The organism is Streptomyces sp. NPDC058576, assembly GCF_042718715.1.
GTDB lineage: Bacteria > Actinomycetota > Actinomycetes > Streptomycetales > Streptomycetaceae > Streptomyces.
Window position 1 is genome coordinate 86,663 of record NZ_JBHXPF010000015.1, and the last position, 41,266, is coordinate 127,928.

A 41,266-nucleotide genomic window follows, 5' to 3' on the forward strand; every position below is an offset into this window, starting at 1 on the left:
CTCTCGGGGGGGGGGCTCGCGGGGTTGGGCCCCCCGCCCGGCTTTCGTCCGTCCCGGGGCCGAACTGCTCAGAGCGCCGGGTCGGTGGCGGCGTCGGACTCGGGCGCGCTCGCCGACTCGACGGGTCCACCGGCGGAGGAGGAACCCTCCGCCGGAGGCGGCTCCGGCCCGTCGGTGGGCGTTTCGGTCGGCGGGGTCGTCGGCGTCTCGGTGGGCGGAGTCGTCGGCGGGGTGGTGGGCGGGGTCGTCGGAGGCTTGGTGGGCTTCGTCGGCTTTCCGCTCGGCGAGGGATCGCCGGAGGAACTGCTCTCCCCGCCCGTCGGACTGCCCGTCCCCGGAGACGTACCGCCCGTCGTGGAGGCGCTCGGGGACGGGGTGCCGGAGGTGCTGGGGCTCGCCGAATCCGAGGGGCCGGGGGTCGTGGACGTCTCGCCGGTGGGGTCACCGGCGGGGGCGGAGCCGTCGTCCGGCTCGTCCGCGGGCAGGCCGTCGTCGGTCGCGTCCTCGGTGGCGGTCTGCTCGGTGGTGACGTTGCGGCTGTCCGGCTCGTCGCCGTCGCCCGAGGTGACGCCGAGCGTGACGACGGTGCCGAGCACCGCGATCAGCAGAGCGCCCGCGCCCGCGGCGGCCAGGTTGCGCCGGGCGCCGCCCAGGACGGCGCGGCCGGAGCCCTTGCGCGCGGCGGGGCCCGGCGGCAGCGAGGAGATGACCGTGGGCCGCTCCTCCTCGGCGGTGTCGCGGAGGAACAGCGGCGCACCCGGCATCCCGCCGGGCGGCGTCCCCGGGGCGTCCTGGCGTACGGCGGCCGCCTCGTCGCCCGAGGAGGTCCGGCCGAGGGGGGCGAAGTCGCCGGAGCGGTCCGCGACCAGGGCGAGCGCGCGGCGTCCGGCCACGGCACCGGACTTGTCGGCGAGCACGCCGCGCATCCCGATCGAGGTCTCCAGCTCGGTGCGGGCCCGGTCCGGATGGCCGGTGCAGAGCGCGAGGACGCCCAACTCGTGGTGGAAGTAGGCCTCCTCGGCGACCTCGCCGGCGATCCTGGCGGCCTCCTGGCCGATCCTGAGGGCCCGCTCCCAGGCTCCCCAGCCCAGACCCGCCGCGAAGGCCGGGGAGGCGCTGCGGGCCAGCAGGACGGCCGCGCTGGCCGCCCCCGCCTCGTCGCCCGGGACCAGCCGGGCCAGGGAGGCGACGATCGCGTCGGCCTCGACGACGGCCCGCTGCGGGGTGACCGAGGGGTGCGAGGACCACCAGGCGTAGTGCTGGGCGGCGGTACGGGCGTGGGCGGAGGCGTCGTCCTCGTATCCGGCCGCCACGAGCTGGGCGAGGACCCCGGCGGCGAGGCGGTAGCGCGGGCCGGCCGGGGAGAGCAGGCCGCAGCCCGCGAGTTCGCCGAGGGCGGCGTCCGCGTGGGTGTCGCCCACGAGGGCCGGCAGATGGGCCTGGTGGGGTACCTCGCCGCCGAGGGCGACGGCGAAGCGCAGAGTGGCGCGGGCCGCCTCGCTGAGCCGGGAGGCGAGCAGCTCGGCGGGCGCGGCGCCCTCGCCGAGGCTCGGCAGGGGGACGTCGAGGCCTTCGCCGGTCGGTGCGGTGGCGGCCTTGGGCGCGTCGTCCGCGCGTGGCTCGAAGTAGTCGTACTCGTCGAAGGCTTCGGGGGTCTCCCGCAGCCGGTCGCGCTGGACGAGGAGGGAGCCGGCCTGGACGAAGCGGAGCGGCAGGCCCTCGGACTCGAACCAGAGGTCGCCCGCCCAGTTCCGCTCCTCCTCGGTGAGGGGGCGCTCGACGACCTTCTCCAGCAGGGCCAGCGAGGCGCCGCGGCCGAGGCCGGCGAGGAGCACCTCCTCCAGGTGGGCGTCGAGGCCGGGAGTGGTGGTGTCGGGGGTGGCGGCGAGCAGGAAGGCGCACTCGGGGGTGGCGGCGAGCAGTTCGTCGAGGGCCGCTCCGCCGATCTCCAGGTCGTCGACGGTGACGACGGCGCCGACGGACCGGACGAGCGCGAGCAGTTCGTCGCGGTCGGGGCGGTGGCCCGGGGCCTTGTACACGGTGTCGAAGAGGGCGTGCAGCAGATCGGTGCCGGTGCGGCCGCGGCCGTTGAGCCGGACGACCCCGTCAGGGGCCAGGTCCGCGGAGTCGGCGGCGACGGCGTCAAGCAGTGCGGTGCGGCCGGAGCCGGCCTGGCCGGTGAGGCGGACGCTGCGGCCGCGCGCCAGCAGGCGGACCAGCCGCTCACGCTCCTCCTGACGCTCCAGGAGGGGCAGTTGCGGGGCGGGCGGGCCCGCGGGCACCGGGGGTGCGCCGGCGCGTTCGTGGTCGGCGCGTTCGGCGGGGGTGCGGCGGACCGGGGCGCCGGGGCCGGAGCCGGGCGGGATGGCCTCGACCTCGCTGCCGTCGACGGGGTTGACCGTCAGCAGCAGGTCGCCGGCGGTCAGCTGGACCACGCGGACCTGCTGCGGCGTCTGCTGGCCGAAGTCGGCGCCGCCGGAGTCGCGGGACGGCCGACGGGGGCCGGGCTCGCCGCCGGAACGGTCATGGCCCTGCCCGTACTCATCGGGTGCCCGGTGTGTCGGGTCCATCGCAAAGTCCCCCAGACGCGTCGTGCGCGGTTGCCCCTCCCGGCCTCTCACGCGCCCCGCTGTCGCTTCCGGTCCGGTGTCCGCCCATGGGTTCGTTGTCATTCGGCGGACGGCCGAACCCTAGACCTTGGCACAGTATCCACAAACCGCCGGGGTGCCACGCCGTCCAGGACGTCACGGTCCGGTGAGGATTGCGTGACTTCTTCTGCCGCCGGACACGGTCCGTCCGCCCGGCAGGTCCTCAGACGCGCGGCAGCGACTCCGCGGCGATGCCGCCCTCGATGGCCAGGATGCGGTGCAGCCGGGTGGCCACCAGGAGGCGCTGCATCTGCGGTGGCACGCCGCGCAGCACGAGGCGGCGGCCGGCCCGTCCGGCCCGGCGGTGGGCCCCCATGATGACGCCGAGTCCGGTGGCGTCCCAGGAGTCCAGCTCGGTCAGGTCCAGCACGAGGTCGCCGACTCCGTCGTCCACGGCGGAGTGCAGGACCGTACGGGCGTCCGCCGCGCTTCGGACGTCGAGGCGGCCCCCGACGACCAGCTCGACGTGGTCGCCCCTGATGTGCATATGCGCTCCCCGGTCGTGCTCCGTAGAAAGTCCGGCTGTCCGGCTGTCCGAATCTGTCTGCCTGCTCTGTCTGCTCTGCCTGTCCGGCCGTTCCGGCGTCGGCCGCCGGCCCTGCCTCTGCCACCACTGACTGCCTCAGCGACAGGGAAGTTGCCGTCTGTAAGCGAACCGATACCGAATTCACTCGGTGGAGTGACTCCGGTTCGCCGGCGGCCGGTCACTGCCGGGTAGAATCCCCGGCTCCCCCGGCCCGGACAGCGGTGGCCCGAGCGGGCCGAGGGGCGGATCCGATCAGTACGTGTAGAAGCCCTGCCCGCTCTTGCGCCCGATGTCACCTGCGTCGACCATCCGGCGCATCAGCTCCGGGGCGGCGAACTTCTCGTCCTGCGACTCGGTGTAGATGTTGCTCGTGGCGTGCAGCAGGATGTCGACGCCGGTCAGGTCCGCGGTGGCGAGCGGGCCCATGGCGTGGCCGAAGCCCAGCTTGCAGGCGATGTCGATGTCCTCGGCCGAGGCGACGCCCGACTCGTACAGCTTGGCGGCCTCGACGACGAGCGCCGAGATCAGCCGGGTGGTGACGAAGCCCGCCACGTCGCGGTTGACGACGATGCAGGTCTTGCCGACCGACTCGGCGAACTCCCGTGCGGTGGCGAGGGTTTCGTCGCTCGTCTTGTATCCGCGCACCAGCTCGCAGAGCTGCATCATCGGGACCGGCGAGAAGAAGTGCACGCCGACGACGCGCTCCGGACGCTCCGTCACGGCCGCGATCTTGGTGATCGGGATGGCGGAGGTGTTGGACGCGAGGACGGTGTGCTCGCCGACGACCTTGTCGAGGGTGCGGAAGATCTCGTGCTTGACTTCGAGCTTCTCGAAGACGGCCTCCACGACGACGTCCGCGTCGGCCACGGCGTCGAGGTCGGTGGTCGTCGTGATGCGGGCGAGCGCGGCCTCGGCGTCGGCCGCCGCCAGCTTGCCCTTGGCGACGAACTTGTCGTACGAGGCCTTGATGCCGTCCCGGCCCCGGGTCAGCGCGGCGTCGGTGACGTCCCGCAGCACGACGTCCCAGCCCGCCTGGGCGGAGACCTGCGCGATCCCGGATCCCATGAGACCGGCCCCGATGACGGCGAGCTTCCTGGCCACGTTCGCACTCCTTGGTTTCTGTTCGCCCGTGCGCTTGAGTTCACGGCGGTTCACATAACTCTCCGGCGGAGGTTAGTACCCGTCGGGCGCGCTGGGGCGGTGAAGAGATGCGCGTCACGTCTCAGATGACGGACATCACACCGGGACGCGTCATTCGGCTCCGCGCCGCGCGTAGTTGAGGACCTGGTCGCTGAGCAGCCCCTCGATCTCGTCGAGGACGCCGAGGGCGTCGTGGGAGACGTCGACGGCCTTGCGGCCCTTCATCATCTCCTGGCTGACATAGCCGACGAGGGCGTGCTCGATCCAGGCGATCTGGCCGCCGACGAGGAGCGGCAGCGGGTCGTCCTCGCTCGCGCCGGTGTCCTCGCGCAGGGTGGCGACGACGGCCTGGAGCACCTCCTGCTGGAGGTACCAGAGGCGGGCCTTGAGGGTCGGGGCGTCCTCGATGACGCGCATGAAGTCGGCGAAGCCGTCCATGAGACCGAACTCCGGGGAAACGGCCACGACGGCGGCGCGCACCTCGCGCAGGACGGCCTCGGCGGCGGACTCGCCCCGGTCGCGGGCACGGACGTACCGGGCGACGCGCTGGGTGACGTGCTTCATCCGGTCGAGGAAGAGGTCCTCCTTGGCCGGGAAGTAGTTGTAGACGGTGTTGACGGAGACATCGGCCAGTTCGGCGATCTCGGCGACGGTCACCGTCACGAAGCCGTGTTCGAGGAACAGCCCGGTCGCCATGTCCGAGATGCGCTGCCTGGCCTGGCGCTTCTTGCGTTCCCTGAGTCCCTCAGCCATGCCTCCATCGTAGGACGCACCGCACGATCATGGCGTCTCTGAAATTTTGGAGTCATTGCATTTTTTCACTGGCTCTGTTTTTCTGACCCCATGACCGTCATCAGCACCTCCGGGCTGGCCCGGACCTTCACGACCCCGAGCGGCCCGGTGGAAGCCGTCCGCCGCATCGACCTGACCATCCGCGCGGGAGAGATCGTCGCCCTCCTCGGCCCCAACGGCGCGGGCAAGACGACCACCCTGCGCATGCTCACGACGCTGCTCGCCCCGACCGGCGGGGCCGCCACCGTGGCGGGCCACGACCTGCTCGCGGACCCGGCTGCCGTCCGCGCCGTCTGCGGGTACGTCGCCCAGTCCGGCGGCGTCGACCCGTTCCTGACCGTCCGGGAGGAGCTGGTCACCCAGGGCAGGCTGTACCGGCTGAGCCGGGCTGAGGCGGCCGCGCGCGCCGAGGAGCTGGCCGCCGACCTCGGTCTGGACGGGCTGCTCGACCGGAAGGCAGCGAGCCTCTCCGGGGGCCAGCGGCGGCGGCTCGACATCGCCATGGGCCTCACCCACCGCCCGGCCGTGCTCTTCCTGGACGAGCCCACCACGGGCCTGGACCCCGGCAGCCGGGCCGACCTGTGGGACCTGGTGCGGAGCCTGCGCGACGACCACGGCACCACCGTCGTCCTGACCACGCACTACCTCGACGAGGCCGACGCGCTGGCGGACCGGCTGGTCATCGTCGACGGCGGCACGGTGGTCGCCGAAGGCTCTCCGGCCGAGCTGAAGACCCGGTACGCCGGCTCCCCCGACGCCGCCCTCCAGGACGCGTTCCTGGCAGCCACCGGCCGTCCCGTCACCCCCGCCGACCCCGCCCCCGCAGCCGTATAGGACCCCGACCGTGCTCTTCCACGACACCGCGATCATCTTCGGGCGCTACGCCCGCCAGACCCTGCGCTCCCGCTTCCAGATCTTCTTCGGGATGCTGATGCCGCTGCTCTATCTGCTCTTCTTCGGCCCACTGCTCCAGGACCTGCCGCTCGGCTCCCCCGCCGACTCCTGGCAGATCCTGGTGCCCGGTCTGCTCCTCCAACTCAGCCTGTTCGGCGCGTCCTTCGCCGGTTTCGCGATCATCGTCGAGAAGTCGACGGGCGTGGTCGAACGGATGCGGGTGACCCCGGTCAGCCGGCTGGCCCTGCTGCTGGGGCGGGTGCTGCGCGACGCCCTGCTGTTCACCTTCCAGGCCGTCCTGCTGGTGCTCGCCGCGCTGCTCATGGGGTTGCGCGCCCCGCTGGCCGGCATCCTGATCGGCTTCGCGTTCACCGGGGTGCTGGCGCTCTCGCTGGCCTCCCTCTCGTACGCCCTGGCCCTGCGCGTCTCCACCCCGCAGGAGTTCGGGCCGGTGATCAACGCGGTGACGATGCCGGCCATGCTGCTCTCCGGCCTGATGCTGCCCATCACGCTCGGCCCCGGCTGGCTGGACGTGCTCTCGCACTTCACGCCGTTCCGCTATCTGGTGGACGCGGTGCGGGACGCCTACACGGGCTCGTACGCGACGACGCACATGCTCTACGGGGTCCTGGTCGCCGCGGGCTTCGCCGCCGCGGCCGTGACAGTGGGCACACGGGTCTTCCGACGGGCCGGAGCATAACTACGCTGACCCCATGGTCAATCTGACGCGCATCTACACCCGGACCGGCGACCAGGGCACGACGGCCCTCGGCGACATGAGCCGCACCGCCAAGACCGATCTGCGGATCTCGGCGTACGCGGACGCCAACGAGGCCAACGCGGTGATCGGGACCGCCATCGCGCTCGGGCAGCTGCCCGAGGACGTGGTGAAGGTCCTCGTCCGCGTCCAGAACGACCTCTTCGACGTGGGCGCGGACCTGTCGACCCCGGTGGTCGAGGACCCGAAGTATCCGCCGCTGCGGGTCGAGCAGTCCTACATCGACAAGCTGGAGGCGGACTGCGACCGCTTCCTGGAGGAGCTGGAGAAGCTGCGCAGCTTCATCCTGCCGGGCGGTACGCCGGGGGCGGCGCTGCTGCACCAGGCGTGCACGGTGGTCCGGCGGGCCGAGCGGTCCACCTGGGCGGCCCTGGAGGTGCACGGCGAGTCGATGAACACCCTGACCGCCATGTACCTCAACCGCCTCTCCGACCTCCTGTTCATCCTGGCGCGGAGCGCGAACAAGGAGGTCGGGGACGTGCTGTGGGTGCCGGGCGGTGAGCGCTAGCGGTCGATCCGCTCGCGTTGCTCCACCGCGTCCTTGGGGCCCTGCTTCGGGAACAGCGTGTAGCTTCCGGCGATGATCAGGTTGATCCCGATCACGATGCCCATCTTCTGCTGCCAGGACTGCAGAGAGCTGATCGCCCCGTCCGGGCCGACGTACCAGACGGCCGCCTGGAGCAGGCCCAGGGCGACCACCGCTGCGAGGATCCAGCGGGCGGCCGTGCGCCACTCGTGGATCGCGCGGGCCGTGCCGTACTTCGGCGGCTTGACCGGCGGCGGGCCGCCGAACCAGCGATGGGCGACCCAGGCGTCCACCTTCTTGATGGTGTGGTGGCCCAGCCCCACCGTGAAGCCGATGTAGACGGCGGCCAGCCCGTGCTTCCAGTCGGGCTCGGCCCCGTTCTTCAGGTCGACGGCCGTCACCACCAGCAGCACGACCTCCAGCACCGGCTCGCACAGCAGCACGGCCGCGCCGAGCCTCGGTTTCCTCGCGACGTACCGCAGGGCGAGTCCGGCGGCCAGCAGAACCCAGAATGCGACCTCGCAGGCCACGACCAGTAGGGCGATCACGACTCTCTCCTCCCGTTCCCTTCCAGCCTCCCGGCCGCCGGGCGCGGACACGTCGTCGGCAGTGACGAAACGGGACTGCATCCTTCGATGTAGTCGCGGATCGGCCCGCGAAGGGAGGTCCGGGGGCGGCGGTGCGTGTTGGATGGAGGGGTGCTCACCTCGATCCGCCCCGACCGCGACGCGGTGGCCCTGGCCGTCTCCGGGCTGCTCGGGGGGCTGCTCCTGTGGCGGCTGGGCCTCCACACCCAGGGCGGCCACTCCCTCCTGGCACCCTGGGCCACCCTCGTACCGCTGACCGCCATGGGCGCGGCCGAGCTGCTGCGCCGCACCGCCCCGCGCACAGCGCTGACGATCGGCACGCTCGCGCTGGTGGCGGACCAGTTCACCTGGGGCAACCTCGCCACCGTCCTGATGTTCACGGACGTCATGTACGCCGCCGTCCTGTACGGGACCCCGGCCGCCGCCCGCCGCCTCCCGCCGGCCACGCTCCTGATCACCGTCGCGTCCACCATCGGCTTCCTGGCCTGGTTCCGGAAGCCCGAGGCGCTGCTGATCGGCCTGGTCATCGGGCTGGTCTCCTTCATTCCCGCCCTCACCGGGGTCAGTGTGCGCAGCCATCGCACCGCCGCCGACAACGCCCGGCTGGCCGCCGCCCAGACCGCGCGGCTCGCCGAGATGGACCGGACGCAGGCGGTGGTCGCCGAGCGGGCCCGGATGGCCCGGGAGCTGCACGACATGGTGGCCAACCACCTCTCCGCCGTGGCGATCCACTCCACGGCGGCCCTGTCCATCGACGACCCGGACACCTCGCGCAACGCCCTGAAGGTGATCCGGGAGAACAGCGTCGAGGGGCTCGCGGAGATGCGCCGGCTCATCGGGCTGCTGCGGGAGGGCGGTGAGGACGAGACCCCGGTCGCGGCCCCGACGCTGGACGCCGTGGACGCCCTGGTCGAGCAGGCGAACGTCAACGGGGCGACCGGCGGGCTCGTCTGCGCCCTGGAGGACACCCGGGCCCCAGGGGCGGGCGCGCTGCCGACGCCGGTCGAGCTGGCCGCGTACCGGATCGTGCAGGAGTCCCTGACCAACGCCCTCAAGCACGCGGCGCCGGGCCCGGTGACGGTGCGTCTGGGCCGGACCGGGGAGCTGCTGACGGTCGAGGTGACGAGTGTGTTCGGCAGCCGGACCGGTCCCACGGCGCCCGGGTCGGGGGCGGGCCTGGTGGGCATGCGGGAGCGGGTGGCGCTGCTCGGTGGGACGATCTCCGCGCGGGCGGAGCCGGAGGGCGACGGAACCAAGATCTGGCGCGTGCGGGCCGAACTGCCCGTGACGGAGAGGACGATGCGGGAATGACGATCCGGGTACTGGTCGCGGAGGACCAGTCGGCGGTGCGCGCGGGGCTGGTGCTGATCCTCTCCAGCGCACCGGACATCGAGGTCGTCGGGGAGGCGGGGGACGGTGAGGCGGCGGTGCGCCTGGCGCGTGAACTCCGCCCGGACCTGGTGCTGATGGATGTGCAGATGCCGCGCCTGGACGGGGTGTCGGCGACCCGGCAGGTCGTCGCGGAGGAGCTGGCGGACGTCCTCGTGCTCACCACGTTCGATCTCGACGAGTACGTCTTCGGGGCGCTGCGCGCGGGCGCCTCGGGCTTCCTGCTGAAGAACACCGACGCCCGCGATCTGCTGGAGGCGGTACGGACGGTGGCGCGCGGCGAGGGGCTGATCGCCCCGGCCGTGACCCGCCGGCTGATCGCCGAGTTCGCCGGATCAGGAGCCGGAGCGGGAGCCGCGCGCGGCCGGGGCACGGCCGATCCGGCCGTACTGGAGGCGCTCACCCGGCGCGAGCGCGAGGTGCTGGGCTGCCTGGGCGAGGGGCTGTCGAACGCGGAGATCGCGCTGCGTCTCTCCATGGCCGAGGCGACGGTGAAGACCCACGTCAGCAGGCTGCTGGGCAAACTGGAGCTGCGCAGCAGGGTTCAGGCGGCCGTTCTGGCACAGGAGTTGGGGATCTGAGCCGGGCAGCCATCTTTGGTCCAGACCTCTTGACGGTTGGTCCAGACCTTTCTACTGTCACCGAACACACACTGCGGTGAGTACGAGAGCACCCGTACTCAGGGCGGCGCAGGGTTTGCAGTCCACGAATCATCCCCGTTTGTTGGACCTCACCCGAGGAGCACCGTTGAGCACCGATACCCCCCAACGCCGTTCCAGATTCAGATGGATGCCCGCCGTCAGCGGCCGATCCAAGATCGTCGCGGCCCTCACCGCGCTCGTCGTACCGCTGGCCGCGATGGTGGGGCTGGCCTCCCCCGCATCGGCAGCCGCGTCGGCCACCGCCACGTACACCAAGAAGTCGGACTGGGGCAGCGGCTTCGAGGGCCAGTGGACGGTGAAGAACACCGGCACCACCGCGCTCTCCTCCTGGACCATCGAGTGGGACTTCCCCTCGGGCACCTCGGTCGGCTCCGCCTGGGACGCCTCCGTGACCAGCAGCGGCAACCACTGGACCGCGAAGAACCTTTCCTGGAACGGGACCGTGGCGCCGGGCGCCAGCATCAGCTTCGGTTTCAACGGCAGCGGCTCCGGCTCCCCCACGGGCTGCAAGCTGAACGGCGCCTCCTGTGACGGCGGCCCCACCGTTCCCGGTGACAACCCGCCCTCCGCGCCCGGCAAGCCCACCGCCGGCGACATCACCGACACCTCGGTGAAGCTGAGCTGGAGCGCGGCCACCGACGACAAGGGAGTCAAGAACTACGACGTCCTGCGCGACGGTGCCAAGGTCGCCACGGTCACCGGCACGACGTACACCAACACCGGCCTGACGGCGGGCACCGACTACTCCTACGCCGTGCAGGCCCGGGACACCGCCGACCAGACCGGCCCGGCCTCCGCCTCCACCGCCGTGCGCACCACCGGTGGCGGCGGCGAGCAGCCCGGCGGCGACAAGATCAACCTGGGCTACTTCACCAACTGGGGCGTCTACGGGCGCAACTACCACGTCAAGAACCTGGTGACGTCCGGCACGGCGGCGAAGATCACGCACATCAACTACGCGTTCGGCAACGTGCAGAACGGCAAGTGCACCATCGGCGACTCCTACGCCGACTACGACAAGGCGTACACCGCCGACCAGTCCGTCGACGGCGTCGCCGACACCTGGGACCAGCCGCTGCGCGGCAACTTCAACCAGCTGCGCAAGCTGAAGGCCAAGTACCCGCACATCAAGGTGCTGTGGTCGTTCGGCGGCTGGACCTGGTCCGGCGGCTTCGGCCAGGCCGTCCAGAACCCCGCCGCGTTCGCCCAGTCCTGCTACGACCTGGTCGAGGACCCCCGCTGGGCCGATGTCTTCGACGGCATCGACCTGGACTGGGAGTACCCGAACGCCTGTGGTCTGACCTGTGACACCAGCGGCCCGGCCGCGATCAAGACGATGGCCGACGCGATGCGGGCCAAGTTCGGCTCGAAGAACCTGGTCACCGCCGCCATCACCGCGGACGGCTCCAACGGCGGCAAGATCGACGCGGCCGACTACGGCGGCGCGGCCCAGTCCTTCGACTGGTACAACGTGATGACGTACGACTTCTTCGGCGCCTGGGCGGCCAAGGGCCCGACGGCCCCGCACTCGCCGCTGACCTCGTACACCGGCATCCCCCAGCAGGGCTTCACCTCCGCCGACGCCATCGCCAAGCTCAAGGCGAAGGGAGTCCCGGCCAAGAAGCTGCTCCTCGGCATCGGCTTCTACGGCCGCGGCTGGACCGGCGTCACCCAGTCCGCCCCCGGCGGCACGGCGACCGGCGCGGCCCCGGGCACGTACGAGGCGGGCATCGAGGACTACAAGGTCCTCAAGAGCTCCTGCCCCGCCACCGGCACCATCGCCGGCACCGCGTACGCCCACTGCGGCACCAACTGGTGGAGCTACGACACTCCGGCCACCATCGGCTCGAAGATGACCTGGGCGAAGAACCAGGGCCTGGGAGGCGCGTTCTCCTGGGAGTTCTCCGGTGACACCACCAACGGCGAACTCGTGAGCGCGATCGCCAACGGTCTCAAGTGATCCCCACGCCGTAGCGCGAAGCACCACCCCGGAAAAGCGCCGGGGAGACGGGTCCGTCCCCCGTCTCCCCGGTTTCTCGCTGTGTACGCGCTCCGCTACGCGACGTTCACCCTCTGGCCGGGCGGCGCCGCCTCCAGCCAGGCCAGGAAGCCGGTCAGGGCGTCCTCGCTCATCGCCAGCTCCAGGCGCGTCCCCCGGTGGAGACAGCCGAGCACGACGGAGTCGGACAGGAGCGCCAGCTCCTCCTCGCCCTCCGGCAGCCGGCGGGCGATCACCTCGATCGCAGAACGCTCCAGGCCCCGGCGGGGGCGAGGAGCGTAGGAGAAGACCCGGAACCAGTCGACGCGGTCACCGCTGTAGCGGGCGACCCCGTACACCCAGCCTTTGCCGAGGGAGTCGGGTTCCTCGGACACATCCCAGCGCAGGCTGCAGTCGAAGGTCCCTCCGGACCGCTGGATCAGCCGCCTGCGCAGGCCGAAGACGAACAGTCCCAACAGGACCGTGACGACGACGGACGCGCCCACCCACAACGCGAGGACCATCTCCACCGACCTCCTCGCATCGTCGAGTAACGAACACCGAAACCGTATTGCACCTGCATCGCCTCAGCCGCGACACGGCTGGATTGCTCCAGCTCGGGCCGCGGCTGAGTAAAAACATCTGTCAGTGGAGGTGCTAGCGCACCGCCACCGCGCGCAGTCGGACATCGGCGCGCCGCTGGGCAGCGGCGTCCGCGTCCGACTTCGCGAGCTCCAGCGCCCGCTCGGCGCGCTCGACATCGATCTCGTCGGCCAGCTCGGCGATCTCGGCCAGCAGCGACAGCTTGTCGTCCGCGAACGAGATGAATCCACCGTGCACGGCGGCGATCACGGTGCCGCCCTCACTCGTACGGATCGTCACCGGGCCCGATTCCAGCACACCGAGAAGCGGCTGGTGACCGGGCATGACGCCGATGTCGCCGGACGTGGTACGCGCGACGACCAGGGTGGCCTCGCCGGACCAGACACTTCGGTCCGCGGCGACCAGCTCGACATGCAGCTCAGCAGCCAAGGGTGGCTCCTCGGGTCACCACCCGGCCGCCCGGCCGGGTGTTGGGTCAATTCTACGGGGCGTGGTGAGGGGGGCGGGACACACCCACCCCCCTCGGTGAGCCGGAGGCTCAGGAGACGCCGAGCTCCTTGGCCTTGGCCTTGAGGTCGTCCAGGCCACCGCACATGAAGAACGCCTGCTCGGGGAAGTGGTCGTAGTCCCCGTCGCAGATCGCGTTGAACGCGGAGATCGACTCGTCGAGCGGAACGTCCGAACCGTCCAGGCCGGTGAACTGCTTGGCGGCGTGGGTGTTCTGCGACAGGAAGCGCTCGACGCGACGGGCACGGTGGACAACGAGCTTGTCCTCCTCGCCCAGCTCGTCGATACCGAGGATCGCGATGATGTCCTGGAGGTCCTTGTACTTCTGGAGGATCCCCTTGACGCGGCTGGCCGCGGCGTAGTGGTCCTGCGAGATGTAGCGCGGGTCCAGGATGCGGGACGTGGAGTCCAGCGGGTCCACGGCCGGGTAGATGCCCTTCTCGGAGATCGGACGGGAGAGAACCGTCGTCGCGTCGAGGTGGGCGAACGTGGTGGCCGGGGCCGGGTCGGTCAGGTCGTCCGCGGGGACGTAGATCGCCTGCATCGAGGTGATCGAGTGACCACGCGTCGAGGTGATGCGCTCCTGGAGCACACCCATCTCGTCGGCCAGGGTCGGCTGGTAACCCACCGCGGACGGCATACGGCCGAGCAGCGTGGAGACCTCGGAGCCGGCCTGCGTGAAGCGGAAGATGTTGTCGATGAAGAGCAGCACGTCCTGCTTCTGCACATCGCGGAAGTACTCCGCCATGGTCAGGGCGGACAGGGCCACGCGCAGACGCGTCCCCGGCGGCTCGTCCATCTGGCCGAAGACGAGCGCGGTCTTCTCCAGAACGCCCGACTCGGTCATCTCGTCGATGAGGTCGTTGCCCTCACGGGTGCGCTCGCCGACACCGGCGAACACCGACACACCGTCGTGCAGCTTCGCCACACGCATGATCATTTCCTGGATGAGGACCGTCTTGCCGACGCCCGCACCACCGAACAGACCGATCTTGCCGCCCTTGACGTACGGGGTCAGCAGGTCGACGACCTTCAGGCCGGTCTCGAACATCTCGGTCTTCGACTCGAGCTGGTCGAAGGCCGGGGCCTTGCGGTGGATCGGCCAGCGCTCGGTGATCTGCGCCTCGGCCTCCGGCTCGTTCAGGATCTGACCGAGGGTGTTGAACACCTTGCCCTTGGTGATGTCACCGACGGGGACGGTGATGCCCGTGCCCGTGTTGGTCACCGGGGCCTGGCGGACCACGCCGTCGGTGGGCTGCATCGAGATCGCGCGGACCATGCCGTCGCCCAAGTGCTGGGCGACTTCGAGGGTCAGCGTCTTGCGGGCGCCGTCCTCGGCCGGGTCGGCGACCTCGATGTGGAGGGCGTTGTAGATCTCCGGCATCGCGTCGACGGGGAACTCCACGTCGACGACCGGGCCGATGACCCGGGCGACGCGGCCCGTGGCAGCGGCCGTCTCAACTGTCGTCGTCATTACTTGTCACTCCCCGCGGTCGCGTCGGCCAGAGCACTGGCACCGCCGACGATCTCGCTGATTTCCTGGGTGATTTCGGCCTGTCGGGCCGCGTTGGCAAGCCGGGACAGGCTCTTGATGAGGTCCCCGGCATTGTCGGTCGCCGACTTCATCGCGCGGCGGCGGGCAGCGTGCTCGGAAGCGGCTGCCTGCAGCAGTGCGTTGTAGATGCGGCTCTCGACGTAGCGCGGCAGAAGGGCGTCCAGGACGTCCTCGGCCGACGGCTCGAACTCGAACAGCGGAAGGATCTCACCCTTGCGGGTGCTCTCCTCGGCCACCTCGTCGAGCGAAAGCGGCAGCATCCGGTCGTCGACCGCGTTCTGCGTCATCATCGACACGAATTCCGTGAAGACGATGTGCAGCTCGTCGACGCCGCCCTCGGCCGTTTCCTTCTGGATGGCCTCGATCAACGGGGCGGCGATGCTCTTGGCATCGGAGTACGCCGGGTTGTCGGTGAAGCCGGTCCAGGAGTCCTCGACCTTGCGCTCGCGGAAGCCGTAGTACGCGACACCCTTGCGGCCGACGATGTACGTGTCGACCTCCTTGCCCTCGGAGGCAAGGCGCTCCCGCAGTCGCTCCGCGGCCTTGATGGCGTTGGAGGAGTAGCCGCCGGCCAGCCCGCGGTCGCTCGTGACGAGCAGGACCGCGGCCCGGGTCGGGGCGTCGACCTCGGTGGTGAGCGGGTGCTTGGCGTTGGAGCCGGTCGCCACCGCGGTCACCGCACGGGTGAGCTCGGTCGCGTACGGCTGGGACGCCGCCACCTTGCGCTGCGCCTTGACGATGCGCGAGGCGGCGATCATCTCCATCGCCTTGGTGATCTTCTTGGTCGCGGTGACGGCTTGGATGCGGCGCTTGTAAACGCGAAGCTGAGCGCCCATCGATCAGCCCTCGCCCAGGAGCTTGCCGTCCGAGGTCTCGAACTGCTGCTTGAAGGCGGCGATCGCGTCGGCGATCGACTGCAGCGTGTCGTCGGACATCTTGCCGCCCTCGGCGATGCTGGTCAGGAGGTCCTTGCGCTCACGGCGCAGGAACTCCAGCAGCTCGGCCTCGAAGCGACGGATGTCCTCGACCGGGACGTCGTCCATCTTGCCCGTGGTGCCGGCCCAGACCGAGACGACCTGCTCCTCCATCGGGAACGGGGCGTACTGCGGCTGCTTCAGCAGCTCGACCATGCGCTTACCGCGCTCCAGCGAGGCCTTCGAGGCCGCGTCCAGGTCGGAACCGAAGGCGGCGAACGCCTCCAGCTCGCGGTACTGGGCGAGGTCCACGCGAAGCCGGCCGGAGACCTGCTTCATGGCCTTGTGCTGGGCGGAGCCACCGACTCGGGAGACCGAGATACCGACGTTGAGCGCCGGACGCTGACCCGCGTTGAACAGGTCGGACTCCAGGAAGCACTGGCCGTCGGTGATGGAGATGACGTTGGTCGGAATGAACGCCGACACGTCGTTCGCCTTGGTCTCGACGATCGGGAGGCCCGTCATCGAACCGGCGCCCATCTCGTCGGAGAGCTTGGCGCAGCGCTCCAGCAGACGCGAGTGCAGGTAGAAGACGTCGCCCGGGTAGGCCTCGCGGCCCGGCGGGCGGCGCAGCAGCAGGGACACGGCGCGGTAGGCGTCGGCCTGCTTCGAGAGGTCGTCGAAGATGATCAGGACGTGCTTGCCCTGGTACATCCAGTGCTGGCCGATGGCCGAACCGGTGTACGGCGCCAGGTACTTGAAGCCGGCCGGGTCGGACGCCGGGGCGGCGACGATGGTCGTGTACTCCAGCGCACCGGCCTCTTCGAGCGCACCACGCACGGAGGCGATGGTGGAACCCTTCTGACCGATGGCGACGTAGATGCAGCGGACCTGCTTGTTCACGTCGCCCGAGCGCCAGTTGTCGCGCTGGTTGATGATCGTGTCGACGGCCAGAGCGGTCTTACCCGTCTGACGGTCGCCGATGATCAGCTGACGCTGGCCTCGGCCGATCGGCACCATGGCGTCGACGGCCTTGTAGCCGGTCTGCATCGGCTCGTGCACCGACTTGCGGACCATGACGCCAGGGGCCTGCAGCTCGAGGGCGCGGCGGCTGTCGGTCTCGATCTCGCCGAGACCGTCGATCGGGTTGCCGAGCGGGTCGACGACGCGGCCGAGGTAGCCCTCGCCGACGCCGACCGAGAGCACCTCACCGGTGCGCTGCACCGGCTGGCCCTCCTCGATTCCGCTGAACTCGCCGAGGACGATCGCACCGATCTCGCGCTCCTCGAGGTTGAGGGCGAGACCGAGGGTGCCGTCCTCGAACTTCAGCAGCTCGTTCGCCATGGCGGAGGGCAGACCCTCCACCTTCGCGATGCCGTCGCCGGCAACGCTGACCGTACCGACCTCCTCGCGCGAGGCCGCGTCCGGCTGGTACGACTGGACAAAGTTATCCAGTGCGTCCCGGATCTCCTCCGGCCGGATCGTGAGCTCCGCCATCTGGGTTCCCTGCTCTCCTTGTTGGGCCCGAAGTTTCTTAAGGGGGTCTGGGGGCCGACCCCCAGGAATCTTCTGCAATTTCTGCACGGCCCAACCGGGCCGCTGGTCTTGCTTGTTCTTACGCTGTGTCAGCCGGCGATGCGACGGGTCGCCTCGTCGAGGCGATCCGCGACCGTGCCGTTGATGATCTCGTCACCGACGCGCACCGAGACCCCGCCGAGGACCGCGGGGTCCACGTCCAGGTTCAGATGCATCCGCCGACCGTAGAGCTTCGCCAGGGCGTCGCCGAGGCGCTGCTTCTGCCGGTCGCTGAGCGGCACCGCCGAGGTGACGACGGCGACCATGCGGTCCCGGCGCTCCGCGGCGAGCTTGGACAGCGAGTCCAGCCCTGCTTCCAGGCTACGTCCACGGGGCTGGGTGACCAGGCGGACGATGATCCGCTCGGTGACCGGCTGCGCCTTGCCGCCGAGCAGGCTGCGCAGCAGCTCGCTCTTGGCGGACGCCGTGGCCGTACGGCTGGTGAGCGCGGAGCGCAGCTCCTTGTCGGAGCCGACGATCCGGCCGAACCGGAACAGCTCGTCCTCGACGTCGTCGAGGTTGCCGCCGCGCTGGGCCGCGGTGAGGTCTGCGGTGTTCGCCAGCTCCTCGACCGAGTCCACCAGGTCACGGGACTGCGACCAGCGGGACCGGACCAGTCCGGAGACCAGGTCGACGGTCTCGCCGCCCACCTGTCCGCTGAGCAGGCGCGCGACCAGCTCGGCCTTGCTCTCGCCGCTCTGGGCCGGGTCGGTGAGGACCCGGCGCAGGGATACTTCGCGGTGGAGCAGTGCGGTGACCGACGCCAGCTCCTCGGCGAGCTTCGCCGCGTCGACCGACGTGTTGTCGGTCAGCGCGTCGAGACGCTCGCGTGCGGCAGCCAGTGCTTCGCGGCTCGCGCCGTTCATCGGGCGGCCTCGGCCTTCGCCTCGAGCTCGTCGAGGAAACGGTCGACGGTGCCGCTCTGCCGGGCGTGGTCCTGGAGGGACTCACCGACGAGCTTGCCGGCCAGGTCGGTGGCGAGCTTGCCCACGTCCTGACGCAGCGCCGAGGCAGCGGCCTTGCGGTCCGCCTCGATCTGGGTGTGGCCGGCGGCGATGATCTCTTCGCGCTGCCGCTGACCTTCCGCCTTCATCTCCTGGATGATGACGGCACCCTGCTCCTGCGCCTCCTGGCGCAGACGAGCGGCCTCGTGACGGGCCTCGGCGAGCTGAGCCTTGTACTGCTCAAGAACGCTCTGGGCCTCGGTCTGAGCCGCTTCGGCCTTCTCGATGCCACCTTCGATCGCCTCGCGACGCTCGTCCAGGGCCTTGTTGATGGCCGGGAGGAGCTTCTTGTAGAAGACGAAGAAGACAATGCTGAAGCAGATCAGGCCGATGACAATCTCGGGCAAGACCGGCAGCAGCGGTGACTGCGGCTCCTCAGCTGCCAAGTGCAACATGGTGGACCTTTCGTCGAAAACGTATCGTCAGGTCGCCTGGACTACTTCGGGTAGATGAAGGGCGCGACGAAGCCGATGAGGGCCAGGGCCTCGATGACGGCGAAGCCGAGGAGCATGTTCTGACGGATCAGGCCGGCCGCCTCGGGCTGGCGGGCGATCGCCTGCACACCGTTACCGAAGATGATGCCGATGCCGACGCCGGGGCCGATCGCCGCGAGGCCGTAACCGATGGTGCCGACGTTGCCCACAACGGCTGCGAGAGTCTCAGACATGGATCTGTGATTCCTTCTCTTGATTGGCCGGTGGAGATTGCGTCCACCGGACGTTCTAGGGGATGTCCGGGTGGTGACCCGGGTGTCCTCAGTGCGCTTCTTCGAGCGCCTGGGACAAGTACGTGGCGGTCAGCACGGTGAACACGTAGGCCTGGAGCGCCTGGATGAACATCTCGAAGACGGTCAGGGCCAGCGTCACGGCGAACGACGCGGTGGCGTAGACGGTACCGAGCACGGTGCCGAGCATGTACCAGGTCGCGATCGTGAAGACCAGGATCAGGATGTGACCGGCGAACATGTTCGCGAAGAGCCGGACCGCCAGCGTGAAGGGGCGCACGAAGATGTTCGAGACGAACTCGATCGGCGTCAGGATCACATAGATCGGCTTGGGCAGGCCGCTCGGTACGCACAGGTTGCGGATACCGCCGACGAAGCCGTTGGACCGGAACGTCACCGTCATGTAGACGGCCCAGACGAGCAGCGCCAGTCCGACCGGGTAGGCGATGAGCGAGCTCACCGGGAACTGCGCGATCGGGATGATCGCCCAGAGGTTCAGCATCCAGACGAAGAAGAACAGCGACACCAGCAGCGGGACGAAGGGCTCGCCCTTCTTACCGATGATCTCCTTGGCGATGCCCCGGTGCACGAAGTCGTAAAGGGCTTCGGCGACCATCTGCAGCTTGCCGGGAACGACCTTGGGCTTGGAGAAGCCCATCCAGAAAAGGGTCAGGATCGCAATCGTCCCGATGATCGCCAGCAGCATCGGCTTGTTGAACTCGACCGGACCGATCGTGAAGATCGGGTCGAAGATGAACGACCACGCGCTCGGGGCTGGGAATCCGCACGAGCCCTGGAACAGGTGGCAGTCAACCTCGAAGGCGAGCGTCTGGGCGTCAGCAGTCACCAGGAGCTCCTTCTGCATGGCGCATGGATACGGCTACCTCGTTGTATCGGAGCGGCTGGCAGCCGCAGGTCGGCACCGGACTGGTTCTTACGGTGAGGAGGCGGCGGCCGGGCCCGAAGCCTCGCGATGAATCAGGCGACAGCCGTGTTGTCCGTGCCCGCAGTACCGCAACCGAGACCGGACGATAGCAGCATGTCGAACAGAGCTTTATCCCGGCCCTACTGGTCATGCTTCCCCTCGGATCCGCCCGGGGCGTTCCGGCTCTCCGCCTCCGGATCCACGTACAGGGTCTTGCTCCTGGCGTGCAGGACGGTCTGCGTGACGATCCACGTGATCACCGAGACGACCAGCGTGAGGGCGAACACCTGGAGGTCGAAGAGGGTGGTGTTCCTGATGGCCATGATCAGGCCGAGCAGGACCACGAGCTGGACCGAGTAGACCAGCAGTCCCATCCCCTGGAAGAGGTGCGGCATCGACTTGGCGACCCACTGCAGCGCCAGCTGCCCGAGGGCCATGAAGAGGATGACCACCACGCAGCCCACGACGGCGCCGATCGCCCCCTTGCCGCCGACGACGAGCCCGCCGACGAGCGTGGCGATGGCTCCCACCGCGGCGGTGGGGGTGGCGATGCGCAGTACTTCGCGCATGTCGGACTGCATGGCGGCAGCTCCACTGGTCTGAGAGGAGGAATGGGGCGTCGTCATGGACGAGCGTAGGCCCGGTCCGCGAGGCGGTTTACCAGGCCAAAGGACCGTCTCACTAGGGTCCTTCGGCTCCGTCACCGGGTCTCGTGAACGGTATCACAAACTATTTGATGAGGTCTTTACCTGGAAAGTGTGCCAACTGTCACACATGAGAGTTAGTCCGCGCGTGTGTGCACGACAAGGCGGCGCAATGTCTGGTAATGCGCCGCGGCTTCCGAATCGTCAACGGGAGGAGTCGATGGAACGGCGATCCGCGAACCGCGAACGAGCGCCGATCGCGGTAGCGCCGTTGACGCCGGAGACCCCGACCGCCACGGGGGCCCGTTCGGGCCCCTCCTCGCCCATCTGAGCTTCTGCCGAGCCCTGTTGGGCCCCGGAGGCCACGAGGGCCGGCTTCTCGTCGTACGAGGGCGAGGAGGAGGGGGCCTGCTCCGCGGCGCGGTGCCGGTAGCGCGGCGGCACGAAGCGGTTGGCCCAGTGCGGGGTGCGCGGGGTGAAGCGCGGCATCAGCAGCAGGACCAGGCCCACCGCGCTCGCCGCCATGATGACGAACACGATCCACATCGACGCCGAGTGCACCGAGTAGCCGACCGTGCCGAAGGCGATCAGGGCCGACCAGAAGTACATGATCAGCACGGCCCGGCTGTGCGAGTGGCCGACCTCCAGCAACCGGTGGTGCAGGTGGCCCCGGTCCGCGGCGAACGGCGACTGGCCGTTCCAGGTGCGCCGGACGATGGCGAGGACCAGGTCGGCGGCCGGGATCGCGATGATCGTCAGCGGCAGCACCAGCGGGATGAAGACCGGGAGCATCGCGTGGGTGGCGCCGCGCTCGCTGCCCTCGAAGATCTGCATGAGGTCCGGGTCGACCTGGCCCGTGATCGAGATCGCGCCCGCCGCCAGCACCAGGCCGATCAGCATCGAGCCCGAGTCGCCCATGAAGATCCGCGCCGGATGCATGTTGTGCGGCAGGAAGCCGAGGCACATGCCCATCAGGATCGCCGCGAACAGCGTCGCGGGGGCCGCCGCCTCGATCCCGTACCCCATCCAGAGCCGGTAGGCGTACAGGAAGAACGCCGCGGAAGCGATGCACACCATGCCCGCCGCGAGCCCGTCCAGGCCGTCGACGAAGTTGACCGCGTTGATCGTGATGACGACCAGCGCCACCGTGAGCAGCGTGCCCTGCCACTGGGTGAGGGCGACCGTGCCGACGCCGGGGATCGGCAGCCACAGGATCGTGAGCCCCTGGATGACCATGACGGCGGCGGCGATCATCTGGCCGCCGAGCTTGATCAGGGCGTCGATCTCGAACTTGTCGTCGAGGACGCCGATCAGCCAGATCAGGGCGGCGCCGGAGAGCAACGCCCTTGGTTCGTTGGAGAGTTCGAAGACACCCTGGAGATTGAAGAGGTGGTCGGCGACGATCAGTCCCGCACACAGTCCGCCGAACATGGCGATCCCACCGAGCCGGGGTGTCGGCTCCCGGTGGACGTCGCGCGCACGGATCGCGGGCATCGCCCCGACCGCGATGGCGAACTTACGCACCGGTCCGGTCAGCAGATAGGTCACCGCTGCCGTGACACAGAGCGTCAGCAGGTAATCACGCACGGGCTGCCCCACAGGTCTCGCCGGCCATCTCAGCCCCACACCCTAGTCTCTGATGGAAGGACTCAACGGTACGGGTGATGGTTCCATCGGTTGCGCCTACCCCGGATAGGGCGGATTCCGCTCGGCCAGTTCCCGGACCTCCGCCGCGATCGGGCTCACATCGCCCGGCTCCCGTACGGCCGCTCCGAACAGGGCCGCGATGCGGGCCATGTCCCCCTCGTCCATCCCCTGGGTGGTGACGGCGGCGGTGCCCAGGCGGATGCCCCGGGCGTCCCCGTACGGCAGGGCGCAGGTGTCCAGGACCACACCGGCGGCCGCGAGACGCTCCCGGGCGGTGCGGCCGTCGACGCCGAGCGGGGCCGGGTCCGCGACGACGATGTGGGTGTCCGTGCCGCCGGTGGTCACCTCGAACCCCTCCGCCTCCAGACCGGCGGCGAGCACCCGGGCGTGGGCGACGACCTGGTGGGCGTAGAGCGTGTACGCGGGGGTGGCCGCCTCCCCGAACGCGACCGCCTTCGCCGCCACCGTGTGCATCTGGGCCCCGCCCTGCGTGAACGGGAACACCGCCCGGTCGATCCGCTCGGCCAGCTCCGTACCGCACAGGATCATGCCGCCGCGCGGTCCGCGCAGCACCTTGTGCGTGGTGGCGCAGACCACGTCGGCGTACGGGACCGGGTTCGGCGCCGCTCCCCCGGCGATCAGCCCCATCGGGTGCGCGGCGTCGACGATCAGATACGCCCCGACCTCGTCGGCGATCTCCCGGAACAGCGCGTAGTCGGGGTGGCGGGGATAGGAGATCGAACCGCAGACGATCGCCTTGGGCCGGCGGGCGCGGGCCAGGGCGCGCAGCCGGGTGTGATCGATCAGCCCGGTGTCCGGGTCCACCCCGTAGCCGACGAAGTCGAACCAGCGGCCGGAGAAGTTGCCCGGCGCCCCGTGGGTGAGATGTCCCCCGTACGGGAGCCCCATGGCGAGGACCGTGTCGCCGGGGCGCAGCAGCGCGGCATAGGCGGCGAGGACGGCGGAGGAGCCGGAGTGCGGCTGGACGTTGGCGTGTTCGGCGCCGAAGAGGGCGGTGGCCCGGCGTACGGCGATGCGTTCGGCGGCGTCCGCGTGCTCGCAGCCGCCGTGGTGGCGGGCGCCCGGGTACCCCTCGGCGTACTTGTTGGCGAGCGGGGAGCCGAGGGCGGCGAGAACGGCGGGCGAGGTGAAGTTCTCGGCGGCGATCAGCTGGAGGGCGCCTGCCTGCCGGTCCCGCTCCGCGAGGAGGATCCCGGCGATCTCCGGGTCCTGGCGGAGCAGCGCGCCGAAGTCCTGGGGCAGGGCGTCGGGGCGGTCGGGCGCGGGCGGCACGGCCGCGGGTGCGGCGGGAGAGGTGACCGGCATGGGACGGCTCCGGGCCTGGAGGTGGGTGCGCCGGCGAGGGGTGCCGGTGTCAGCTCCAACGTACGCCGGGGCGGTGCGCCGTGCCCGCTGTCGCGGGGCGCCGTACGCCGGTCGGCGCACCGGGGCGGGCACGCGCGGGCCCGGCGCGGGCGCCCGGTCAGTGCGGGGCGCGTACGCCGGTGAGCGCGGTGACGACCGGGTCGAGCGCCTGGTTGATCTCGTCGCCGATGGAGCGGAAGAAGGTGATGGGGGCGCCGTAGGGGTCGTAGACCTCGTCCGCCTCGGCGGTCGGGGCCAGCAGCCAGCCGCGCAGCGCGGCGGCGGCGCGCACCAGGGCGCGGGCGCGCTCGACGACGCCCTCGTCGCGCGGGTCGGGCAGGGTGGCCGGGTCTATGGCCCGTACCAGCCGGGTGAACTCCTTGAGCGTGAAGGTGCGCAGGCCCGCGGAGTGGCCCATCGAGATGACCTGGGCGCGGTGGTCGCGGGTGGCGGTGAGGACCAGGTCGGCGCGGATGACGTGCTCGTCCAGCAGCTCCCGGCCGACGAAGCCGCTGGCGTCCGCGCCGAAGTCGGCGAGGACGACCTCGGCGTTGGCCTCCATGGGCGCGCCTTCATGGCCCCAGGTGCCCGCGCTCTCCACGATGAGGCCGCCGATGAGCGGGTCGCCGAGGCGGTCCACCAGGGCATGGCGGGTCAGCCGCTCGGTGATCGGTGAGCGGCAGACGTTGCCGGTGCTGACGTGGAGGATGCGGAAGGTGTCGGTCCGCCCCGCTATGCCACGCCCCTCGGGGGCGGTCAATTGGCCACCTCGAGGTCGGGGACCACCTTGCGCAGCTCCTCCGCGGAGAGGGCGCCGGCGCGCAGCAGGACCGGGGTGGCGCCGGTGACGTCGACGATGGAGGACGGCACGATGCCGGGCGTCGGGCCGCCGTCGAGGTAGACGGAGACGGAGTCGCCGAGCATGCCCTGGGCGGCGTCGCAGTCCTCGGGCGAGGGGTGTCCGGTGAGGTTGGCGCTGGAGACGGCCATCGGGCCGACCTCGGTGAGCAGCTCGATGGCGACCGGGTGCAGCGGCATCCGGATGGCGACGGTGCCCCGGGTGTCGCCGAGGTCCCACTGGAGGGAGGGCTGGTGCCGGGCGACGAGGGTGAGGGCGCCGGGCCAGAAGGCGTCGACGAGCTCCCAGGCCTCCTCGGAGAAGTCGGTGACCAGGCCGTGCAGGGTGTTCGGCGAGCCGATGAGGACAGGGGTGGGCATGTTGCGGCCCCGTCCCTTGGCGTCGAGCAGGTCCGCGACGGCCTCCGAGGTGAAGGCGTCCGCACCGATCCCGTACACGGTGTCGGTGGGCAGCACGACCAGTTCGCCCCGGCGGACGGCCGATGCGGCCTCGCGCAGGCCCGTGGTCCGGTCGGTGGCGTCGTTGCAGTCGTATCGCCGAGCCATCAGCCGGCCTCCTGGAGCGGGTGCGGGTACGGGTGGTGGTGCCGGGGGCCGGTCACGGCATGGCCTTGCGGGCGGTGGCGAACCGGGGGCGCTTGTTCAGGTCGGGGTGGTCGGCGGCGTCCGCCCAGCCCCGCTCCTCGGTGAAGATCCACGGGACCTGGCCGCCCTGGGTGTCGGCGTGCTCGATGACGACGAGGCCGCCGGGGCGCAGCAGGCGGTGGGCGGTGCGTTCGATGCCGCGGATGGTGTCGAGGCCGTCCTCGCCGGAGAAGAGGGCCATCTCCGGGTCGTGGTCACGGGCCTCGGGGGCGACGTACTCCCATTCGGTGAGCGGGATGTACGGCGGGTTGGAGATCACCAGGTCGACCTGGCCGTCGAGCTCGGGAAGGGCGCTCAGAGCGTCTCCGCGGTGCACGGTGACCCTGGACCCCTCGGCGTTCTTCCGCGTCCACCTGAGGGCGTCCTCGGACAGCTCCACGGCGTGCACGCGCGAGCGGGGGACCTCCTGGGCGATGGCGAGCGCGATGGCGCCCGATCCGGTGCACAGGTCGACGACGACGGGCTCGACGACGTCCATCGCGCGGACGGCGTCTATGGCCCAGCCGACGACGGACTCGGTCTCCGGGCGGGGCACGAAGACGCCGGGCCCCACCTGGAGCTCCAGGTAGCGGAAGAAGGCGCGGCCGGTGATGTGCTGGAGGGGTTCGCGGGCCTCGCGGCGGGCGATCGTCTCCCAGTACCGGGCGTCGAAGTCGGTGTCGGGCACCGCGTGCAGCGCGCCCCGCTTGACCCCGTGGACGTAGGCCGCGAGTTCCTCGGCGTCGAATCGCGGTGAGGGGACACCGGCGTCGGCCAGCCGCTGGGTGGCCTGGGCCACCTCGGCGAGCAGCAGGTTCATCGCGGTTCTCCGTACGGTTTACGGGTGTGCGGGGCGGGCGGGTCGCTTACGCGTTGGCGAGCTTGGCGGCGGAGTCGGCGTCGACGCATGCCTGGATGACGGCGTCGAGTTCGCCGTCGAGCACCTGGTCCAAGTTGTACGCCTTGAAGCCGACGCGGTGGTCCGAGATGCGGTTTTCCGGGAAGTTGTACGTCCGGATCTTCTCGGAACGGTCGACGGTGCGCACCTGGCTGCGGCGGACGTCGGAGGCTTCCTGCTCGGCGGCCTCCTGGGCGGCGGCGAGCAGCCGGGAGCGCAGGATGCGCATGGCCTGCTCCTTGTTCTGGAGCTGGCTCTTCTCGTTCTGGCAGGAGGCGACGACACCGGTCGGCAGGTGCGTGATCCGGACGGCGGAGTCGGTCGTGTTGACGGACTGGCCGCCGGGCCCGGAGGAGCGGTAGACGTCGATGCGCAGGTCGTTGGCGTGGATCTCGACGTCGACCTCCTCGGCCTCGGGGGTGACGAGCACGCCCGCCGCGGAGGTGTGGATGCGGCCCTGGGACTCGGTGGAGGGCACGCGCTGCACACGGTGCACGCCGCCCTCGTACTTCATCCGGGCCCAGACGCCCTGGCCGGGCTCGGTCGCGCCGTTGCCGCCCTTGGTCTTGACCGCGACCTGGACGTCCTTGTAGCCGCCGAGCTCGGACTCGGTGGAGTCGATGATCTCGGTCTTCCAGCCGACGCGCTCGGCGTAGCGCAGGTACATGCGCAGCAGGTCACCGGCGAACAGGGCGGACTCGTCGCCGCCGGCGCCCGCCTTGATCTCCAGGAGCACGTCCTTGTCGTCGCTGGGGTCGCGCGGGACGAGGAGGAGGCGGAGCTTCTCGGTGAGCTCCTCGCGCTGCTTCTCCAGGTCCTTGACCTCGGCGGCGAAGTCGGGGTCGTCCGCGGCGAACTCGCGGGCGGTCTCGATGTCGTCGCCGGTCTGCTTCCAGGCCCGGTACGTGGAGACGATCGGGGTCAGCTCCGCGTAACGCTTGTTCAGCTTGCGCGCGTTGGCCTGGTCGGCATGGACCGACGGATCGGCGAGCTTCTTCTCGAGATCGGTGTGTTCACCGATCAGTTCCTCGACCGCCTCGAACATTCGGGGGCTCCTGGTTGGTCTGGGATCTGCGGGCCTGCTGGAGGGCGTACTGCCCGGTGGGGTGTCCGGCGGGGGCTTCCCCCCGGGCACCCGACCGGAAAAAACGCCGGTTCCGACGCCCCCGGGAAGAGGGCGCCAGGAACCGGCGCAGTGGCTCGCTACTTGCTGGCGGAGCCGGCAGCCTTGCCGAAGCGGGCCTCGAAGCGGGCCACGCGGCCGCCGGTGTCGAGGATCTTCTGCTTGCCCGTGTAGAACGGGTGGCACTCGGAGCAGACGTCGGCACGGATCGCGCCGCTGTCGAGGGTGCTCCGGGTGGTGAACGACGCACCGCAGGTGCAGCTGACCTGCGTCTCGACGTACTCGGGGTGGATGTCGCGCTTCAAGGTGTCTCCTAGTTTCGGGAGGGCGCCGGGTCGTCCGCGCGGATTTGCGGGGCCGTGAACCGGGGCCGACGTATCAGTCTGCCAGGACCGGCCGTATCTCCCAAAACCGGGGGCGGAGCGCAGGTATTCCCGCCACGGGCCGCGCACACAGGGTGACCGGTGAAGCTACTCGACGACCTTCGCGGCGTCGCCCTTGTCTCCGGCCGACTTCTCGATGGCGGAGGCGGGGATCGGCCGGTCCTTCTTGAGGGCGGCCCAGACCTGCCGGCCGGCCTTCTCCTGCGGCAGGACCCGGTTCGGGTCGGCCGGGTCGTACTCCACGGGCAGGGTCACCATGTGGACGTTGTCGGCGCCCAGCCCCTTGAGGCCGTTCGCGAAGCCGGTGAGCTTCTTGACGGAGCCGAGGCCGGAGTCGGTGGTGACGGCCTTGGTGGCGGCGTCCGCGAGACCGTAGAGCTTCTTGGGGCTGGAGAACACCCCGACACTCTTCGCCTGTTCCATCAGCGCCTTGATGAACGCCTGCTGGAGCTGGATGCGTCCCAGGTCGCTGCCGTCGCCGACGCTCTTGCGGGTACGGACGAGTCCGAGGGACTCCTCACCGTTCAGGGTGTGGGTGCCGGGCTCCAGGTTCAGGTGGCTCTTGGAGTCGTCGATCGCGGTCTTCGTGGTGATCTCGACGCCGCCGAGCTCGTCGATGAGCTTCTTGAAGCCGGTGAAGTCGACTTCCAGATAGTGGTCCGTGCGGATGCCGGACATCGACTCGACGGTCTTCACCGCGCAGGCGGGCCCGCCGACCTCGTAGGCGGTGTTGAACATCGCCCGGTGCTCGGCCGGGACCTGGTCGCCGGTGGTGTCGCTCTCGCAGCTGGGGCGCTCTATCAGGGTGTCGCGCGGTATCGAGACGACGCTCGCGGACTTGTGGCCCTTGTCGACGTGGACGACCATCGCCGTGTCGGAGCGGGCCGCGCCCTCGTCCTCGCCGTACTTCCCGTTGTCGCCGGAGCGCGAGTCGGAGCCCAGCACCAGGATGTCCTGCGAGCCGTCGTCCACGTCGTCGGGACGGTCGGTGCCGAGCTTGGCGTCGATGTCGACGCTGGAGAGGTTGCCGTCGAGCGCCATGTACGCGTAGCCGAGCCCGGCCCCGCCGACGACCACGACTCCCGCCGCCGTCCAGGCCGCGATGACCTTGGCGCGGCGCCTGCGGGACGGCTTCCTCCGTCGGCTGCCGGTGCCGCGTATGCGGCCCGTGCTCCTGCTCTGCTCGCTCACGCGTCTCCCTCGTCACTCCTGTTGCCCGTCTGCCCCCTGCCGTGGTGATCCACGCCCGGTCGGCCTCTCCTGTTGGGACGGCCGAAGCACCAAGAAGGGTTGCATACGCGCCTGTGGCCCCCGTCGGAGGACGGGGGCCACAGGCCTTACGGGCGTACGAGCCGTGAGGCGGCGTTCACCTGGGGTTTCGTGCCCGGTGCAGCGAAGTGGTGGCCGGGCCCGGGACCGCGGCCGGTGTGGCCAAGGTCTCGGGCCGGCCCGCTCCGGCCGGGATCAGCCGAAGAGGTTGTAGTTGTTGGCTCCGGTGCCCAGCAGCTTGCGGGCGCCGAAGATGTCGCTGTTGGCCTTGCCCGTGCCCGGGTAGAGGTACAGCTCCCCGCTCTTCACGCGGACGATGATGTCCGCGTGGCCGTCGCCGGTGAAGTCACCGGTGGTGACCAGGGCGGTGGCCACGTCCCAGGTCCGGACGAGGACCTTGGGCGCGAACGGGGCACTCGCCTTGCCGGTGCCCTTGAAGAGGTACATCTTGCCGCCGCTGCCCCGGGCGATGATGTCGGCCTTGCCGTCGTTGGTGAAGTCGCCGCTGCCGCGGACCATGGTGTAGCTCAGGCCACCGCCGCCGACCTTGGTCCGGGCGGCGAAGGTGCCGTCGCCCTTGCCCGGGTACAGCCAGAAGCCGCCGGAGGAGTCGGTCGAGAGGATGTCCGGGTGGCCGTCGCCCGTCAGGTCGCCGGGGGCGAGGATCTGCTTGCGGGTGCCCCAGCCGGTGGCCAGCTGCTTGACGTTCCATTCCTGGGACGCCCTGCTGTACCACTGCCAGTACAGGTTGCCGTCCTGGCCGCGCATCAGGAGGTCCTGCTCGTCGTCCCGGTTGAGGTCCGTCTGCAGCAGGACGTTGATGCCGCCCCAGTCGTCACCGAACTCCTTCTTCGCCATCCCGCTGCCCGTCGAGGCGAACAGGTACAGGGCGTCGTCGGACGCACTGCGCGCGATGAGGTCCGCACGGTGGTCGTAGGTGGGATTCGTGTCGTAGGCCCGCGCGTTGACCGCGGGGGTGTAGGTGGTCATCTTGGCGAAGACGCTGTACGCGCCCTCTCCGACACAGTCCTCGATACCCCACGACACGATGCCGGCCAGCTTGCCGCCGATCACCAGCGGGCCGCCGGAGTCACCGTTGCACGACCCGGTGGTCTCCGCGTCGGTCGCGCCCGTCTTGCCGGCGCAGACCATGTGGCCCGCCACGAAGTAGTTGCTGGTGTACGAGTCGCGGCATGCCGCGTCCGAGACGATCGGGATCGTCGCCGAGCGCAGGGTCGTGGAGATGTCGTCGCTGGCGGAGGAGGTACGGCCCCAGCCGTAGACCTTCGCCTGCGTGCCCGGCGCGTAGAGCGCGGTGTCGGTGTTCGACGCCAGCGGCAGCGGCTTGGCCGGAAGCGCACGGTCCACGGTCAGCACGGCGACGTCGTTGTCGGCCGCGCCGTCGTTGTCCCGGTACAGCGGATGGCTCCACTGGCGGTAGGGCAACGCGACGAACTCGGTGTCGCTCGGCTCGATGGAGGCGTTGCCGACCGCGACGACGCCGTACTGCCCCCAGTCGTAACCGTCCACGCAGTGCGCGGCCGTGGCGATCTTGGTGGGCGCGATGACCACGCCGCCGCAGAAGAAGCCGGTGCCGTCCGGGGCGGAGTACCAGAGCTGCGCCATCCACGGCGCGGCGGAGATCGGTGTCTCCGTGCCGCCGATGACCATCGGCGTGGGTGTGGGGCCGTCGCCCCGGGAGAACTCGGCGGGCGGAAGCGTCTTGCGCTCTGCCGCCGCGGCGTCGGCGATCCGCTCGCGCAGCACCGAGTCGGGCGGGGAGACGGGCCGTTCGGCAGCTGCCGCGGACAGCGAGGGCGCCGGCTCCTCGGCCTGGGACGTGGACATCGTCAGCGTCGTGCCGACGAGGGCGAGAACGGTGACGGCAGCCGCCGGAACGGCGAGTCTGAGCCGGCGCGCGTGCCGGCCCCCCGTGGTGCGTATGTGCACGAGGTGATCCTTCGGATAAGAACCGGCGAGACGGAAAAGCCCCACCGGTCGGGAAACGGCGGGGATGCGTGAACTGCGCACAGCGCAGGGCGGATCACCGCAGGGCTCACGCCTCTGCCGTTCCGCCTCGATGGCCCCCCACCTCAACTGGCCCAAATATTACGTGAGTAACAACGGAAGGGGAATGTGCAGAGAAAGAAAAGAAGAAGAAAAGGGAACCGTGGCGAAGAAAAAGGACTCCGCCCCTCACCGAAGTGAGGGGCGGAGTCCTGGAAGACCTGTCCGGTCCGACGCGCGGCCGGTCGGTCAGTCGTTGCCGTTTCCGCTGCCCGGCGTCGTCTTCTGGATCTGGAGCAGGAACTCCGCGTTGGACTGGGTCTTCTTCATCCGGTCCAGGAGGAGTTCGATCGCCTGCTGCTGGTCGAGCGCGTGCAGCACCCGGCGCAGCTTCCAGACGACGGCCAGCTCGTCGGTGCCGAGCAGGATCTCTTCCTTACGGGTGGAGGACGCGTCGACGTCCACCGCCGGGAAGATGCGCTTGTCCGAGAGCTTCCGGTCGAGCTTGAGCTCCATGTTGCCGGTGCCCTTGAACTCCTCGAAGATCACCTCGTCCATGCGCGAGCCGGTCTCGACGAGCGCGGTGGCCAGGATGGTCAGCGAGCCGCCGTCCTCGATGTTGCGCGCGGCGCCGAAGAAGCGCTTCGGGGGGTAGAGCGCGGTCGAGTCGACACCACCGGAGAGGATGCGGCCGGAGGCCGGCGCCGCGAGGTTGTACGCGCGGCCCAGGCGGGTGATCGAGTCGAGCAGGACGACCACGTCGTGACCCAGCTCGACGAGGCGCTTGGCGCGCTCGATGGCCAGCTCCGCGACGGTGGTGTGGTCCTCGGCGGGACGGTCGAAGGTCGAGGAGATGACCTCGCCCTTCACCGACCGCTGCATGTCGGTGACCTCTTCCGGACGCTCGTCGACCAGGACGACCATCAGGTGGCACTCGGGGCTGTTGACCGTGATCGCGTTGGCGATGGCCTGCAGGATCATGGTCTTGCCGGTCTTCGGCGGAGCCACGATGAGCCCGCGCTGCCCCTTGCCGATCGGGGCCACCAGGTCGATGATCCGCGTCGTCAGGATGTTGGAGTCGGTCTCCAGGCGGAGCCGGTCCTGCGGGTAGAGCGGGGTCAGCTTCTGGAACTCCGGGCGGCCGCGGCCGGACTCGGGGGCCATGCCGTTGACCGAGTCGAGGCGGACCAGCGCGTTGAACTTCTCGCGCCGCTCGCCGTCCTTGGGCTGGCGCACCGCGCCGGTGACGTGGTCGCCCTTGCGCAGGCCGTTCTTGCGGACCTGGGCGAGCGAGACGTACACGTCGTTCGGGCCCGGCAGGTAGCCGGAGGTCCGGATGAACGCGTAGTTGTCGAGGATGTCCAGGATGCCCGCGACGGGGATCAGCACGTCGTCGTCGGCCACCTGCACGTCGCTCGCGAAGTCGTCGCGGCCACGGCGGCCACGGCGGTCGCGGTAGCGGCCACGACGGCCACGGCGGCCGCCCGCCTCGTCGTCGAAGTCGTCCTGCGGACCGTTGTCGCGGTTCTGCTGGCCCTGGCCCCCACCCTGGCCCTGGCGCTGCGGGCGCTGCCCGCCGCCGCCCTGCTGGCCCTGGTCGTCGCCCTTGCCGCGACGGTCGCGCTGACGCTCGCGGCGGCCCTCACGGTCGCCGCGGTCGCCGCGGTCCCGGCCCTGACGGTCGCCGCGACGGCCCTCGGCCGTGTCGGTGGCCGCCTCGGCCTTGGCGTCGCCCTTCGGCTCGGCACGCTCCTCGGTCTTCTGCTCGGCCTGGGGCTCCGACGCGGCCGTGGCCTCGGTCTTCGCCTCGGCCTTGGTGTCGGGGCTGCCCGCCTGCGCGGTGGCACGGCGCCGGCGACGCTCGCCCGCGGGCTGGTCGTCGCTGGCCGGCTGACCGGGGATGTCGATCTGCTGCTGGGCGGCCGTGTCCTTCTCGGCGGCGGCAGCGGCGCCCTCGTCCCCGGTGCGCGCCTTCGAGGTCGCGCGGCGCTTGGGCTTGCTCTCCGCCTCGGCGGGGGCCTCTGCGGCCTTGGAGGAGGTCTTGGGGGCGGCGGATCCGCCACCCGCCTGCGCCTCCTTGATGACCTCGATCAGCTGGCTCTTGCGCATCCGCGCGGTGCCCCTGATGCCGAGGCCGGACGCGACCTGCTGCAGCTCGGCCAGGACCATGCCCTCGAGGCCGGTGCCGGAGCGGCGGCGCCGTGCGGTGGTGCCAGTGGCAGCACCTTCGGCGGGCGCGGCGCTGTCGACGTTCTTGTCGGCAGTCACGCCCATCAGATCGGTGGTGTCGCTCACGAAGGGTCCTTCCCTGGAGCGGACGTCGGCCTTCTGGCTCGGCGACCGGTTGTGCTGTCCGACTGCGGTCTGTTGATCTTGCTGGATCGCGGACCTTGCCGGGGCGGTGGTCCGCCGGGTACGGCGGAGAGATGAACGTGCGGGGTCCGGCGCGAGATCCCCCTGCTCGGCCCACTCCTGGACGAGCGAGGGGTGTCGTGCCGGTTCCGGAGCGTGCTCGAAACTGCTCAGGCAGGCTGCTCAGGCAGTTGGGGAGGCTCCCGGAAGAATGGTGGTCCCGGAGGGGGACACGAAGCAACGCGCCTCAAAGACGTCGGTTGCAGACTTGAGGTTAACACTACCGGCTCCAACAAACATTCCCCCTCTCGCTCACCGGTAATCACATGCGGTTACGCGGCCAGCGGCAGCACGCTGGCGCCCGTCGCGTCGAGGGCCAGCCGGTTCGCCGCCCAGCCCTCCCCCGCCAGTCGGGCGACCTTGTCGGCCGATCCCTCCTCCGTCAGGGCGAGGACCGTGGGTCCCGCGCCGGAGATGACCGCGGGCACGCCGTCGGCGCGCAGGCGGTGCACCAGCTCCACGCTCTCCGGCATGGCCGGGCCGCGGTATTCCTGGTGGATCCGGTCCTCGGTGGCGGCGAGGAGCAGCTCGGGGCGCCGGGTCAGGGCCTCGACGAGCAGGGCCGCCCGGCCGGCGTTGAGGGCCGCGTCGACGTGCGGGACGGTGCGCGGGAGCAGGCCGCGCGCCGTCTCGGTGAGCACCGGGCGGCCGGGTACGAAGACGACGGGTACGACGGAGTCGGCGGGGTCCATCCGGATCGCCCGGGCCGAGCCGCCGTCCATCCAGGCGAGGGTGAATCCGCCGAGCAGACAGGCCGCGACGTTGTCGGGGTGCCCCTCGATCTCGGTCGCCAGCTCCAGCAGGGCCGCGTCGTCGAGGCGGGCGTCGCCGCCGGTGGTCACGGCGCGGGCGGCGACGATTCCGGCGCAGATGGCGGCGGAGGAGGAGCCGAGGCCGCGGCCGTGCGGGATCCGGTTGGCGCAGACGATCTCCAGCCCGCGGGGCTGGCCGCCGAGCAGGTCGAACGCGGTGCGCAGGGAGCGCACGAGCAGGTGGCTCTCGTCGCGGGGCAGGTTCTCGCTGCCCTCACCTGCGATGTCGATGTGCAGCCCGGAGTCGGCGACCCGGACGACGACGTCGTCGTACAGCCCCAGCGAGAGGCCCAGGGCGTCGAAACCCGGGCCCAGGTTGGCGCTGGTTGCGGGGACGCGCACCCGGACGGCGGCGGCTCGGAACGCGGGACCGGCCATCGGTCGGACCACTCCTTGTAAGGCGGCGGGGATGCAGTGCGGTGGATCTGCGGCGGCGGGGTCTGCGGGGACGGGGGCGGTACCGAGTGCGCACCGGGACGTACAGGGGATCCGGTGGCCCGCCCCGCGTTCGCCCACGACGGCTGCCGTACCGCAACGGACCGTCGGGCGGGTGTCGGGCGGATGGGGTACAGCTTATCGAAGGAAGGTTCTGCCGCGACATAGGGCGCACAGGAGGCGCACGATGCGTGTCGCCCGCCTCCTATGCGCTCTCCGCCCCGGAAAGAGGGCGGTTGAGCTGGGTCGTCGTGATTGACCGGGTGGACCGCGGCGGCTGCCGCGGCCCGCCCGGCACCGGGTCAGACGAGGCCGAGCTTCTCGGCGGCGGTGGCCGCGTCGACCGGGACCGTGACCGGCTGCGGGGCGCCCGCGACGGCCCAGTCGGGGTCCTTGAGGCCGTTGCCGGTGACGGTGCAGACGATGCGCTGGCCGGGGTCGACCTTGCCCTCTTCGGCGGCCTTGAGCAGACCGGCGACGGAAGCGGCCGACGCGGGCTCCACGAAGACGCCCTCCTGGGAGGCCAACAGCCGGTAGGCGGACAGGATCTGCCGGTCCGTCACCTCGTCGATGAAGCCGCCCGACTCGTCGCGCGCGGCGAGCGCGTAGTTCCAGGAGGCCGGGTTGCCGATGCGGATCGCGGTGGCGATGGTGGAGGGGTCCTTGACGACCTCGCCCCGCACGATGGGCGCGGAACCGGAGGCCTGGAAGCCCCACATGCGCGGGGAGCGGGTCGAGACGCCGTCACCGGCGTACTCGGTGTACCCCTTCCAGTACGCGGTGATGTTGCCCGCGTTGCCGACCGGCAGGACGTGGATGTCGGGGGCGTCGCCGAGCGCGTCGACGATCTCGAACGCGGCGGTCTTCTGGCCCTCGATGCGGACCGGGTTGACCGAATTGACCAGTGCCACCGGGTAGTTGTCCGAGAGCGCGCGGGCCAGCGTGAGGCAGTCGTCGAAGTTGCCGTCGACCTGGAGGATCTTGGCGCCGTGCACGAGGGCCTGGCCCATCTTGCCGAGCGCGATCTTGCCCTGCGGTACGAGGACGGCGCAGACCATGCCCGCGCGCACCGCGTACGCCGCGGCGGAGGCCGAGGTGTTGCCGGTGGAGGCGCAGATGACGGCCTTCGCGCCCTCCTCCTTGGCCCGGGTGATGGCCATGGTCATGCCTCGGTCCTTGAAGGAGCCGGTGGGGTTGGCGCCCTCGACCTTGAGGTGCACCTCGCAGCCCGTGCGCTCGGAGAGGACCTGCGCCGGTACGAGCGGCGTACCGCCCTCACGAAGCGTGACGACCGGCGTCGTCGCCGTGACCGGCAGCCGGTCCCGGTACTCCTCGATGATGCCGCGCCACTGGTGGGTGCCCTTGCTGGTCATGGGTCCTTTACTCCCCTTCAACACGCATGATGCTGGCGACACCGCGCACGGTGTCGAGCTTGCGCAGCGCTTCGACGGTCCCGGAGAGGGCGGCGTCGGGCGCGCGGTGGGTGACGACGACGAGGGATGCCTCGCCGTCCGAGTCCGGCCGGCCTTGTTGGCGGACCGTGTCGATGGACACGCCCTGCTCGGCGAAGACCGTCGCGACCTGGGCGAGCACGCCCGGCTTGTCGGCCACGTCGAGGCTGATGTGGTAGCGCGTGACGACCTCGCCCATGGGGCTGACCGGCAGGCGCGTGTAGGCGGACTCACCGGGTCCGGTGGCCTCGCCCAGTTTGTTGCGGCAGACCGCGACGAGGTCGCCGAGGACCGCGGACGCGGTCGGCGAGCCGCCGGCGCCGGGCCCGTAGAACATGAGCTGTCCGGCGGCGTCGGCCTCGATGAACACCGCGTTGTACGCCTCGCGGACGGAGGCCAGCGGGTGGCTGAGCGGGATCATCGCGGGGTGCACGCGGGCGGTGACGGAGGCCCCGTCGGCGGCGCGCTCGCAGATGGCCAGCAGCTTGACGGTGCAGCCCATCCGGCGGGCGGACGCGATGTCGGCGGCGGAGACCTCGGTGATGCCCTCGCGGTGCACGTCGCCGATCTTCACGCGGGTGTGGAAGGCGATCCCGGCGAGGATGGCGGCCTTGGCGGCGGCGTCGAAGCCCTCGACGTCGGCGGTCGGGTCGGCCTCGGCGTACCCGAGGGCGGTGGCCTCGTCGAGCGCCTCGGAGTAGCCGGCGCCGCTGGTGTCCATCTTGTCGAGGATGAAGTTGGTCGTGCCGTTGACGATGCCGAGCACCCGGTTGACCTTGTCCCCGGCGAGCGACTCGCGCAGCGGCCGCACCAGCGGGATGGCCCCGGCGACGGCGGCCTCGTAGTACAGGTCGCGGCCGTACTTCTCGGCGGCGGCGTGCAGGGCGGCGCCGTCCTCGGCGAGCAGCGCCTTGTTGGCGGAGACGACGCTCGCGCCGTTCTCGAACGCGGTGGTGATGAGCGCCCTGGCAGGCTCGATGCCCCCGATGACCTCGATGACGACGTCGATGTCGCCGCGCTCCACGAGCGCGGTCGCGTCGGTGGTGATCAGTGCGGGGTGGATGCCCTCACGCACCTTCGAGGGCCGGCGGACGGCCACACCGGCGAGCTCGACGGGCGCGCCGATGCGCGCCGCGAGGTCGTCGGCGTGCGTCGTCATGATGCGCGCCACCTCTGAGCCGACCACACCACAGCCCAGCAGCGCCACCTTCAGCGGACGCGTACGCATCATCCGACCTCGTTTCTCATACCTAGACCCTCCGGCGATGTGGGGGCGGCGTCCCACCCTCCCATCGCCGGAAGGTCATGCTCATTGGGGACCAGTCTCACTCACCGGACGGGAGTTTCTGACCCTCGTCCGGATCCTGAGATGACTATTTCATCAGCCGACATCGAGGCGCAGGAGATCTTCCTCCGTCTCGCGCCGGACGATCACACGCGCCTCGCCGTCGCGCACCGCGACGACCGGCGGGCGCAGTGCGTGGTTGTAGTTGCTCGCCATGGAGCGGCAGTACGCGCCGGTGGCGGGGACGGCGATCAGGTCGCCGGGGGCCAGGTCGGCGGGGAGGAACGCGTCCTTGACCACGATGTCGCCGCTCTCGCAGTGCTTGCCGACGACCCGGACGAGCATCGGTTCGGCGTTCGAGGTCCGCGAGACGAGCGCGACGCTGTACTCGGCGTCGTACAGGGCGGTGCGGATGTTGTCCGACATGCCGCCGTCGACGCTGACGTACGTCCGCAGCCCCTCCAGGGGCTTGATGGTGCCGACCTCGTACAGCGTGAACGCGGTGGGTCCGACGATGGCCCGGCCCGGCTCCACGGAGATGCGCGGGGTACGCAGCTTCGCGGCCTCGCACTCGCGGGTGACGATGTCGCTGAGCGCCTTGGCGATCTCGTGCGGCTCGCGGGGGTCGTCGTCGGAGGTGTACGCGATGCCGAGGCCGCCGCCGAGGTCGATCTCGGGCAGTTCGACGCCGTGCTCGTCGCGGATCTCGGCGAGGAGCTGCACCACGCGCCGGGCGGAGACCTCGAAGCCGGCCATGTCGAAGATCTGCGAGCCGATGTGCGAGTGGACGCCGATGAGTTCGAGCCCGTCGAGGGAGAGCGCGCGGCGCACCGCCTCGGCGGCCTGCCCGTCGGCGAGCGCGATGCCGAACTTCTGGTCCTCGTGCGCGGTGGCGATGAACTCGTGGGTGTGGGCCTCGACGCCTACGGTGACGCGGATCTGCACGCGCTGGCGGACGCCGTGGCGCTGGGCGATGTGGGCGACGCGGACGATCTCCTGGAAGGAGTCGAGCACGATCCGCCCGACGCCGGCCTCGACGGCCCGCTCGATCTCGGCGACGGTCTTGTTGTTGCCGTGGAAGGCGATGCGCTCGGCGGGCATGCCGGCGTCGAGGGCGGTGGTCAGCTCGCCCCCGGAGCACACATCAAGATTCAGCCCTTCCTCCTTGAGCCAGCGCACGACGGCGCGGGAGAGGAAGGCCTTCCCGGCGTAGAAGACGTCGGCGTCCGGCCCGAAGGCCTCGGCCCAGGCCCGGCAGCGGGCCCGGAAGTCGCTCTCGTCGAGGAAGTAGGCGGGGGTGCCGAACTCCTCGGCGAGCCGGGCGACGGCGATCCCGCCGACGGTGAGCGCGCCGTCCGCGTCGCGGGTGACGGTACGCGACCAGACCTTCTCGTCGAGGACGTTGAGGTCGGCGGCGGGCGCGGAGTAGTGGCCCTCGGTCAGCACGTCGGCGTGACGGGGTCCTGCGGGGTGTGCGGAGCGGCTCATCGTGTTCGTTCTCTCGGGTCTCTTCTGATCGCGTCAGAGGTGTTCGGGCGCACGGATGCCGAGCAGGGACAGGCCGCCTGCCAGCACCGTCCCGGCGGCTTCGGCGAGGGCCAGCCGGGCACGGTGGGCGGCCGAGGGTTTCTCGTCACCGGCGGGCAGGGGCGGGCAGGAGTCGTGGAAGTCGAAGAACGCGTGCGCGACGGCTTCCAGCTGCCGGGCGACCCGGTCGGGCGCGCGGTGACGGGCCCCGGCGAGCAGGGCGCCGGGGTGGTCGGCGATGAGGTCGAGGAGGGGGCGGGCGGCGGCGTCGTACGCAGTCGTCGCGGCGGGCTCGGCGGTGAAGCCGAGGAGGGCGGCCCCGCGGGTGAGGGCGCGGGCCCTGGCGTGGGCGTAGCGGACCCGGAAGAGCGGATTGGCCTCGCCCTGGACGAGCAGTTCGGGGCCGAGGGCGGGACGGTCGTGCGCGGCGGTCCGCAGGAGCCCCCAGCGGGTCGCGTCGGGCCCGAGCCGCTCCAGCAGCTCCCCCGCGGTGGCCCCGGCGGGGACGGGCCGGAGCGCGGGGAGCGGCACGGGGGGCGTCCCGTGCGCGTCGACGGTGACGCCGAGGCGGGCCCAGTCCGGGTCGGGCTCCGGTGCGCAGGTGGTCCGGACCCGGGCGCCCTGGGCCATGAGGAGCCGGCGGACGGCATGGGCGGTGACGGCGGCGCGTACCTCCCGCGCGTGGTGGAGCTGGAGGATCTCGTCCCGGAGCGCGTCCCCGTGCCCGTACGCGAGGCCCTGTTCCCGTACGGCGTCGAGCACGGCCCGGTCGCTCTCGGCCGGGGCGTCGAGGGTGAAGCTCAGGAAGCCCGGCCCGGTGATCTCGACCCGCCCGACGCCGGGCTCGGCGGCGACGCGTTCGCGCAGGATGCGGGCGACCTCCAGGGCGGGCAGCGCGGCGGGCCCGGCGAGCTGGAGCGCGACGGCGCAGGCGTAGTCGCCGCTGCCGCCGGGCCGGGTCCGCTCCACCCGCACGCGCGCGGGCACGGGCGCGCGCAACGCATCCTCGTCGACCGCGCGGCGCACGGCGTGCAGCACGGTCCGGGAGATGTCGGCGGGGGTCACGGGTCAAGCGTAGGTGAGAGAGGGGGGCACTCCGCGACCCGGTTTCGCCATCCGGTCAGCCGGACGCCCTTTCGCCGCCCCACCCGGCCGGACGCCGATTCCCAGCGCCGGTCAGCCGGCGGTGCTCCCCGCCCGCCCGGCACCGCGCCGCCCGTCCGCCGAGGGCGCTTCCTCCCCGGTCACCAGCCGGTGCATGATCCGCACCAACTCGCTGGGCTCGAACGGCTTCGCCAGGAACGCGTCGACCCCGGCCGCGACGCCCGCGTCGACCTCGTAGGGCGTGCAGGCGCTGATGACGGCGATCGGAAGACGGCGGGTCCTGGGGTCGGAACGGAGGCGGGTGGCGGTCTGGAGACCGTCCAGCCGGGGCATCACGACATCGAGGGTGATCGCGTCGGGACGGACTCTCTCGACCAGGTCCAGGCACTCGACACCATCGGCCGCGGTCACGACCTCGAAGCCCTCCAGCTCGAGATTGACCCTGATCAGCTGCCGGATGACCTTGTTGTCGTCGACAACAAGCACGCGGCCGTACGCCCCTGACACCCTTCGAGAGTAGGTCGGCCGGAGCGACGGCGTCCGGGTTTTGTCCACTTCGGCCCCGGACGGGTGGCGCCCGCCTCCCCGGGCCGCCCGACCGGGAGGAAGAGGCGCGGAAGCACGGCGGAATACCTGTTCACGGACACCCCGCGGGAGCTGGTAGTGTTTCACCCGTCGCAGAGCAACACCGCGATACGCCCCCGTAGCTCAGGGGATAGAGCATCGGCCTCCGGAGCCGGGTGCGCAGGTTCGAATCCTGCCGGGGGCACTTCCGGAATGAGAGCCTGACCTGCATATGTGCGGGTCAGGCTCTTCTCGTTCCGGCCAGGCGCGCGGGAGCTGCCAATCCGATCCTTCTGTGCGTCCGGCTCGGCGGTTCACCGACTCCGCGAGGCGACCGTGGCCACCCCGCGGAGTCTTCCGGTCAGTACTTGCCGTCGACCGGGATCCAGCCGGACCAGGCCTCGGGCTGGTAGAACTTTCCGGTGTCGCCGTCGTAGCGCAGGATGCGCAGCCGTACGTTGCCGGTCTCGCGGTAGTCCTTGTTGCAGGTCGCCCAGGTGTTCACGCCGAGCTTGTTGACGCAGACCTCCTCGGCGCGCCCGTAGTCGGTGTAGACCCCGACGGCCGCGGACATGCCGTCCTTCTTCGTGTCGCCCGCCCAGACGATGTCGCCGTTGTGCTGGAAGCATCCGTTGGAGCCGTAGGCGGCGGTCGCGCCGAGGCATGTGCCCGACGGCGGAGCGGCCTTCGCGGATGCCATCGCGTCCGCCGATGCCGTCGTCTCCGTCTCGTACACCGGGAAGGGGACGTCCGTCCCGGGTTCCGGGGCGGTGCCTTCGACGATCTTCACGTCCGTGGGCATCTGCACTTCGAGGGGGGTCTCCGGAGCGTCGTCCGCCAGCGCCGGCGTCGCGGTGGCGGCCGAGAGAGCGAGTGCCGACGCGGCAGCGAGAACGCTCACCTTCGAGCGCCAGTTTTCACGCATACTTCACTACCCCCGCGCCTGACCTCGGTGAAGAGATCATCAACTATCACATGTGAACAGGGTGTGAGCCTAAGAGATCGCCGTGACGGATGGAAGGGGCTCCTGTGACGCACGTGCTCGGTGAGGCTCCTGGTGATGCGCGTCGCCCGTGCGCCGAAGGCGGGTGAGAGCGCCGAGGGGGGCCGGCACACGGTTGTGTGCCGGCC

The 41,266-nt window shown here is 70.7% G+C and carries 38 protein-coding genes and 1 tRNA gene; 7 read left to right on the plus strand and 32 right to left on the minus strand.

The genetic code is table 11. From position 1 onward, the window contains the following. Nucleotides 1–68 precede the first annotated feature (68 nt). From ACFWRV_RS13980 to ACFWRV_RS13995, 4 genes are all read right to left on the minus strand, one after another. Nucleotides 69–2,570, minus strand: a complete 2,502-nt coding sequence (locus tag ACFWRV_RS13980; protein ID WP_384333268.1) for an ATP-binding protein — start codon at nucleotides 2,568–2,570, stop codon at nucleotides 69–71. A gap of 241 nt (nucleotides 2,571–2,811) precedes the next feature. Further along, entirely contained in the window at nucleotides 2,812–3,135 is a 324-nt protein-coding gene (locus tag ACFWRV_RS13985; protein ID WP_215111376.1) for an STAS domain-containing protein, read from the minus strand. Nucleotides 3,136–3,426: 291 nt separating this feature from the next. Further along, the gene (locus ACFWRV_RS13990) at nucleotides 3,427–4,275 is read right to left on the minus strand and encodes a 3-hydroxyacyl-CoA dehydrogenase family protein (RefSeq protein WP_384333271.1); all 849 of its coding nucleotides are present in this window, start codon (nucleotides 4,273–4,275) and stop codon (nucleotides 3,427–3,429) included. 150 nt (nucleotides 4,276–4,425) lie between these two features. Beyond that, the gene (locus tag ACFWRV_RS13995; RefSeq protein ID WP_384333274.1) at nucleotides 4,426–5,067 is read right to left on the minus strand and encodes a TetR/AcrR family transcriptional regulator; all 642 of its coding nucleotides are present in this window, start codon (nucleotides 5,065–5,067) and stop codon (nucleotides 4,426–4,428) included. 90 nt (nucleotides 5,068–5,157) lie between these two features. On the opposite strand from ACFWRV_RS13995, the gene ACFWRV_RS14000 reads away from it, so the two are divergent. The 3 genes from ACFWRV_RS14000 to ACFWRV_RS14010 are packed head-to-tail and all read left to right on the plus strand — an operon-like array spanning nucleotide 5,158 to nucleotide 7,286. Next, nucleotides 5,158–5,940, plus strand: a complete 783-nt coding sequence (locus ACFWRV_RS14000) for an ABC transporter ATP-binding protein (protein WP_384333277.1) — start codon at nucleotides 5,158–5,160, stop codon at nucleotides 5,938–5,940. A 10-nt stretch (nucleotides 5,941–5,950) separates the two neighbouring features. Next, nucleotides 5,951–6,700 (plus strand): ABC transporter permease, encoded by a 750-nt coding sequence (locus ACFWRV_RS14005; protein ID WP_384333280.1) that lies wholly within the window; start codon nucleotides 5,951–5,953, stop codon nucleotides 6,698–6,700. Between the two features lie 13 nt (nucleotides 6,701–6,713). After that, nucleotides 6,714–7,286, plus strand: a complete 573-nt coding sequence (locus ACFWRV_RS14010; protein WP_384333283.1) for a cob(I)yrinic acid a,c-diamide adenosyltransferase — start codon at nucleotides 6,714–6,716, stop codon at nucleotides 7,284–7,286. Here ACFWRV_RS14010 and ACFWRV_RS14015 read toward each other — a convergent pair. Further along, nucleotides 7,283–7,852 carry a hypothetical protein gene (locus ACFWRV_RS14015; protein ID WP_384333286.1) on the minus strand — a complete coding sequence of 190 codons (570 nt, stop codon included), beginning with the start codon at nucleotides 7,850–7,852 and terminating at the stop codon, nucleotides 7,283–7,285. The two genes, ACFWRV_RS14010 and ACFWRV_RS14015, sit on opposite strands and share 4 nt — an antisense overlap. Before the next feature lie 150 nt (nucleotides 7,853–8,002). Here ACFWRV_RS14015 and ACFWRV_RS14020 point away from each other — a divergent pair, with 150 nt between their 5' ends. From ACFWRV_RS14020 to ACFWRV_RS14030, 3 genes are all read left to right on the plus strand, one after another. Continuing rightward, nucleotides 8,003–9,202, plus strand: coding sequence for a sensor histidine kinase (locus ACFWRV_RS14020; RefSeq protein ID WP_384333289.1), 1,200 nt, complete (start codon nucleotides 8,003–8,005; stop codon nucleotides 9,200–9,202). Beyond that, nucleotides 9,199–9,861 (plus strand): response regulator, encoded by a 663-nt coding sequence (locus tag ACFWRV_RS14025; RefSeq protein ID WP_384333292.1) that lies wholly within the window; start codon nucleotides 9,199–9,201, stop codon nucleotides 9,859–9,861. The genes ACFWRV_RS14020 and ACFWRV_RS14025 overlap by 4 nt, the downstream gene beginning before the upstream one ends. Nucleotides 9,862–10,027: 166 nt before the next feature. Then, the gene (locus ACFWRV_RS14030; RefSeq protein WP_384333295.1) at nucleotides 10,028–11,902 is read left to right on the plus strand and encodes a glycosyl hydrolase family 18 protein; all 1,875 of its coding nucleotides are present in this window, start codon (nucleotides 10,028–10,030) and stop codon (nucleotides 11,900–11,902) included. A 95-nt stretch (nucleotides 11,903–11,997) separates the two neighbouring features. On the opposite strand, the gene ACFWRV_RS14035 is transcribed toward ACFWRV_RS14030, so the two are convergent. The 26 genes from ACFWRV_RS14035 to ACFWRV_RS14160 all read right to left on the minus strand — a co-directional run bounded on the left by ACFWRV_RS14035 (nucleotide 11,998) and on the right by ACFWRV_RS14160 (nucleotide 40,057). After that, nucleotides 11,998–12,444 (minus strand): DUF2550 domain-containing protein, encoded by a 447-nt coding sequence (locus ACFWRV_RS14035; RefSeq protein WP_384333370.1) that lies wholly within the window; start codon nucleotides 12,442–12,444, stop codon nucleotides 11,998–12,000. A gap of 133 nt (nucleotides 12,445–12,577) precedes the next feature. Beyond that, nucleotides 12,578–12,952 (minus strand): F0F1 ATP synthase subunit epsilon, encoded by a 375-nt coding sequence (locus ACFWRV_RS14040; protein WP_003966248.1) that lies wholly within the window; start codon nucleotides 12,950–12,952, stop codon nucleotides 12,578–12,580. A gap of 109 nt (nucleotides 12,953–13,061) precedes the next feature. After that, on the minus strand, nucleotides 13,062–14,504 hold the full coding sequence (gene atpD, locus ACFWRV_RS14045) for a F0F1 ATP synthase subunit beta (protein ID WP_371625936.1): 1,443 nt from the start codon (nucleotides 14,502–14,504) through the stop codon (nucleotides 13,062–13,064). Beyond that, nucleotides 14,504–15,421 (minus strand): F0F1 ATP synthase subunit gamma, encoded by a 918-nt coding sequence (locus tag ACFWRV_RS14050; protein WP_384333299.1) that lies wholly within the window; start codon nucleotides 15,419–15,421, stop codon nucleotides 14,504–14,506. Before ACFWRV_RS14050 ends, atpD begins: the two co-directional genes overlap by 1 nt. 3 nt (nucleotides 15,422–15,424) lie before the next feature. Continuing rightward, complete coding sequence (gene atpA / locus ACFWRV_RS14055; RefSeq protein WP_069738916.1) at nucleotides 15,425–16,996, minus strand: F0F1 ATP synthase subunit alpha; 1,572 nt, start codon at nucleotides 16,994–16,996, stop codon at nucleotides 15,425–15,427. A gap of 128 nt (nucleotides 16,997–17,124) precedes the next feature. Beyond that, entirely contained in the window at nucleotides 17,125–17,940 is an 816-nt protein-coding gene (locus ACFWRV_RS14060; protein ID WP_384333303.1) for a F0F1 ATP synthase subunit delta, read from the minus strand. Further along, on the minus strand, nucleotides 17,937–18,473 hold the full coding sequence (locus ACFWRV_RS14065) for a F0F1 ATP synthase subunit B (protein WP_384333306.1): 537 nt from the start codon (nucleotides 18,471–18,473) through the stop codon (nucleotides 17,937–17,939). The genes ACFWRV_RS14060 and ACFWRV_RS14065 overlap by 4 nt, the downstream gene beginning before the upstream one ends. 41 nt (nucleotides 18,474–18,514) lie before the next feature. Beyond that, nucleotides 18,515–18,745, minus strand: a complete 231-nt coding sequence (gene atpE / locus ACFWRV_RS14070; protein WP_006127588.1) for an ATP synthase F0 subunit C — start codon at nucleotides 18,743–18,745, stop codon at nucleotides 18,515–18,517. A gap of 88 nt (nucleotides 18,746–18,833) precedes the next feature. Beyond that, the gene (atpB, locus tag ACFWRV_RS14075) at nucleotides 18,834–19,667 is read right to left on the minus strand and encodes a F0F1 ATP synthase subunit A (RefSeq protein ID WP_384333310.1); all 834 of its coding nucleotides are present in this window, start codon (nucleotides 19,665–19,667) and stop codon (nucleotides 18,834–18,836) included. Nucleotides 19,668–19,867: 200 nt separating this feature from the next. Beyond that, entirely contained in the window at nucleotides 19,868–20,308 is a 441-nt protein-coding gene (locus ACFWRV_RS14080; RefSeq protein WP_384333313.1) for a hypothetical protein, read from the minus strand. A 267-nt stretch (nucleotides 20,309–20,575) separates the two neighbouring features. Next, nucleotides 20,576–21,970 carry an MraY family glycosyltransferase gene (locus ACFWRV_RS14085; RefSeq protein WP_384333316.1) on the minus strand — a complete coding sequence of 465 codons (1,395 nt, stop codon included), beginning with the start codon at nucleotides 21,968–21,970 and terminating at the stop codon, nucleotides 20,576–20,578. A gap of 84 nt (nucleotides 21,971–22,054) precedes the next feature. Beyond that, nucleotides 22,055–23,344, minus strand: coding sequence for a serine hydroxymethyltransferase (glyA, locus tag ACFWRV_RS14090; RefSeq protein WP_384333318.1), 1,290 nt, complete (start codon nucleotides 23,342–23,344; stop codon nucleotides 22,055–22,057). A gap of 157 nt (nucleotides 23,345–23,501) precedes the next feature. Beyond that, nucleotides 23,502–24,143, minus strand: coding sequence for a protein-tyrosine-phosphatase (locus tag ACFWRV_RS14095; RefSeq protein WP_384333321.1), 642 nt, complete (start codon nucleotides 24,141–24,143; stop codon nucleotides 23,502–23,504). Then, on the minus strand, nucleotides 24,140–24,787 hold the full coding sequence (locus ACFWRV_RS14100) for an L-threonylcarbamoyladenylate synthase (RefSeq protein ID WP_032763084.1): 648 nt from the start codon (nucleotides 24,785–24,787) through the stop codon (nucleotides 24,140–24,142). Before ACFWRV_RS14100 ends, ACFWRV_RS14095 begins: the two co-directional genes overlap by 4 nt. 52 nt (nucleotides 24,788–24,839) lie before the next feature. Continuing rightward, nucleotides 24,840–25,685, minus strand: a complete 846-nt coding sequence (gene prmC, locus ACFWRV_RS14105; protein WP_384333325.1) for a peptide chain release factor N(5)-glutamine methyltransferase — start codon at nucleotides 25,683–25,685, stop codon at nucleotides 24,840–24,842. Between the two features lie 46 nt (nucleotides 25,686–25,731). Next, nucleotides 25,732–26,808: a peptide chain release factor 1 gene (gene prfA, locus ACFWRV_RS14110; protein WP_384333328.1), complete on the minus strand. Its 1,077-nt coding sequence runs from the start codon at nucleotides 26,806–26,808 to the stop codon at nucleotides 25,732–25,734. Between the two features lie 158 nt (nucleotides 26,809–26,966). Further along, complete coding sequence (gene rpmE / locus ACFWRV_RS14115; protein WP_205084744.1) at nucleotides 26,967–27,191, minus strand: 50S ribosomal protein L31; 225 nt, start codon at nucleotides 27,189–27,191, stop codon at nucleotides 26,967–26,969. Nucleotides 27,192–27,356: 165 nt separating this feature from the next. Beyond that, nucleotides 27,357–28,460, minus strand: a complete 1,104-nt coding sequence (locus ACFWRV_RS14120; protein WP_384333331.1) for an LCP family protein — start codon at nucleotides 28,458–28,460, stop codon at nucleotides 27,357–27,359. Between the two features lie 273 nt (nucleotides 28,461–28,733). Beyond that, a complete protein-coding gene (locus ACFWRV_RS14125; protein ID WP_384333334.1) occupies nucleotides 28,734–30,488 on the minus strand; it encodes a trypsin-like serine protease in 1,755 nt (584 codons plus the stop codon). A gap of 306 nt (nucleotides 30,489–30,794) precedes the next feature. Next, entirely contained in the window at nucleotides 30,795–32,840 is a 2,046-nt protein-coding gene (gene rho / locus ACFWRV_RS14130) for a transcription termination factor Rho (protein WP_384333337.1), read from the minus strand. Between the two features lie 389 nt (nucleotides 32,841–33,229). Beyond that, the gene (thrB, locus tag ACFWRV_RS14135; RefSeq protein WP_384333340.1) at nucleotides 33,230–34,147 is read right to left on the minus strand and encodes a homoserine kinase; all 918 of its coding nucleotides are present in this window, start codon (nucleotides 34,145–34,147) and stop codon (nucleotides 33,230–33,232) included. A gap of 359 nt (nucleotides 34,148–34,506) precedes the next feature. Continuing rightward, complete coding sequence (thrC, locus tag ACFWRV_RS14140) at nucleotides 34,507–35,577, minus strand: threonine synthase (RefSeq protein WP_384333343.1); 1,071 nt, start codon at nucleotides 35,575–35,577, stop codon at nucleotides 34,507–34,509. A 7-nt stretch (nucleotides 35,578–35,584) separates the two neighbouring features. Next, entirely contained in the window at nucleotides 35,585–36,883 is a 1,299-nt protein-coding gene (locus ACFWRV_RS14145; RefSeq protein WP_384333373.1) for a homoserine dehydrogenase, read from the minus strand. 153 nt (nucleotides 36,884–37,036) lie between these two features. Next, nucleotides 37,037–38,428 carry a diaminopimelate decarboxylase gene (gene lysA, locus ACFWRV_RS14150; RefSeq protein ID WP_384333346.1) on the minus strand — a complete coding sequence of 464 codons (1,392 nt, stop codon included), beginning with the start codon at nucleotides 38,426–38,428 and terminating at the stop codon, nucleotides 37,037–37,039. 33 nt (nucleotides 38,429–38,461) lie between these two features. Continuing rightward, on the minus strand, nucleotides 38,462–39,532 hold the full coding sequence (nrtL, locus tag ACFWRV_RS14155; protein WP_384333349.1) for an ArgS-related anticodon-binding protein NrtL: 1,071 nt from the start codon (nucleotides 39,530–39,532) through the stop codon (nucleotides 38,462–38,464). Between the two features lie 111 nt (nucleotides 39,533–39,643). Further along, a complete protein-coding gene (locus ACFWRV_RS14160) occupies nucleotides 39,644–40,057 on the minus strand; it encodes a response regulator (protein WP_384333352.1) in 414 nt (137 codons plus the stop codon). Between the two features lie 211 nt (nucleotides 40,058–40,268). Between ACFWRV_RS14160 and ACFWRV_RS14165 the strand changes: the two genes are divergently transcribed. Continuing rightward, nucleotides 40,269–40,340 (plus strand) — tRNA-Arg (locus ACFWRV_RS14165). A gap of 156 nt (nucleotides 40,341–40,496) precedes the next feature. Here ACFWRV_RS14165 and ACFWRV_RS14170 read toward each other — a convergent pair. Continuing rightward, entirely contained in the window at nucleotides 40,497–41,060 is a 564-nt protein-coding gene (locus ACFWRV_RS14170) for a hypothetical protein (protein ID WP_384333355.1), read from the minus strand. Nucleotides 41,061–41,266 lie beyond the last annotated feature (206 nt).

What these genes read in the sequence shown, in the direction of transcription:
- ACFWRV_RS13980 (WP_384333268.1), bottom strand. Translation starts at nt 2,570, where the DNA reads ATGGACCCGACACACCGGGCACCCGATGAGTACGGGCAGGGCCATGAC.
- ACFWRV_RS13985 (WP_215111376.1), bottom strand. Translation starts at nt 3,135, where the DNA reads ATGCACATCAGGGGCGACCACGTCGAGCTGGTCGTCGGGGGCCGCCTC.
- ACFWRV_RS13995 (WP_384333274.1), bottom strand. Translation starts at nt 5,067, where the DNA reads ATGGCTGAGGGACTCAGGGAACGCAAGAAGCGCCAGGCCAGGCAGCGC.
- ACFWRV_RS14000 (WP_384333277.1), top strand. Translation starts at nt 5,158, where the DNA reads ATGACCGTCATCAGCACCTCCGGGCTGGCCCGGACCTTCACGACCCCG.
- ACFWRV_RS14010 (WP_384333283.1), top strand. Translation starts at nt 6,714, where the DNA reads ATGGTCAATCTGACGCGCATCTACACCCGGACCGGCGACCAGGGCACG.
- ACFWRV_RS14025 (WP_384333292.1), top strand. Translation starts at nt 9,199, where the DNA reads ATGACGATCCGGGTACTGGTCGCGGAGGACCAGTCGGCGGTGCGCGCG.
- ACFWRV_RS14035 (WP_384333370.1), bottom strand. Translation starts at nt 12,444, where the DNA reads ATGGTCCTCGCGTTGTGGGTGGGCGCGTCCGTCGTCGTCACGGTCCTG.
- atpD (WP_371625936.1), bottom strand. Translation starts at nt 14,504, where the DNA reads ATGACGACGACAGTTGAGACGGCCGCTGCCACGGGCCGCGTCGCCCGG.
- ACFWRV_RS14050 (WP_384333299.1), bottom strand. Translation starts at nt 15,421, where the DNA reads ATGGGCGCTCAGCTTCGCGTTTACAAGCGCCGCATCCAAGCCGTCACC.
- atpA (WP_069738916.1), bottom strand. Translation starts at nt 16,996, where the DNA reads ATGGCGGAGCTCACGATCCGGCCGGAGGAGATCCGGGACGCACTGGAT.
- ACFWRV_RS14060 (WP_384333303.1), bottom strand. Translation starts at nt 17,940, where the DNA reads ATGAACGGCGCGAGCCGCGAAGCACTGGCTGCCGCACGCGAGCGTCTC.
- ACFWRV_RS14065 (WP_384333306.1), bottom strand. Translation starts at nt 18,473, where the DNA reads ATGTTGCACTTGGCAGCTGAGGAGCCGCAGTCACCGCTGCTGCCGGTC.
- atpE (WP_006127588.1), bottom strand. Translation starts at nt 18,745, where the DNA reads ATGTCTGAGACTCTCGCAGCCGTTGTGGGCAACGTCGGCACCATCGGT.
- atpB (WP_384333310.1), bottom strand. Translation starts at nt 19,667, where the DNA reads ATGCAGAAGGAGCTCCTGGTGACTGCTGACGCCCAGACGCTCGCCTTC.
- ACFWRV_RS14080 (WP_384333313.1), bottom strand. Translation starts at nt 20,308, where the DNA reads ATGCAGTCCGACATGCGCGAAGTACTGCGCATCGCCACCCCCACCGCC.
- glyA (WP_384333318.1), bottom strand. Translation starts at nt 23,344, where the DNA reads ATGCCGGTCACCTCTCCCGCCGCACCCGCGGCCGTGCCGCCCGCGCCC.
- ACFWRV_RS14100 (WP_032763084.1), bottom strand. Translation starts at nt 24,787, where the DNA reads ATGGCTCGGCGATACGACTGCAACGACGCCACCGACCGGACCACGGGC.
- prmC (WP_384333325.1), bottom strand. Translation starts at nt 25,685, where the DNA reads ATGAACCTGCTGCTCGCCGAGGTGGCCCAGGCCACCCAGCGGCTGGCC.
- prfA (WP_384333328.1), bottom strand. Translation starts at nt 26,808, where the DNA reads ATGTTCGAGGCGGTCGAGGAACTGATCGGTGAACACACCGATCTCGAG.
- thrB (WP_384333340.1), bottom strand. Translation starts at nt 34,147, where the DNA reads ATGGCCGGTCCCGCGTTCCGAGCCGCCGCCGTCCGGGTGCGCGTCCCC.
- thrC (WP_384333343.1), bottom strand. Translation starts at nt 35,577, where the DNA reads ATGACCAGCAAGGGCACCCACCAGTGGCGCGGCATCATCGAGGAGTAC.
- ACFWRV_RS14145 (WP_384333373.1), bottom strand. Translation starts at nt 36,883, where the DNA reads ATGCGTACGCGTCCGCTGAAGGTGGCGCTGCTGGGCTGTGGTGTGGTC.
- lysA (WP_384333346.1), bottom strand. Translation starts at nt 38,428, where the DNA reads ATGAGCCGCTCCGCACACCCCGCAGGACCCCGTCACGCCGACGTGCTG.
- ACFWRV_RS14170 (WP_384333355.1), bottom strand. Translation starts at nt 41,060, where the DNA reads ATGCGTGAAAACTGGCGCTCGAAGGTGAGCGTTCTCGCTGCCGCGTCG.